A 43,517-nucleotide genomic window follows, 5' to 3' on the forward strand; every position below is an offset into this window, starting at 1 on the left:
CTCTCCGGGCTCGAAGAGGTCCGCGCGCAAGACCGCGTGGCCAAGCTGCGGTTCCCGACCCCGGCGCCCTGTGGTCGGACGCCGCTCATGGCGAGCAACCTGTCGAAGAGCTACGGCTCGCTCGAGATCTTCACGGCCGTCGACCTCGCGATCGACCGTGGCTCGAAGGTCGTCATCCTCGGATTCAACGGTGCGGGCAAGACGACCCTGCTGCGGATCCTCGCCGGAGTGGACCAGCCCGACACCGGGCAGCTCGAGCCCGGGCACGGCCTGCGGATCGGCTACTACGCGCAGGAGCACGAGACGATCGACGTGAAGCGCAGCGTGCTGGAGAACATGGTCTCCTCGTCGCCGAACATCACCGAGATGGAAGCGCGCAAGGTCCTCGGCTCGTTCCTGTTCACCGGCGACGACTCCAACAAGCTCGCGGGCGTGCTGTCCGGCGGCGAGAAGACGAGACTCGCTCTCGCGATGATCGTCGTCTCTGGCGCGAACATGCTCCTTCTGGACGAACCGACCAACAACCTCGACCCGGCCAGCCGGCTGGAGATCCTCGACGCGCTCGCCCACTACGAGGGTGCCGTCGTGCTCGTGAGTCACGATGAGGGCGCCGTCGAGGCGCTCAACCCCGAGCGGGTGCTCATCCTGCCCGACGGCGTCGAGGACCACTGGAACAAGGACTACCAGGACCTCGTCAGCCTGGCCTAGCGCCAGCGGGCCAGCGTACCCGGCCCGTGAGCATCACGGGCCGGGTACGCCCCGTCCGTCGACGGCTCGGGGCAGTCGGGTCAGCGACTCGCTTCGAGGATCTCATCCTCGATGTCGGCGTCAGACCGTGCCTTCGCGGCGAGCCGTTCGGCGCGCGCAGCCGCACGCCGTTGCTCCTTCGGGTCGTCGGAGTTCAGGATGCGGTACTCCTGACGGACGGCATAGGCGAGGAAGATGAAGCCCATCAGCGCGAAGACCACCCATTGCAGCGCATACGAGAGGTGCATCCCCTCGTTCGGCTCGGGCTTGATCGGACCGAGCGGTGCCGCCTCGGCAGGCGCCGGGCTCTCCGAGAGGAGCATGCCGTACGCACCGGAGTAGAGCGTCTCGCCGCGGAGTTCGGCGATCTGCGGGAGGTTGATCGTGGCCACCTGGCCGTCGGCGGCCCCGCGGCCCGGGAGCGTCGGTTCGCCGGGTCGGATGCGGACGACGACCGAGACCTCTCCGCTCGGAGGCGCCGGGACCGACTCGGGTGCTTCGAGTGAATCGTTCGCAGCGACCCAGCCGCGGTCGACGATGAACACGTCTCCGTTGGCAAGTCGGAGCGGCGTGAGGACGTTGAAGCCCGCCTGGTTGTTCCGGGGACGGTTCCGCACCAGCAGCTGTTCGTCAGGCAGGTAGGTACCGCTCATCGACACCGGATGCCATTCGTCGGCCACGCTGAAGGAGTCGAGTGACGGCAGCGCTTCGTCGAGCGGGATCGGGGTCGCGTCCCAGTTGGTCTCGATGCGCTGGACCTCCTCCTCCTTCTCGCTCGCCCGGGCGAGCTGCCAGTTGGAGAGGAGGACGCACACGATCGCGAACACGATCGCGACGCCGAGGTAGCCGAGCCAACGGCGGCTGAAAGCGAACCGCCAACCCGCGCTCATGAGCCGACCGCCGACGCCAGCGGACGCCGCTCGAGCGGGAAGGAGCGGGCTTCGAGGAAGGCCTCCAAGAAGTCGACGTGTTCGTCGCAGGCGGTCCAGACCTTCACACGGTCCTCCGCGTGGATCTTCGGGTTGCGCCACTCGATCCGCCAGCTCGCCGCCGCGCGGCAGCCGGCCCGCGAGCAGATCACGCCGTCGGGCTCGGCACCGAACCCGATCATGCCTGGTCGGCCGGACGAGGCGGAACCGAGTCGTCGACGATGATCGGCCGCTGGGATACGACGACACCGGTGGGGCGCTCGATGGCCCCCTGTGACGGCAGCGACCCGGCGTTCGCGATGATCACGGCGACGTACGGCAGGAAGATGGCACCGGCTGCGACCGCGAACATCCAACCGCCCTGGACGAACGGGAGCGCAGCGAGGCAAAGCAACCGGACACCCATGGTGATCGAGTACTTGATGAGCCGCTGCCGGCGCTCCTGTTCGGGAGCCGGTGGGAGGGAGGTGATGCTCTGCTGCTTCATGCCATGACCAGCCTACGCGCTCGGCGGGTGGGCGAAGCCCCCAAATCACCGGGAGAAAGGGAGTACCCCCATATGCTGGTACGGGTCCGCGGCCGGAACGCCGCGCGCCCCGACGGCCGCCGCACGAGTCGGCCGGTATCGCCGCAGGAGAGGAATCGACCATGACCGCACCACGCACCGTACTCGTCACCGGAGGCAACCGGGGGATCGGCTTCGCCATCGCCGAGGAGTTCGTCGCGCAGGGTCACCGCGTCGCCGTCACCGCACGATCCGGCGAGGGCCCCGCGGGCACGTTGACGGTCCGCGCGGACGTCACCGACGCCGCCTCCGTCGACGCGGCGTTCACCGAGATCGAGTCGGAGCTCGGGCCGGTCGAGGTGCTCGTCGCGAACGCGGGCATCACGAAGGACACCCTGCTCATGCGGATGAGCGAGGACGACTTCGACCAGGTGGTCGACACGAACCTCGGCGGCTCCTTCCGCGTCGTCAAGCGCGCGTCCAAGGGCATGCTCAAGGCACGCTTCGGGCGCATCGTGCTCATCTCCAGCGTCGTGGGTCTCTACGGGTCCGCCGGACAGGTCAACTACGCGGCCTCGAAGAGCGGCCTCATCGGCATGGCGCGATCCATCACCCGCGAGCTCGGTGCACGTGGGATCACGGCGAACGTGATCGCCCCGGGGTTCATCGAGACCGACATGACCGCCGAACTGCCCGCCGAGACCCAGGCCGAGTACAAGAAGAGCATCCCGGCAGCGCGTTTCGCGAGTGCGAACGAGGTCGCGAAGGTCGTCACGTGGATCGCCGGTGACGACGCGGGCTACATCTCCGGCGCCGTGATCCCGGTCGACGGCGGCCTCGGCATGGGTCACTGACCCGGGCAGCACCGCACCGAGCAGAACCCGACCTCGGGCGCTGACCCCGACGCGCGGATCAGAGCCCGAGGAGCGGGAGGACGCCGGCGAGGTCGACCCGCCCGGCGACGAGGTCGGCCTGGCGGCGGACGATCGGCTTCGCGTTGAACGCGACCGAGAGCCCGGCGACGGCCATCATCTCGAGGTCGTTGGCTCCGTCGCCGATCGCGATCGTCCGTGCCAACGGCACGCCGTCCTCGTCGGCCCACTCCTGCAGTGCGGCCGCCTTCGCCGCCGCGTCGATGATGGGACCGCTGAGGCCTCCCGTCAACCGACCGTCGGCGGTCTCGAGGCGGTTCGCCCGCACATGGTCGAGGCCGAGTGCCTCGGCGAGCGGGTCGAGCAGTTCATGGAACCCGCCCGACACGACACCGATCCGCGACCCGTGCGCATGCAGCCGGCCGATCAGCGTCTCCAGGCCGGCCGTCGTCCGGATCCGTTCGGCGATCACCGGGATCCGGTCGACGGGCAGGCCCGCGAGCGTCGCGACCCGGGCCCGGAGGCTGTCGGCGAAGTCGAGGTCACCGCGCATGGCGCGCTCGGTGATGGCGGCGACCTCGGGGAGGCTGCCGACCTCCTCGGCGAGCAGCTCGATCACCTCGTTCTCGATGAGCGTCGAGTCGGCGTCGAGGACCGCGAGGAACCGGACACCTCGTCCGGCGTGTGGGGGGAGTGCTGCTTCGGGATCCGCCACTGCCGAACGCTCGGTACTCATGGAACGACGCGTACTCCCTTGCCAACCACGGTGAGACCGGATTCGGTGACGGTGAAGCCGCGAGCGCGGTCACGGTCGTGGTCGACACCGACGCTCGCGCCGGAGGTGACCACCACATCCTTGTCCAGGATAGCCCGCTTGACGACGGCGTCCGGTTCGATGTGGACCTTGTCGAACACGACCGAGTCGGAGACATGGGCGCCGGATTCCACGAGCGCCCACGGCCCGAGGACACTGCGCTCGATGTGGGCACCGGACAGCAGCGAACCGAGGGAGACGATCGAGTCGATGGTCTGGCCGAGGTTGCCCTTCGCGTCCCGCACGAACTTCGCCGGCGGCGAGTTCAGCTGCGAACTGAAGATCGGCCAGTCGCGGTTGTACAGGTTGAAGATCGGGAGCGTCGAGATGAGGTCCTGGTGGGCCTCGTAGAACGACTCGATCGTCCCCACGTCGCGCCAGTAGTAGCGATCGCGATCCGTCGATCCGGGTACATCGTTCCGCTGGAGGTCGTAGACGCCGGCCTCGCCGCGATCGACGAAGTACGGGACGATGTCGCCACCCATGTCGTGGTTCGAGCTCGTCACCTCGCCGTCGTCGATGACCGCCTGCATGAGTGCGTCGGCGTCGAAGACGTAGTTGCCCATCGAGGCGAGCACTTCACCGGGGGAGTCGGGCAGGCCCGGCGCGTCGAGCGGCTTCTCGAGGAAGCGGGCGATGGTCGTCGGGTCGTCCGCGTCGACGTCGATGACGCCGAACTGGTCGGCGAGGGAGATGGGCTGACGGATCGCGGCGACCGTCGCCTTCTTGCCCGAGGCGATGTGCGCCTCGATCATCTGCGCGAAGTCCATGCGGTAGACGTGGTCGGCGCCGACGACCACGACGATGTCGGGCTTCTCGTCGCGGATCAGGTTGAGGCTCTGCAGGATCGCGTCGGCGGATCCGCTGAACCAGCGCTTCCCGAGACGCTGCTGCGCCGGCACGGACGCGACATAGGAGTCGAGCAGGCCGGACAACCGCCAGGTCTGCGAGACGTGGCGGTCGAGGCTGTGGGACTTGTACTGGGTGAGGACGACGATCTGGGTGAGTCCGGAGTTGATGAGGTTCGACAGCGCGAAATCGATCAGGCGGTACTGCCCGCCGAACGGTACGGCCGGTTTCGCGCGGTCTGCGGTCAGCGGCATCAACCGCTTCCCTTCCCCACCAGCGAGGACGATTCCGAAGATCTTCTTTGAGGCGGCCATGGCTTCACAATAGATGCCGGACGAGACCTGTACTAGCGTCTAGACATGCGAGTTGATCTTGTGACAAAGGAGTACCCGCCGGAGATCTACGGCGGCGCAGGCGTCCACGTGTCGGAGCTGGTGAAATCCCTCCGCAGCGACATCGACGTGACCGTGCGCTGCTTCGGCGCGCCACGCGACGAAGCCGACACCGTCGCGTACGGCGTCCCGGCCGAGCTCGAGGGGGCGAACGGCGCGCTCACGACACTCGGGACGGACCTCCTGATCGCCCAGGACGTCGCCGGGGCCGACCTCGTGCACTCGCACACCTGGTACGCGAACGGCGCCGGTCACCTCGCGTCGCTGCTGCACGGCATCCCGCACGTCGTGACCGCGCACAGTCTGGAGCCGCTCCGCCCGTGGAAGGCCGAGCAGCTCGGCGGTGGGTACCGCGTGTCCAGCTGGATCGAGCAGTCCGCCTACGAAGGCGCCGCGGCCGTCGTGGCGGTCAGCGACGGCATGCGTCGCGACATCCTGCGGTCGTACCCGAGCCTCGACCCGGCCAAGGTGCAGGTCATCTACAACGGCATCGACCTGACCGACTGGCAGCCACGCGTGGACGACGAGCTGCTGCGGTCCCTCGGCATCGACCCGTCCCGTCCCTCCGTCGTCTTCGTCGGTCGGATCACCCGTCAGAAGGGGTTGCCGTACCTGCTCCGCGCGGCCCGATTGCTGCCGCCCGACGTGCAGCTCATCCTGTGTGCCGGCGCTCCCGACACCCCGGAGATCCTCGCCGAGGTCAAGGCGCTCGTCGAGGAGCTGCAGCGCGAGCGCACCGGGGTCGTGTGGATCGAACGACTGCTCCCGCGTCACGAGCTGTGCACCGTCCTCACCGCCGCCACGACCTTCGTGTGCCCGTCGATCTACGAGCCGCTCGGCATCGTCAACCTCGAGGCGATGGCCTGCGGTGCCGCCGTGGTCGGGACGGGGACCGGCGGCATCCCGGAGGTCGTGCAGGACGGCGTGACCGGCAGGATCGTCCCGCTCGCGCAGGCGTCCGACGGCACCGGCACCCCGCTCGACCCGGAGCGTTTCGTCGCCGACCTCGCCGCCACCCTCACCGAGGTCGTCCAGGATCCCGCCCAGGCGAGGGCCTACGGGGCCGCTGGTCGCCGACGCGCGGAGTCCGACTTCAGCTGGTCGCGCATCGCCACCCAGACGGCGGAGCTGTACCGCAGCCTGGTCTGAACCACCTGCGGGCACCTCGGAGGACGGCGACGCGCGACGAGTCTTGGCGGATAGGCTAGGACCATGCCGAGCGTGTTGCAGTTCTCCGATGTGTCCGTCGTCCGCAATCTCAACCCCATCCTCGATGGCGTCGACTGGACGGTGACGGGCGACCAGCGATGGATCGTCCTCGGCCCGAACGGCGCCGGCAAGACGACGCTCCTGCAGCTCGCGGCCACGCTCATCCACCCCTCGAAGGGCACGGTCTCCGTGCTCGACGAGACGCTCGGCCGGGTCGACGTCTTCGAACTGCGCCCACGCATCGGCTTCGCGTCCTCCGCCCTCGCGAAGCGGGTGCCGCCGGAGGAGACCGTCCTGGACGTCGTGCTCACGGCGGCCTACTCGGTCACCGGGCGCTGGGTCGAGCAGTACGAGGACATCGACGTGAAGCGCGCGTCGCGGGTCCTCGCCGAATGGAAGCTCGACCACCTCGCCGACCGCCGCTTCGGCACACTGAGCGACGGCGAGCAAAAGCGCGTGCAGATCGCGCGGGCCATCATGACCGACCCCGAACTCCTCCTGCTCGACGAGCCGGCCGCGAGCCTCGACCTCGGCACACGCGAGGAGCTCGTCGAGCTGCTCGGCGGCTACGCGAGCGCCGACGACTCACCGGCGATCATCATGGTGACCCACCACGTCGAGGAGATCCCCGTCGGCTTCACCCACGTCCTGCTCGTTCGCGACGGCGGCATCGTCGCCGCCGGCCCGATCGCCGAGACACTCACGGCCGAGCACCTCAGCGAGACCTTCGACCTCCCGATCGAACTGACCGAGGAGGACGGCCGGTTCCACGCCCGCTCGGCCCGCGCCGGACGCTCGGCCGTCGCTCCCTCCTGACCGCCATGCTCGGCGAGTCGTCCTCGGCTGGCGAGCAGACGCGCGCCGAGTCTGGTAAAGTCGACCTTTGGCTCGCGGAGCCAAGAGCTTTCTGCCTCGTGCCTGGAGTTCCGAGCGCGGGTACTACCCACACCATCCACTCAACAAGGACTGCTGATGAAATCTGACATCCACCCCACGTACGAAGCCGTCGTCTTCCGCGACCTCGCCTCCGGCGCGACGTTCCTCACGCGCTCGACGGTCTCGTCGGGCAAGACGATCGACCTCGACGGCGTCACCTACCCGGTGATCGACGTGGAGATCTCGTCCGAGTCGCACCCGTTCTACACGGGCAAGCAGCGCATCATGGACTCCGCCGGTCGCGTCGAGAAGTTCAACCAGCGCTTCAAGGGCTTCGGCAAGTAGTCCTTCAGCTGGAATACACGAACGCCCCGATCCTCGGATCGGGGCGTTCGTCGTCGTGCCGAGCCGTACAGCTCAGATGCCGATGGGCAGCTGGTCCGCTGGGACGATGATCGGCGCCTCGGGTCGGGCGGCAGGGCGTCCGGTGCGGATGGGCCAAGCACCGTCGGCGACGAACTCGGGATCGCGCACGCGGCGCATGTAGGACTGGAAGCTCTCCGCCTGCTCAAGCGACCAGGTCCGCTGGGCCTCGTGCAACTCGTCGACGCTCGTCGGCAGGGCGTCGGCATGAAGCCGACCGATGGCTTGAGCGACGCGTCCGGCGGCGACGGCGTCCACCCCCGCGTCATGCGCACCCTCGAGCGGAACGCCGTGTAGGGCGGCGACGACCTCGAGCGTCCGCTTGCCGCGCCGGAAGGTGTCGAGCCGCCGGTCGAGGATCAGCGGGTCGACGACGGGGGACGGGTCGGTGATCGACGTCACCCCGTGTCGCTCCGCCTCGAAGTGCAGGAGGGAGAAATCGTACGGAGCGTTGTAGGCGACCACCGGGGTCCGCGCGGCGAACAGCTCGGTGAGGACGGCGACGATCTCTCCGACGACGGCCGGCGCCGGACGCCCCTCCGCCCGGGCCCGCTCCGTCGTGACGCCGTGGATCTCGGCGGCGCGAGCGGGGATCTCGACCCCGGGATCGGCCATCCACGACCACGAACGTTCGACCGAACCGTCCGCGGTGATGACACCGACGAAGGCGGTCACGATGCGACTCGTCTCCACCTCGATGCCCGTCGTCTCGAGATCGAAGACCGCCAGGCGGTCCGTCCAGTGGGGATTCGCATCGACCGTGTTCACGCCTTCACCCTATGACGCACCTCCGACAGGGTCCTGTGCCACGCCGGGGCGGCACGGTCCGCGTCGTCGGGTGAACGCGGAGCCGGACTGCCTAGACTGAGTGGATGCCCGTCGAATCACCGTACGCCGACCAGCTCGACCGCATCCCCGTCCGGGAGCGCTCGCTCATCGTGGACGGAGCCGAGACCCGGTTCTGGGACTACGGCGACCACGAGGCGTCGACGACGATCGTCATGGTGCACGGGTTCCGGGGCGACCACCACGGCCTCGAACCGGTCGTCGCGCAGCTCTCCGGGTTCCGGATCATCGCTCCGGACCTCCCCGGCTTCGGCAGCTCGGCACCCTTCCCCGAGGCCACCCACTCCGTCGAGGGGTACGCCGCCTGGCTGGGACGGTTCATCGAGGAGCTGCACCTGACCGGCCGTGTCGTCCTGCTCGGGCACTCGTTCGGCTCGATCGTGTCGAGCGCCGCCGTCGCCGGGGGACTCCGACCGGACGACCTCATCCTCGTGAACCCGATCGCCGCCCCGGCGCTCCAGGGCCCCCGCGGCGTCCTGACGAGGCTCGCGGTCTTCTACTACTGGTCGTCCGCGAAGCTCCCGAAACGCCTGGGATTCGCGTTCCTCCGCAACAAGGGCGTCGTGCGCATCATGAGCGTCGCGATGTCGAAGACGAAGGACCCGACGCTCCGTCGGTGGATCCACGCCCAGCACGACCAGTATTTCAGCGCCTTCGCCGACCGGGAGGTCGTCCTCGAGTCGTTCACCGCCTCGGTCAGCCACGATGTCAGCGAGTACGCCGACCGGATCCCGAGCCGGACGCTGCTCATCGCCGCCGAGCGTGACGACATCACGCCCGTCGCCGCGCAGTACGCGCTCGCGAAGCGGTTCGCCGACGCGCAGCTGCACGTCATCCCGGGCGTCGGACACCTCATCCACTACGAGGAGCCGCACGACGCGGCGCAGCGCCTCACTGCGTTCCTCGCGGACGACCGCACCGACGCCTGAGGCGTCAGGCGTCGGTCGCCTCCTGCGAGACGACGCTCGTGAAGGCGGACGGGACCAGGCGAGCGGCGATCCCGGTGAGCGTCTCACTGGCACCAGCGTCGAGCTTCACGTCCGCGCGGCCGTCCGCCTTCGTGACGCCGCGGTTGATGACGACGATCGGCAACCGCTTCCGGCGGGCGAGTTCGAGGAGCCGGATCCCCGAGTTGACCACGAGCGACGACCCGGCGATCACGAGTGCGTCGGCGCCGCGCACGAGTGCTGCCGCCTCGGCGTACTTCTCCGTCGGGATGAATTCGCCGAAGAAGACCACGTCCGGCTTCAACATGCCGCCGCAGACCGTGCACACGGGGACGACGATCTCGTCGACCCGCCCGACCTCGGCATCGCCGTCCGGGTTGATCGTCACGTCCGTCTCGGTGTCGAGCCACGGGTTCAGGGCTGTCATGCGCTCCGCGATGCTCGACCTGGCGTAGCTCTGCCCACAGGAGAGACAGCTGACGCGGTCCATCGACCCGTGCAGGTCGACGACGCGGCGCGAGCCGGCCCTGACGTGGAGGCCGTCGACGTTCTGCGTGATGACGCCGTCGGCGATGCCGGCCTCCTCGAGGAGCGCGATCGCCCGGTGGCCGGCATTCGGGCGAGCACCGTCGAACCGCTTCCAGCCGAGGTGGCTGCCGGCCCAGTAGCGTTTGCGCGCGGCGTCGTCGTTGGACAGGAACTGGTCGACCGTCATGGGGGTCCGGACCGGAGCGCCCTGGCCCCGGTAGTCGGGGATGCCGGAGTCCGTGCTCACGCCGGCCCCGGTGAGGAAGGCGACACGTCGGTCCGCGAGCAGCTCGATCGCCCGTTCGAGCCCGGCCTCGGCCGTCTCGTCAGCGGGATCCCCTGCTGCGATCAGCGTGCTCATGCCTGCTCCGTCCATCCGTCCGCGATGACCGGAGTGCTCCGGGCCATCACTTCCCCTGAGTCTAAACGGCCTCGTTTTCGATCGTGTTCCCACTCTGGCAAGGTGGAGGTCGAACATCGCGTCGAGAGGACGTCTCACATGCAGGTCATCCGGATCACCGATCTCGACGACGGACGACTCGACGACTACGCGCGACTGACGGACGTCGCCCTCCGCCGGGTGTCCGAACCCGCCGGTGGCCTGTACATCGCCGAGTCGACGAAGGTCATGGAACGTGCGCTGCGCGCCGGGCACCGACCGCGATCGGTCCTGCTGCAGGAGAAGTGGCTCGAGGACGTCTCGCCACTCCTCGAGGACCACGACGTCCCGGTCTTCGTCGGCGAGCCCGCACTCCTCGAGCAGCTGACGGGCTTCCACCTGCACCGGGGAGCCCTCGCGGCGATGCACCGCCCACCGCTCGCCGATCCCGCCGAACTCCTCGCCGACGCCCGCCGGGTGGTCATCCTCGAGGACATCGTCGACCACACCAACGTCGGCGCCATCTTCCGCTCGGTCGCCGGCCTCGGTGCCGACGCCGTCCTGATCACCCCGCGCTGCGCCGACCCGCTGTACCGCCGAAGCGTCCGCGTCAGCATGGGCACGGTCCTGCAGGTGCCGTGGACCCGCCTGCCGGAATGGGACGTCGCTTCCGGCGTCCTGCGGGATGCCGGCTTCGAGACGGCCGCCTTGGCCTTGGCCGACGATGCCGTGGACCTCGACACCTATGCTCGGACCGCGCCGGAACGACTCGCCATCGTGCTCGGCGCCGAGGGTGACGGTCTGAGCGCCTCGGCCCTCGCCGCCGCCGACACGATCGTGACCATCCCGATGCTCCACGGCGTCGACTCGCTGAACGTCGCGTCGGCCAGTGCCGTCGCCCTCTGGGAGCTCCGGGTCCGCTGACCACGGTCCCACGCTGCCCGAGGACCACCCGGTCGGCGGCACGTCGCGACAGGGTACGCGCAGGAGCGCCGGGTAGCATGACCGGGTGCCACTCACGAGACGACAGATCTACCGCCGCCGCCGTCTCGCCGTCTTCGGTGTCCTCGCCCTCCTCATCGGGGTGTTCGGGTACAGCGCAGGCGCGCTGCTCCGCCCGGTGCCGGCCGCGGCTGCGACGCTCGATTCCAGCGACGCCCTCACCACCTCGCTCGTCCAGCAGACCACACCGGTCGCCTGGCCCGGATTCGGGCGGGGCGCCATCGGTGCCGTCGGGTTCGACGGCGTCCTGAGTTCGAGTGGCGAGCAGACGCCGTTCCCCATCGCGAGCATCACGAAGACGATCACCTCCCTCGTCGTGCTGGAGGCCAAGCCGCTCGCCGCGGGAGATCAGGGCCCATCCATCACGCTGACCGACGCCGACGTCGGGTTCTACTACGACACCATCGCGGAGAACGGTTCAGCGGCACCCGTCGTCGCCGGGTCGGTGTTCACCCAGCGGCAGATGCTCGAAGCACTGCTCCTCCCGTCGGCGAACAACTACAGCATCTCCCTCGCCGTCTGGGCCTTCGGTTCGGTCGACGCGTACCTCGACGCGGCGCGCGCCTGGCTCGATGCACGTGGGCTGACGGGCACGACCGTCACGAACACGAGCGGCCTGGGCGAGACGAACGTCAGCACCCCGAGCGACCTCGTGACCATCGGCAAGCTCGTGCTCGCCGACCCGGTGCTCTCGTCGATCGTCAAGGAGCCCACGGCGGTGCTGCCCGCCATCGGCGAGGTCGAGAACACGAACGCCCTCCTCGGCCAGTACGGGGTGACCGGCATGAAGACGGGGACCGACGACGCCTCGGGCGCCTGCCTGCTGTTCTCCGCCGACCTCCAGGTGGCGGGGCGGACGGTGACCGTCGTCGGCGTCATCCTCGGTGCCGACGACCACACCGTGCTCAACGAGGCCGTGGTCTCCCTGTTGCAGAGCGTGCCGGCCGGATTCCACCAGGTCCAGCTCGCCACCGCCGGGCAATCGGTCGGCTCCTACTCGACCGCGTGGGACCAGGCCGCGAAGGTCGTCGTGGCCTCCGACGCCTCCGTGCTCGTCTGGCAGGACACCCCGATCACGGTCGAGAGCCGCGCCAGAGCCATCGACGCGGGTGCCGCCGGTTCGACGGTCGGGAAGCTCAGCTACACCGTGGGGGCGGGCGCGGAGGGCGGCGCGGCGACGATCGACGTCCCGCTGGCCCTCGACGCGGACGTCACGCCGGTCACGCCCTGGTGGCGCCTGACCAACCCGTGACCGCAGCAGACGCCGGAGCCCGGGTGATCGGCCGGACGGTCAGACGTCGAGTTCCTGGTCCTGCGCTGCGACCGTGAGGAACGGGCCGGCGAGCGGTCGCTTGGCGGTGATGTGGTCGCCGGACGACTGGTGCCGCACCCGACGGAGCACCCACGGCACGAGGTACTCACGCGCCCAGGCGAAGTCCTCGGTCCGGGCCTGACGCCAACGCCTGACGGGGAGCGGCTCCGGCTGCAGCGGCTTGAGGTCGTTCTCGACGTTCAGCGCGTGCAGGACGAGGCGGGCGACCTCGTGGTGGCCGAGCGCGTTCAGGTGCAGGCGGTCCGGTGCCCACATCCGCGGATCCTGGATCGCCTGGAGGGCCCACTGGTCGGCGATGATGCAGTCGTGTCGGGCGGCGATGGCCCGCAGGTTCTCGTTGTAGATCGCGACCTTGCCGCGGATGCTCCGGAAGACGGGGGAGAAGCCGACGTCCACGCCGGTGAACAGCACGACCGTCGCTCCGTCGCTCCGGAGTCGGATGATCGCCTGCTCGAGTCGTCTGGCGATGTCGTCGGGGTCTGTGCCGGGCCGGATCACGTCGTTGCCGCCCGCCGAGATCGTGATGAGGTCCGGGTGCAGCTCCAGGGCCGGCTCCACCTGGTCGTCGAGGATCTGCTGAGCGAGCTTGCCGCGCACCGCGAGGTTGGCGTAGGCGAAGTCCGAGTTCTGCGCGGCCAGCACCTCGGCGACGCGATCGGCCCATCCGCGGTGCCCGCCCGGCGCCCCCGGCTCGGGATCGCCGATCCCCTCCGTGAACGAGTCGCCGATGGCGACGTACCGCGACCAGGGATGGTGCTGTTCGGTCATGGGTGGTTCCTCCTGCTGTGCATCCGGAACCTCCAGCGTACGCCCGCCCCTCGGCTGGCGGATCAGTCGCGAGTCGGACATCCGGATGGGTGTCGGGGACGCACACGATGGTCGGCGGTGTCGGTGCGGCCGGGTACAGTGGTCTCCAGTGAACGCGGAAATCTCTTCGACCCAGCACCTGGGCGGGTCCGCAGCCGAACACCTCTCACCGGCCTTCCCGGAACGCGCAGCGTGGGGCACGGCGAGCAAACTTCGAGCCTGGCAGGCCGAGGCGCTCGAGCAGTACTTCACGACCGAACCCCGTGACTTCCTCGCGGCGGCGACACCGGGCGCAGGCAAGACGACGTTCGCGCTGCGGCTCGCCTCCGAACTCCTCCATCGCGGAACGATCGACCGCATCACGGTCGTCGCCCCGACCGATCATCTGAAGCGCCAGTGGGCCGAGGCCGCGAGCCGGGTCGGCATCCGCCTCGACCCGAACTTCGCGAACCGCGATCAGGTCTTCGGCCGCCACTACCACGGTGTCGCGGTCACCTACGCCCAGGTCGCGGCGAACCCGCCCGTGCATCAGCGCACGACCGATTCGGGTCGCACCCTCGTCATCCTCGACGAGGTCCACCACGGCGGCGACGCCCTGAGCTGGGGCGACGGCATCCACGAGGCCTTCTCGCGGGCGACTCGTCGCCTGTCCCTGACCGGGACCCCGTTCCGGTCAGACACGGCACCGATCCCGTTCGTGGTCTACCAGCCGGATCACCAGGGCATCCGGACCTCCGTCACCGACTACAACTACGGGTACGGTCGAGCACTCCAGGACGGGGTCGTCCGTCCGGTGCTCTTCATGGTCTACGCCGGCCACATGCGCTGGCGGACCAAGGCCGGCGACGAGATGGAGGCCCGCCTCGGCGAGGGCAACACGAAGGACATCACCTCCGCGGCCTGGCGCACCGCCCTCGACCCCCAGGGTGACTGGATCCCGGCGGTCCTGAAGTCCGCTGACCTCCGACTGTCCGAGGTCCGTCAAGCGGTCCCCGACGCCGGCGGACTCGTGATCGCCACCGACCAGACGACCGCGCGAGCCTACGCCGCCATCCTGCACGAGCTGACGGGGGAGCAGCCCACGATCGTCCTCTCCGACGAGAAGGAGGCCAGCGACCGGATCGCCGACTTCTCGGGGAACACCAAGCGCTGGATGGTCGCGGTCCGCATGGTGTCGGAAGGCGTGGACGTCCCACGACTCGCCGTCGGCGTCTACGCGACGTCGTCCGCCACGCCGCTGTTCTTCGCGCAGGCGATCGGGCGATTCGTCCGGGCACGTCGACGCGGCGAGATCGCCAGCATCTTCCTCCCGAACGTGCCGAACCTGATGGCCCTCGCTGAGAAACTCGAGCTCGAACGCGACCACGCACTCGACCGCCCGAGCGACCCGGACGCGGAGGGCGACCTCTTCAACCCGGAGGACGCGATGATGGCGGCCGCGGAGCGCGAGGACAAGGCTTCCGACTCACTCCTCGAGGAGTTCACCTGGCAGGCCGTCTCCTCGGACGCGCACTTCGACCGGGTGGTGTTCGACGGCGACGAGTTCGGCGAGCTCGCCCAGCCGGGCACCGAGGAGGAGTTCGACTTCATCGGGTTCCCCGGGCTCCTCGAGCCTGAACAGGTGCACGAGCTGCTCGTGCAGCGCCAGAGCCGCCAGGCCAAGCGCGGGGCGTTCGTCGACAAGAACGCCGCCTCGCCGAGTCCGCAGGCGGACATCCCCGCTCCGCTCTACCGCACCCTCAAGGAGCAGCGCCAGGTGCTCAACACCCTGGTCGGCCTCTACGCCAAGCACACGAAGGAGCCGCACGGACTCGTGCACGCCGAACTGCGACGCGTCTGCGGCGGCCCCGCCGTGGCACAGGCGAGCGTGACGCAGCTGCAGTCGCGCATCGACCTGCTCCGTCGGCGCCTGGGCCACGGGCACTGAGGACAGCGCTTCTTCTCGCGCGCGCGTTCTCCTGCATCGCGGTCAGCCCGCCGGAGCTGCCCTTCGACAGGCTCAGGGACCGGCGGTGCAGGCTCAGGGACCGGCGGAGGTGCGCCGGATTTCGCTCTGGCCGAAGACGATCTCGGGTGTCGGCGTGTCGTGGAGTCCGGCGGAAAAACAAGAACGGCCGGAGCTTTCGCTCCGGCCGTTCGCCGTCTCAACACGGTGTGCGCGAAGGGGGACTTGAACCCCCACGCCCGTAAGGGCACTAGCACCTCAAGCTAGCGCGTCTGCCATTTCCGCCACCCGCGCGTGTTGTGATCGTGTCCGGCTTTCGCTGGGCACGAGAAGAAACTCTAGCACGGATTTCGACAGCCGTTCACCACCTCGTACCGCCAGAGGATCTTCTCGACGGCTTCCGGCCGTGCGCCGACCGCGCAGAACGGGGGAGAGGTGCAGCGGTCAGGGCCGACGGGTAGCGTGGAACCATGACCTCCGGCTCAGACGCATCCGACCTCACGCTCGACGAGACCACGCGGATCGCGCGGGACCTCATCCGCATGGACACGACGAACTACGGTGAGGGCCGCTCCAACGGCGAGACGGAGGCCGCCGAATATGTCGAGGCGTACCTCCGCGACCTCGGTCTGGAGCCGGAGCTGATCGACGCCGCTCCGGGCCGGACCAGCGTGGTCGCGCGGGTCGCCGGTGCGAACCCCGAGAAGCCGGCGCTCGTCGTACACGGACACCTCGACGTGGTGCCTGCCGACCCTGCGAACTGGTCGGTGGACCCCTTCGGCGGCGAGATCAAGGACGGCCTGCTGTGGGGACGCGGGGCCGTCGACATGAAGAACATGGACGCGATGATCCTCGCGTCGCTCCGCGAGATCCTCGACAGCGGCCGCCGCCCGGAACGCGACCTCGTGATCGCGATGTTCTCGGACGAGGAGAACGGCGGTGTGTTCGGCTCGCACCACCTCGTGACGGAACGACCCGAGCTCTTCGCCGGCGCGACCGAGGCGATCAGCGAGGTCGGCGGGTACTCGATCACGTTCGGCGGACGCCGCTCCTACCTCCTCCAGACCTCGGAGAAGGCCCTCGTCTGGATCAAACTGGTCGCGACCGGACGAGCGGCCCACGGATCCCGCTACGTGCAGGACAACGCCGTCACCCGCCTCGCGGAAGCGGTGGCGGCCATCGGACGCACCGAGTGGCCCGTCCGACTCACCGACACCACCGAGCAGCTGCTCCGTGAGATCGCCACCATCCTCGGCACCACACCCGAACGGCTCGGCCCGGACGAGCTCGCCCTCGCGACGGGTACGGCCTCCGGCTTCATCCAGGCCTCGCTGCGCACGACGAGCAACCCGACCCTGCTGCAGGCCGGCTACAAGCACAACGTGATCCCCGATCGCGCCGAGGCGCTCGTCGACATCCGCACCCTGCCCGGCGAGGAGGACGCCGTGCTCGCGCGCGTCGCGGAGATCGTCGGTGAGGACATCGAGATCATCGTCATGCACCGCGACATCGGCCTCGAGACACCGTTCTCGGGTCCGCTCGTCGACGCGGTCGTCGAGACGCTCGGGCGCCACGACCCCGGCGCCCCGGTGCTCCCGTACATGCTCTCCGGCGGTACCGACAACAAGGCGCTGTCGCTCCTCGGCATCACCGGGTACGGCTTCGCTCCGCTGCGCCTGCCGGAACACCTGGACTTCCCCGCGATGTTCCACGGAGTCGACGAGCGCGTGCCGCTCGACGCGCTAGGGTTTGGCAAGCAGGTCCTCACGGACCTCCTCCTCGACTACTGACTTCCCACGGTCCGTCTTCGCGCCCTCCGAGCCGCGAGACGCTCCAGGAGCCGCCCCGCCGACGACTGCCGGATCCGGCCGAACACCAGCCATCCGGCTGCAGAAAGGTGCCCTGTGGACCTCATCAACGCCATCATCCTCGGACTCGTCCAGGGACTCACCGAGTTCCTCCCGATCTCGTCGAGTGCGCACCTGCGCATCCTCGGCGAGTTCCTCCCGGGGGCGAAGGACCCTGGCGCGGCGTTCACGGCGATCACCCAGATCGGTACCGAGGCCGCCGTCGTGGTGTTCTTCTGGCGCGACATCGTCCGCATCATCTCCTCCTGGTGCAAGGCCCTCGTCGGCAAGATCCCGAGGGATGACGCCGACGCCCGCATGGGGTGGCTGATCATCATCGGCAGCGTCCCCATCGTCGTGCTCGGCCTGTTGTTCCAGGACGAGATCGAGACGACCTTCCGCTCACTGTGGATCGTCGCGATCATGCTCATCGTGTTCGGCATCCTGCTCGGTGTCGCCGACGCCGTCGGAGCGAAGAAGCGACGACTGAAGAGCCTGACCTACGGCGACGGCGCGATCTTCGGAGGCGCCCAGGCCCTCGCCCTCATCCCCGGTGTCTCCCGCTCCGGCGGCACGATCACGGCGGGGCTGTTCATGGGCTACGAGCGCCGTGCTGCGGCGCGGTACGCTTTCCTGCTCGCGATCCCCGCGGTGTTCGGCAGCGGCTTCTACCAGGTCTTCAAGAGCATCGGCGAGCCGAGCCCGTACGGACCGGTCGAGACGCTCGTGGCCACCGTCATCGCCTTCGTCGTCGGCCTCGCGGTCATCGCCTTCTTCATGAGCTACATCTCGAAGCGCAGCTTCCTGCCCTTCGTCGTCTACCGCATCGTGCTCGGCGTCGTCCTGCTGGTGCTGCTCGGCACGGGCGTGATCAACGCGTGAGGGCCTGGTCCGCCCCGGTCGTGCCGAAGCTGCCCGGCTCCGGCACGGCCCCGTGCCTCTGGGACACCCCGAGCGCCGGGCTCATCGAGGCCTCCGCCGAACGCACGGCGCGGTTGTACGTCTGCGGCATCACGCCGTACGACGCGACCCACCTCGGCCACGCGTCGAGCTACCTCGCCTACGACACCCTGCAGCGCGTCTGGCTGGACGCCGGCTACGAGGTGCACTACGCCCAGAACGTCACCGACGTGGACGACCCGCTGCTCGAGCGGGCCACCGCGACCGGCGTCGACTGGGTCGAACTCGCAGCGAGCCAGGTCGAACTCTTCCGAAGCGACATGGAACGCCTCAGCATCCTTCCCCCCGAGGACTACGTCGCGGTCACCGAGGTCATCGGACCGATCGCCGACGCCGTCGCGCTGCTCATCGAGCGCGGTGTCGCCTACACGGTCGACACCCCGGACAGTGCAGCCGGAGACGACGTCTACTTCGACGTGCGCGCCGCGGCCGACGACGTCTGGCACCTCGGCGCGGAGAGCGGGCTCGACGAAGCGACGATGGCCGCGTTCTTCGCCGAGCGCGGGGGAGACCCCGACCGCGCCGGGAAACGCGACGCCTTCGATCCACTGCTCTGGCGGGCGGCGCGCGACGGCGAGCCGAGCTGGGAGTCACCCGTCGGTCAAGGGCGCCCCGGCTGGCACATCGAGTGCTCGGTGATCGCCCTCCAGCACCTCGGATCCGACTTCACGGTCCAGGGTGGCGGCTCCGACCTCGTCTTCCCGCACCACGATCTGAGTGCCGGGCACGCCGCAGCGCTGTCCGGTCGCCCGCTCGCCAAGGTGTTCAGCCACGCCGGCATGGTCGCCTACGAGGGCACCAAGATGTCGAAGTCCCTCGGCAACCTCGTCCTCGTCTCACGCTTGGCCGCCGACGGAGCAGACCCCTCGGCCATCCGGCTCGCGATCCTCGCGAACCACTACCGCAGCGATTGGGAATGGCACGACGAGCACCTCGTCCTGGCCGATCGTCGGCTCGGGACCTGGCGTTCGGCCTTCGCGACGGACAGCGCGGGTGGCACTTCCGCCGTCGAGCTGCTGCAGGCGATGCGGGTCCGCCTGGCGGACGACCTCGACACGCCGGGCGCCATCGCGCTCGTCGACGCCGCAGCGACGACCGGCGTCGACGACGCCGACCTCGCGCGGTCGGCCGTCGACGCGCTCCTCGGCGTGCGCTGAGTAGGACGGCGACTCACCGGAGTCGCGCCGCGGCGATGGGACCGGGTTACTCGCGGTCCTTCCGCCAGGGCTCGTCGCCCTTGCCCTCGTCCCGACGGAGGTACCGCTCGAACTCCTTGGCGATCGCCTCGCCGCTCGCCTCGGGCGACTCGACGGTGTCGCGCGCCTGCTCCAGCTGCTGGATGTAGGCGGCCATGTCCTCGTCTTCGGCGGCGAGCGTGTCGATCCCGCTCTGCCACTCGCCGGACTCCTCGACGAGGGCTCCGCGGGGGATGACGACGTCGATGAGCTCCTCGAGCTTGTCGATCAGCGCCAGGACGGCTTTCGGGGAGGGCGCGCTGTGCACGTAGTGGGGGACCGAGGCCCAGACCGACAGACTCTGGACACCCTGCCGCTCGGCGGCGTCCGCCAGCACACTGAGGATGCCGACCGGCCCCTCGTACGTGCTGCGCTCGAGCTGCAGAGCCTGCCGCAGCTCCGCGTTCTCGCTCGAGGCGAAGACCGAGATGGGCCGCGTGTGCGGGACGTCGGCGAGCATCGCACCGAGCATCACCATGCCGGTGATGCGCTGCTCGGTGATCACGGCGAGGATCTCGTCGACGAACGCCTTCCAGCCGCGCGAGGGCTCGGCACCGAGCAACACGTAGACGTTGTCGCCACCGCCCTCGCTGACCCGGAGCGCAGCGTCCTCCGCCAGCGGGGTCGCGGGCTTCGCCGCTTCGGGGTCGGGCCCAGAGATCGTGGTACCGGGCCAGGTCAGCGAACGCTTGCCGTCCTCGTCGACGCCGACAGTCGGCCGGTTGAACTGGTAGTCGTAGTAGGGCTCCGGGTCGATCTCGAGCAGCGGGCGGAGGGCGAGCGACTCGCGAAGCACGCGCACCGCGCCGCTCGCCGCCTCGCCGGCATCGTTCCAACCCTCGAACGCCACGACGAGCAGGCGACCGCCCAGCGGCTCCTTGGTGTCTTCCGTCACGTCTCACTCCTCGGTGCACGGGGACCTTCCGCGACCATCCATCCAGGATAGGCGCTTCGCCACCCGGTAGCATGGCACCCCGTGACCACTCTCCTCCCTGCCGCAGTCCTCTGGGACATGGACGGCACCGTCGTCGACACCGAGCCCTACTGGATGGAGGCCGAGACCGAGCTGGTCGCGGCCCACGGTGGCACCTGGACCCATGAGGACGGCCTCCTGCTCGTCGGGAACGGACTCTGGGACTCCGCCGCCGTGCTCCAGGGCCGCGGCGTCGCGCTGGACGCGGACACGATCGTCGCCCACCTCACGGACCACGTCCGGCGCCTCATCCAGGAACGCGGCGTCCCGTTCCGTCCCGGCGCCCAGGAGCTGCTCCACGAGCTCCGGGAGGCCGGCGTGCCGACCGCACTCGTCACCATGTCGATCCGGTCCATGGCCGAGGACATCGCGAGCGGCATCCCGTTCGACGCATTCGACCTCATCGTCGCCGGCGACGAGGTCGAGCAGCCCAAGCCCCATCCGGACCCCTACCTCAGGGCCGCCGAAGCACTCGGCGTCGACCCGCGCGAGTGCATCGCGATCGAGGACTCCGCCACCGGTCTCGCGTCCGCGCTCGCGGCGGGGACCATCGCCGTGTCCGTCCCGCACATCGTGCCGATCCCCGAGGGCCCGCACCACACCACCTGGGACACCCTCGCCGGGCGCTCCGTCGCCGACCTCGCCGAGCTGCGCTCGACCGCGAGCGGCACCACCCACCACCCCGAGACAGAGGCAGCACAGCGATGAGCGCGAACCACCAGCCGGCGAACAGCGGCCCCTTCCGCGAGGGTGACCGCGTGCAGCTGACCGGACCGAAGGGGCGGAAGAACACCATCACGCTGGAGGCCGGCAAGGTCTTCCACACGCACCGCGGGATGATCGAGCACACCACGATCATCGGCCTGCCGGACGGCAGCGTCGTCGCCAACACCGAGGGCATCGAGCACCTCGCGCTCCGGCCGCTGCTGGTCGACTTCGTGATGTCGATGCCTCGCGGTGCCGCCATCATCTACCCGAAGGACGCGGCCGAGATCATCGGCCAGGCGGACATCTTCCCTGGCGCGACGGTCGTCGAGGCCGGTGTCGGTTCCGGTGCGCTCTCCCTCTGGCTCCTCCGGGCCATCGGACCGTCGGGCAGGTTGGCCTCCTTCGAGCGTCGGGACGAGTTCGCCGACGTCGCCCGCGGCAACGTCGCGACCTTCTTCGGCTATGACCCGCAGAACTGGTCGGTCACGGTCGGCGACCTCCAGGAGACCCTGCCCGACACGATGCCCGCCGAATCCGTCGACCGCGTGGTGCTCGACATGCTCGCACCGTGGGAGTGCCTCGACGTCGCGTGGGAGGCGCTGAAGCCCGGCGGCGTGATCCTCTGTTACGTCGCCACCGTCACCCAGCTGTCCCGGGTCGCCGAGGCGATCCGAGGGACGGGCGGCTTCACGAACCCCCAGTCGAACGAGACCATGATGCGCGGGTGGCACGTCGAGGGACTCGCCGTGCGACCGGACCACCGGATGATCGGACACACGGGCTTCCTCATCACCGCACGGAAGCTCGCGCCCGGTACGGTCCTGCCCGAGCTCAAGCGACGCGCCTCGAAGAGCGACTTCAGCGCCGAGGACGTCGAGCTGTGGACGCCGGGCGCCCTCGGGGAACGCTCCGCGAGCGCGAAGATCCTGCGGAAGCGCGCCAGGAGCGCCGGGGCGAGCGCCGAGCTCTCCCGTGCGCGGGGCCTCGACGGCGAGAGCGCGGGGCCCGACGGGTCGGTCGAACCGTCCGCCGCTGAGCCGCCGCTCGGCGACGATCGTTGACCCCGGTTCACGTCGACTAAACTGTGCGACGGCGACCTGCCGTCCCACCCGTACCACCGAAACGAGGATCCGTGCGCACTGCACCAGCTCTCATCGCCGCAGCAGGCCTCCTGCTCGTCTCCCTCACCGGGTGCACCGCGCCGGGTTCGGCCTCGTGCGACACCGCGGCGTCCGCCGGCGACGCGACGAAGCTCATCAGCGTGTCGGGCGACTTCGGCGCCACCCCGAAGGTGGAGCTCCCGAAGCCGCTGTACACGAAGACGACGGAGCGCCAGGTCGTGATCCAGGGCGACGGTCAGCAGGTCTCGGCCGACGGCACCGTCAACCTCAACCTGATGCTCCTCAACGGACGCACGGGCGATGTCCTGCAGCAGACGGACTTCAACGGGCCCGCGAGCACCCTCATCGCCCTGTCCGGAAGCCTCCCCGGCTTCGCGAAGGCGTTCGCCTGCACGACGGTCGGATCCCGCGTCGTCGCGGCGATCTCACCCGAGGACGCGTTCGGCCCGAGCGGTGGCAGCGAGGCGAACGGCATCAAGAAGGACGACGCGATCATCCTCGTCGCCGACATCCAGGGTGCGGCGCTGCCCAAGGCCGACGGTGCCGAGCGCCCGATCCCGTCGGGGTTCCCCTCCGTCGTGACCGCTCCGAACGGTCAGCCCGGTATCACCATCCCGGCGGCCCCCGCCCCGACCGAGACGAAGCACACCCTGTCCCGTGTCGGCGACGGTGCCACGGTCAAGGCCGGCGACCAGGTCATCGTCAACTACACCGGCGTGCTGTGGGATCAGAAGAGCGTCTTCGACAGCAGCTGGGAGAAGGGCCAGCCCCTCGTCTTCCAGGCCGACGGCGGTCAGATGATCAAGGCCTTCAACGACGCGGTCGTCGGCCAGCAGGTCGGCTCGCAGATCATCCTCGTGGTGGCGCCGAAGGACGGCTACGGCGAGCAGGGTTCGGGCAGCGTCCCGGCCGGCGCGACACTCGTGTTCGTCATCGATGTGCTCGGCACCCAGCGCGCGGCGAAGTAACCGACACGCCTCGGAGACGGCCCGTCCCACGCCCGCGTCGCGGGTGGGGGACGGGCCGTCCGTCGGTAGACTGGACCGGTGTCCTCAGCCCGCGAGTCCCCGAAGCCGGTCCCGGTGGAGGAGCGACTCTTCAGCCTCGTGCTCGCGCTCCTCGCCACGCAGACCGGCCTGACGAAGAACGAGATCCTGTCGACCGTCCAGGGGTACCGCCAGCAGTATTCGAGTGGCGGCGGCAACGCCAGCCTCGAGCGACAGTTCGAGCGCGACAAGGACAACATCCGCGAACTCGGCGTCCCGCTCGAGACGATCGAGCAGCCGGGCGAACCCGGCAACAACCAGTCGATGCGCTACCGGATCCCGAAGGGCGCCTACGAGCTTCCCACCGACGTCCGGTTCACCCCGGCGGAGCTGTCGCTGCTGTCGCTCGCAGCCACCGTGTGGCGCGAGGGGTCGCTCTCCGGCCAGTCGCAGCGAGCGATGACGAAGTTGCGGTCGCTCGGCATCGAGCCCGATGAACCGATCATCGGATACGCGCCGAGACTCCGCACCCGGGAGGCCTCGTTCGAACCGCTCGACGCAGCGCTCGAACGACGGTCAGTGGCCACCTTCCCCTACCTGAAGCCCGGCGAGGCCCGGCCACGCGTCCGCACCGTCGCACCGCTGGCACTCGTCCAGCACGAGGGTCGCTGGCACCTCTACGCGACCGACCGGACGGTGGACGAGCCCCGGACGTTCCTCCTGTCGCGGATCGTCGGTCCGGTCAAGCCGACGGGGGAGTCGTTCCCCGCCGACGCCCGCGACCACGCCGCCGACGCGATCGACGGCCTGCGCCGTGTGTCCTCGTCGCAGCGCGCCCTCGTCCGTGTCCGGCCCGGAACCGACGCCGCGGCCCGCCTCGGCAACCGCTACGGCGTCAGCGACACGGAGCGCACGGAACTCACCATCCCGTACCTCGACCACCACATCCTCGCCGACGAGCTCGCCGGGTTCGGCCCGGAGGTCGTCGTCCTCGACCCTCCGGCGCTCGTCGAGGCCGTGGCGTCCAGACTCGAGCTGGTCGTCGCCCGCCACCGCTCGACGGACGACGCACCACACCCCGAGGAGACCGCCCGTGGCTAAGCGACCGGCGGCGCCCCGCGCCCAGGACAAGCTGATCTTCCTCCTCTCGCTCGTGCCGTACCTCATCGACCGCGAGCGGGTCACGGTCGACGAGGCCGCGCGGCACTTCGGGCTGTCCCCGCGCCAGATCCGAGAAGCGGTCGAGCTCTTGACGGTGTCCGGCGTGCCGGGCGACACCCGGCAGTACCTCGCCGGCGACCTCTTCGACATCGACTGGGGCAGCTTCGAGGAGGACGACGAGATCGTCCTCACCCACCGGGTCGCCCTCGACGACAGTCCCCGCTTCTCAGCCCGCGAGGCCTCCGCCCTCATCGCCGGCCTGCAGTCGCTCCAGCGCCTTCCCGAGTTCGTCGACAGCGACGTCATCGGCGGCGTGATGGCCAAGCTCGCCCGCGGGGCGTCGTCGGCACCGGGCCAGCTCGCGGTCACCGAGTCCTACTCCGCACACGCGGTCGGCATCATCCGGTCGGCTCTGGCCGCCGGCCACAGCGTCGCGTTCGACTACGTCGACGCGAGTGGGGCGACCGAGGCGAGGCTGGTGGACCCGCTGCGCCTCGAGTCCCAGGACCAGGACTGGTACCTCTACGGGTGGTGCCACCTGCGCGAGGCGACGCGTCGCTTCCGTCTCGATCGGATGACCGAGCTCCGGGAGACCGACGCCGAGGTCGTGTTCCGCGAAGCGGACGTCGTCGTCCCGACCGCGTTGTTCGAGCCGAGCGACTCTGACCGCAACGTCACCGTGCTCGTCCGACGCTCGGTCCTGCCGCTCATCGACGACTACGTGGTCGCCGTCGACAGCGCGCCAGGCGGCCCCGCAGCCCGCGAGGACAGCGACGCCGAGGTGACCGCGACCCTGCGCCTCGCGCACCATCACGGCCTCAAACGACTGGTCGCCGCACACCCCGGGCTCATCACCGTGCTCGGCCCGGCGGACGCGCGCGACGCGGTCGCCGATTGGGCGGCCGCCGGTCTCGCGCAGTACCGCACGACATCCGGGAGCTGACTCCCGAGACTCCCGGCAGGAGAGCGGGAGATGCAGGGTAGAGTGAGTGGACCTCGACCTCGAAGATCAGGAACGAAGACTATGTTCGGCAACGCATTCACCGGGTGGCACCTCGTCATCATCCTCCTCATCGTCCTGCTGCTGTTCGGAGCACCGAAGCTCCCGGGTCTCGCCCGCAGCGTCGGCCAGTCGATGCGGATCTTCAAGAGCGAGGTCAAGAGCATGCGCGACGACGAGCCCGCCTCGCCCGACGCGACTGGCACGGTTCCGCCCGCGAGTGCGGCACCCGCCGACCCGACTCCGGCCGCGACGGCCCCGCAGAAGCCGACCGACCCGCCGGTCAAGCCGTAACCCTGAGGACCACCCGAGCCCGATGACGCCAGCACCTGGCCCCCGACGAGTGCGCCTCGAACACACTGCTCAGGAACGGACGATGTCGCCGTGGCCCTGACCGAGAAGCGTCCCAAGAAACAGAACCGCGAAGGGCGGATGTCCCTCGGCGAGCACCTCGTCGAGTTGCGGAAGCGGCTGTTCTACTCCGCCATCGGCATCATCGTCGGCATGGTCGCGGGTTTCATCGCCTCCGAGTGGATCATCGAGGCGATGAGCGCCCCCATCCTCGTCATCGCCGACGATCGCGGGCAGGCGTTCCTGAACTTCACCAACGTCACGAGCGCGTTCGACCTCCGGATGAAGATCGCCCTCACCGCCGGCGTCGTCCTGTCCAGCCCGGTGTGGCTCTACCAGATCTGGGCGTTCCTCGTGCCCGGCCTGACGCGCAAGGAGCTGAAGTACGCGATCGGGTTCTTCGCGACCGCCGTGCCGTTGTTCCTCGCGGGCTGCTACGCGGGCTGGTTCGTGTTGCCGCACATCGTCGAGCTCATGCTCGGCTTCACCCCGACGGCAGCGGCCAACTTCCTCGACGCCACCACCTATTACGACTTCGTCCTGAAGCTGGTGCTCGCGGTCGGTGTCGCCTTCGTCCTGCCCGTGTTCCTCGTCCTGTTGAACTTCGTCGGCGTGCTCTCCGCAGCGGCGATCATCAAGGCGTGGCGGGTCGCGATCCTCGTCATCGTGCTCTTCACGGCCATCGCCACGCCCGCCGCCGACATCGTGTCGATGTTCGTCCTGGCGATCCCGATGGTCCTGTTGTACTTCGCGGCCTACGGCGTCGCCGTCCTCCACGACCGCAGTGCGGCCAAGCGACAGCGACGCATCGACGCCGAACTCGGCAGCGCGGGGCTCGCATGAGCGACACCGCTTCGCCTGCCGAGCGGTATCGGGCAGCAGCGGTCCGGAACGCGACACCGAGGCTCCAGGAGTTCCGCGCGAGGCAGCGTTTCGACCTGGACGCGTTCCAACTCGAGGCGTGCGAGCGGATCGAGAACGGCAGCAGTGTCCTCGTCGCCGCACCGACGGGGGCCGGCAAGACCATCGTCGCCGAGTTCGCGATCGCCCTCGCCATGCACGGCGACCGCGGCAAGGTCTTCTACACCACGCCGATGAAGGCGCTCAGCAACCAGAAGTTCCAGGAGCTCACCGCCGAGTACGGGTCCGAGCACGTCGGCCTGCTCACGGGCGATACGAACGTGAACGGCAACGCCCGCATCGTCGTCATGACGACCGAGGTCCTCCGCAACATGCTGTACGCGGACTCCGACGCGCTGACCGATCTCGCCTTCGTCATCATGGACGAGGTGCACTACCTGGCGGACCGGTTCCGCGGAGCGGTGTGGGAAGAGGTCATCATCCACCTCCCGCAGGCCGTCCGGATGGTGTCGCTGAGCGCGACCGTGTCGAACGCCGAGGAGTTCGGCGACTGGCTGCAGGCCGTCCGCGGCGACACCGCCGTCATCGTGTCCGAGGAGCGCCCGGTGCCCCTCACCCAGCACGTGCTGATGCGGAACAAACTCATCGACCTGTTCGCCGCACCGAGCCTCGCCGACACCCATCAGGTCAACCCGGAGCTCGTCCGCATGGCGCAGTTCGGTGGCCGTGCACCGAACAGCCGTCAGTACAAGGACGTCAGCCGCTACAACCAGCGCCGAGCCCCGCATCGGGCCGAGAAGCTCGACCGTGGGCATTTCGTCCAGATGCTCGACGACCACCACCTGCTCCCGGCGATCTTCTTCGTCTTCAGCCGTGTCGGGTGCGACCAGGCGGTCAAGCAGGTCCTCCGTTCGGGCATCAGGCTGACCGAGGCGCACGAACGCGACGAGATCCGCCAGATCGTCGACGAGCACTGCCGGACCCTTCTCGACGAGGACCTCGCCGTCCTCGGCTACTGGGAGTGGCTCGACGGTCTGGAGCGGGGCGTCGCCGCCCACCACGCCGGTCTCCTGCCGGCGTTCAAGGAGGTCGTCGAGGAGCTCTTCCGGCGGAAGCTCGTGAAGGTCGTCTTCGCGACCGAGACCCTCGCGCTCGGCATCAACATGCCGGCCAGGACGGTCGTCCTCGAGAAGCTCGAGAAGTTCAACGGCGAGGCACGCGTCCCGATCACCCCGGGGGAGTACACCCAGATCACGGGGCGTGCCGGACGCCGTGGCATCGACGTCGAGGGCCACGCCGTGATCCAGTGGACCGAGGGGCTGCACCCGCAGTCCGTCGCCTCGCTGGCCTCCCGACGCACCTACCCGCTCAACTCCAGCTTCCGCCCGACCTACAACATGGCGGTCAACCTGATCGACCAGTTCGGCCGTCAACGCACCCGTCAGATCCTCGAGTCGTCCTTCGCGCAGTTCCAGGCAGACCGAGCCGTCGTCGGGATCGCCCGGAAGGTGCGCGAGCAGGAGTCCTCGCTCGCCGGCTACGAGAAGTCCATGTCGTGCCACCTCGGGAACTTCGTCGAGTACGCGGGCATCCGGCGCGAGCTCACGGACCTCGAACGCAAGGGCGAGCCGAACGGCTCGCGCGCGTCGAAGGACCGTCGCCAACGCAAGCTCGCCGAACTCCGCAAGCGCATGCGGGCTCACGCCTGCCACGTCTGCCCGCACCGCGAGGACCACGCTCGCTGGGCGGAACGATGGTTCAAGCTCAAGAAGCAGACCGACCAGCTGCGACAGCAGATCCAGACGCGGACGGGCGCGGTCGCTCGTGTGTTCGACCGTGTCGTCGACGTGCTGCTCGAGTACGAGTACCTGGCACGCGACGAGCACGGCGCAGTCGTCGTCGCGGCTCCCGGACGCACCTTGAAGCGCATCTACGGAGAACGGGACCTCCTCGTGGCGGAGTGTCTGCGCACCGGTGCGTGGAACGAACTCGATGCCGCGTCCCTCGCCGCGATGGCCGCCGCGATCGTGTACGAACCACGGCGTGAGGAGCAGAACACCCCGGAGCGCTTCCTGCCCCGCGGCCCGTTCCGCTCCGCGCTCGAACGGACGCAGGACCTCTGGAGCCGGCTCGACGACAGCGAACGGGAGCACCGCCTCCCGGGGAGCAACCCGATCTCGACCGGTCTCTCCCTCGCGATGCACCAGTGGGCCAAGGGTGCGAACCTCGACACGGTGCTCATCGAGGCGGAACTCGCCGCCGGCGACTTCGTGCGGTGGTGCAAGCAGACCATCGACCTGCTCGATCAGCTCCGCGTCGTCGACGGACCGGTGGGTCGTCATTCGCGTGAGGCGCTGGACTCGATCCGACGCGGCATCGTCGCGTACAGCTCGCTGTGAGGCCCCTGCACCGTCGGAACCACCGGCTCCGACCGATCGACGCGCTGGTCGACCGTCGTCCGCCGCTCCCGCTCTGGCTCGCGGCCGTCGTGGCCATCGCCGCCGGCCCGGTCCTCGACGCCGGCTTCCCGGACCGCGGGGTCTGGCCCCTGACGTTCGTCGGCATCGCCCTCGTCCTCCTCACCCTCATGGGGCGCAGCGTCGGCGGTGCGCTCCTCGTCGGCTTCCTGGCAGGGGAGTCTTTCTACCTCATCCACATCGAGTGGGCGACCGCCTACCTGGGTCCCGTCCCGTGGGCGGCACTGTCGACGCTGGAGGCCATCTTCTTCGCGCTCGGAGCCGTGCTCATCACCCTGGCGTACCGCTGGGTGCCGCGCGCCTTCCCCGGGATCGGGGGGCGGGTCTGGTTGACCGCCGCGGTCGTCGCCGCCCTGTGGACCGCGCGCGAGACGCTCGTGAGCACCTGGCCCTACGGCGGATTCCCGTGGGCGAGGATGGCGCTCAGCCAGTCCGAGAGCCCGTTCGCACCACTCGTGGCCTGGGTCGGGTTCTCGGGGCTGTCGTTCCTCATGGTGCTGCTCGTGGCACTCGCCCTCCAGCTCGCGGCGACCGCCGAGCTCCCGACGGTCAGCCGGGTCGGGACCGCGGTCCTCGCGGTCATCGCGGTGCTCGTCGTGCCGGCATGGCCGACGGCGACGACCGGGAGCATGCGGGTGGCTGCCATCCAGGGCAACGGCCCCGCCGGCTACTTCGACGCCGCAGCACCCGGCACCGTCATGCAGACCCAGATCGACGAGACGCTGCAGGTGCTCGACGCGGACGTCGACGTCGTGGTCTGGCCCGAGGGCAGCGCAGACCTCGACCCGCAGCGGGTTCCTCAATCGGCTGCAGCCCTCGACGCGTTGAGCCGTCGCATGGACGCACCGTTCGTCGTCGGTGCGATCTCCCAACGCGGCGACCGCTACTACAACTCGTCACTCCTCTGGGACGCCTCGGACGGCGTCCGCGACGTCTACGACAAGAAGCACCCGGTCCCGTTCGGTGAATACGTCCCGGACCGGAAGTTCTGGGAGCCGTTCGCACCCGACCTCATCGGCCTCATCCAGCGCGAGTACACCCCGGGCACGAAGGACAACGTCTTCGACATCGACGGCGTGCTCGCAGGGATCAGCATCTGCTTCGACATCGCCGACGACCAGCTCACCCGCGACGCGGTGGCGGGCGGCGCGCGGATCGTGTTCGCCCAGACCAACAACGCGGACTTCGGGCAGACGGACGAGAACCAGCAACAGCTGGCGATCGCACGGCTCCGGGCGATCGAATCGGCTCGGTCCGTGGTGAACATCTCCACGGTGGGGACCAGCCAGATCATCGGGCCCGACGGCTCGACGATCGACAGCATCCCGGCCTTCCGCCCCGGCTCAATGGTCTCCGAGGTGCCGCTGACGGACACGGTCACGCCGTCGATGGCCTTCGGTCACCAGCTCGAGATGTTCATCGGTGGCATGGGACTCGCGTCGCTGGTCCTCGCCGGTTTCGCCGGCAGGCCCCGGCGCGTCCCGAACCGGCCCCGGACATGACGATCGGCTGATCCGGTACCGGATCAGCCGATCGAGGGGAGGCCTGTCAGGGGCTCGGTGTCACGCGCTCTTCTGCTGGCCGCGACGGGCCCGGAGATACGAGAGGCGCTCTTCGAGCAGCTCCTCGAGCTCATCGCGCGAGCGGCGCTCGAGCAGCATGTCCCAGTGGCTGCGGGGCGTCTTCACATCACCGCGGTCGACGACGACGGGCTTCGAGTCGACGAGGAGGACGGCCTCCGCACCGCAGTGCCGGCACTCCCACAGTTCGGGGACTTCCGCATCGGCGGCGAAGGTCATGGTGGTCTCGCGCTCGCAACTCTGACACCGGTAGATGTGGTTGCTCCGCGCCGAGAATATGACGCCCTCTTCCGTTTGTAGACTCTGGGCGCCCAGGCGCATTCCGCGCAAACTGCGATCTGCCATTGTGTGGTCTCCTCTCGCTCGGCATCCACAGTTATAAACCCACAAGCTGGGTAAACTGTTCCGTTCACCCATCTGGCTATCAGCTCATGCCCAGCTGCAGCCACGCCGGATGCGGAGAGCTGAGCCGTCAGCGCGAGCGGACCACGTCGAGCGCGAGATCACAGCGGTCGGTGACGAGGCCGTCGACACCGAGATCCAGCAGTCGTCGCATGTCGTCGGGGTCGTTGACCGTCCACACGTGCACCTCGATGCCGAGGGCATGCATCTGTGCGAGGAGGCGCTTCGTCACGACGGGTACGCCGCGGAACCGTTCGGGCACCTGGAGCGCCTGGACACCGGCGAGCGACCGACGAAGTGCTCCACGGAGCCCGAGGGCGGCTGCGGGGAGGACGCGGAGCAGGATCCGGGCCGACGCCGAGGAAGCCACGGAGCCGGCGCCCGCCTCCCGTCCCACGGCCCGTACGATCGCGGAACGTCTGCCCTCATCGAAGGAGGTGACGAGCACCCGATCGGCGGCGTCGGCACCGATGATCGCGGCAGCCGCCGGTGCAGCCGCGGCCGCGGCCTTGATGTCGAGGTTGAAGCGTGCTCCGGGGAACTCGGCCAGCGCCTCCGACAATGTCGGGATGCGATCGCCGCCGAGGTCGATCCGCTGGAGTTCCGCGAGTTCGAGGTCGGCGATCGGTCTCGGATCGCCGGTGATGCGGCGCAGGGACGGGTCATGGAAGAGGACGGCATGTCCGTCGCGCGTGCAGTGCGCGTCGGTCTCGACGTACTCGGCGCCGGCCGCCAGGGCACGGCGGAAGGACGACAGCGTGTTCTCGGGGACCCCCGGCCCGGCCAGCCCTCGATGGGCGAGGACCCGAGGGCCGGCCGGACGGAAGTAGGGGAGGACCACTGTCACCGCGTGCTCAGCCCTCGGGCTGGACGGGAGTCGTCGGCGCCGGTGGCGTCCGGGGTGACGCGGCCGGCGCTGTGGTGAAGGAGGGCGTCTGCGCAGCTGCGGCCGCCGCCCGTGCCGTGGCCGCAGGGTCGCGGGTGTTGCCCGGCCCGAAGGCGGAGCCGATGCCCTTGAGCGCCTCGGTCAGTTCGCTCGGGATGACCCAGAGCTTGTTCGCCTGGCCTTCCGCGAGCTTCGGGAGCATCTGCAGGTACTGGTAGCCCAGGAGCTTCTCGTCGGGGTCGCCGTCGTGGATGGCCTTGAACACCGTCTGGATGGCGGACGCCTCACCCTGAGCACGGAGCACGGCTGCCTGGGCATCACCCTCGGCGCGGAGGATCTCGGCCTGCCGCGCACCCTCGGCCGTCAGGATCGCCGACTGCTTGGTGCCCTCGGCGGTGAGGATGAGGGCTCGACGGTCGCGCTCGGCCCGCATCTGCTTCTCCATGGAGTCCTGGATGGAGAGCGGCGGGTCGATCGCCTTGAGCTCGACGCGTCCGACGCGGATACCCCATTTGCCGGTCGCCTCGTCGAGCACGATGCGGAGCTTGCTGTTGATCTCGTCGCGGCTCGTCAGCGCCTCCTCGAGGTTCAACCCACCGACGACGTTTCGGAGCGTCGTCGTGGTCAGCTGCTCGACGGCACCCAGGTAGTTCGCGATCTCGTACGTGGCGGCTCGGGCGTCGGTCACCTGGAAGTAGACGACCGTGTCGATCGAGACGACGAGGTTGTCCTCGGTGATGACCGGCTGCGGCGGGAAGGAGACGACGGTCTCGCGCAGATCGATGAGCGGCCGCAACCGGTCGATGAAGGGGATGAGCAGGTTCAGACCCGGCAAGAGGGTCTTGTGGTACTTGCCGAGCCGCTCGACCACGCCGGCGCTCGCCTGCGGGATGATGCGGATGGATCGGAACAGCACCACCAGCACGAAGATGACGACGATGGCCGCGATCACCCAGCCGATGATCGCTCCTGATGAGACGTCGTTCACGACTACTCCTTCTGCTCGCCCAGCGGTGCCGGGTGGGTTGGGACGGGGACGACGACGGCGGTGGCACCGTCGACGACGGACAGGACGATGCGCGTGCCGGGCTCGAGGGACGACGAGGGGGAGTCGTGCGGGGTCCTGGCGGTCCAGACCTCGCCGTTGCCGAGCTTCACCTGGCCACCGTGCGGGGTGACCGTCGAGAGCACGAGCCCCGGCATGCCGAGGAGCGCGTCGACGTTGCTCTTCGCCGGGTCCGCGCCGCGTTGCAACGCTCGGAGCAGCGGCGGCCTGACGGCCAACAGGAGCAGGAGGGCGGCAGCGGCTGCGATGAGCAGCTGGAGCCACCACGGAGCGCCGAGGAGGCCGGAGAGCAGCCCGACGGTGCCGCCGAGCGCGAGCATGAGGAAGGTGAACTCGAGCGACAGGATCTCGATGATGACGAACACGAGGATCAGGACCAACCAGGCGATCCAGGCGTACTCGGTGATGACGTCCATGGTGCGGATTCCTCCCGGATCGGCTCTCGCGTCTGCCGCCTCGCAGTCCGGGGGAGCGCGAGACGGTGCGCCGGTCGGGTTCAACGCTATCAGCTGGGCGGACCACCGAACCGGATCCGTCTGCCGGTTGTTGGTAAGGTCGTTGGCTGGAACCAGCCGCCGATGAGCGGCCCCAGATCTGAAGGAGCCCTCACGTGACGAACCCCCTGGCCGCCGGATCACTCTCCGGGAAGAACGTCCTCGTGACGGGCTCGTCCCGCGGCATCGGTGCCGACACCATCCGGTACTTCGCCGGTGCCGGCGCCAACGTCGTGATCAACTACCGGAACAAGGAGGCTCGCGCCGTCAAGCTCGCCGACGAGGTGCGAGCCCTCGGCGTGCAGGCCCTGGTGGTCGGAGCCGACCTCACCGACCCCGCGTCGGTCGCCGCCATGTTCGCGACGACGAAGACCGAACTCGGCGACCTCGACGTCCTGGTGCTGAACGCCTCCGGAGGGATGGAGAGCGGCATGGCCGAGGACTACGCCATGCAGCTCAACCGGGACGCACAGGTGAGCGTCGTCGAACACGCTCTCCCCTTGCTCCGCCCCGGCTCGCGGATCGTGTTCGTCACGAGCCACCAGGCGCACTTCATCCGGACCACGCCGACGATGCCCGAGTACGTGCCGGTCGCGACCTCCAAGCGCGCGGGCGAGGATGCGCTCCGCGCCAAGCAGGACCAGTTCGACGCCGCCGGTGTCGAGTTCGTGGTCGTCTCGGGCGACATGATCGAGGGGACCATCACCGCGACCCTCCTCGAACGCGCCAACCCCGGTGCGATCAGCTCCCGCAAGGAGTCGGCCGGTCGTCTCTACAACGTGGGCGAGTTCGCGGCCGAGGTCGCCTCGGCCGCCGTGGACCCGATCCCCGAGGACCACACCCGCTACGTGGGGGACACGAGCGACTTCATCGCCGAGTAGGCGACGATCCTGACACGACGAACGCCCGGTCCCTCGAGGGGCCGGGCGTTCGTCGTCCTGCCACCCGGGTCAGCCGGCGAGACCGGCCCGCTTCACCTGCTTGCCGAAGGTGATCGCCTGGATGATCTCGACGACGCCGGCCGCGATGAGGAAGAACGCGGTGACGAGCAGCAGGGTCACGGCGGCGAGCAGCGGGTTCGCGAGCACGAACACGCCGGCGACGACGCTGATGACGCCGTAGAGGATGGTGATCCACCGCGACACGTCCGGTGCCGAGTCGAACAACGAGGCCACGCCCTCGACGATCCAGGAGACACCGATCACGAAGACGAGTGCGCCGATGCCGAGCAGCGGATCGATGAAGATGTAGACGCCGGCGGCGAGCAGCAGCACACCGAACACGATCGTGAGGACCCGCCAGAGTCCGCCGTGCTCCCGAGCGACGACGCCACGCGTGATGCGGGCGATCCCGGCGACCAGGAAGTAGACGGCGAAGATCCACGCGACGGCGACCAGCGAGGCCTTCGGCGCGACCAGCAGGAAGACACCCAAGAGGATCGTGAGGATCCCACCGACGGCGAAGGCCCATCGGACACCGGAGATCTGGCTCGTGGTCAGCTTGGCGGAGTTCAGCGTGTAGGTGGTGGTGGATGATTCGGACATGGTCGGCTCCTGACGGTGGACAGTGCGGCGCTCCCGAGCAGACCGGGTGCGTTCCACCAGTGTGACGCATTCACACAGGTGTTTCACAGCATGACCTTCCATGTCGCGCGGGCCCGGTGCCGATCCAGGCGAGACGCCAGCAGATGACGACGGATACGCTGATCGCCATGACCGAGACGCCGATGCACACCAGGGCCGCCGACAGCCACGACGTCATCCGGGTCAGGGGTGCCCGCGAGCACAATCTGCGCGACGTCGACGTCGACCTCCCGAAGCGCCGCCTCACCGTGTTCACGGGTGTGTCCGGCTCGGGGAAGAGCTCACTCGTCTTCGGGACGATCGCCGCCGAGTCGCAGCGGATGATCAACGAGACCTACAGTGCGTTCGTCCAGGGCTTCATGCCGTCGCAGGCGCGGCCCGACGTCGACGTGCTCGAGGGACTCACCACGGCGATCATCGTCGACCAGGAGCGGATGGGCGCGAACTCGCGTTCGACGGTGGGTACGGCGACGGACGCGAACACCATGTTACGCATCCTCTTCAGTCGGATCGGAGACCCATCCATCGGGTCTCCGCAGGCCTTCTCCTTCAACGTCGCCTCGATCAGCGGCGCCGGAGCGGTGACCATCGAGCGCGGGGGACAGAGCACGAAGGAACGGCGGAGCTTCTCGATCACCGGCGGCATGTGCCCGCGGTGCGAGGGGATGGGGACCGTGAACGACATCGACCGTTCCCAGCTCTACGACGCCACGAAGTCGCTCAACCAGGGCGCGCTCACGATCCCCGGCTACACACCCGACGGCTGGGGCGTGCGGATCTTCACCGGATCCGGATTCCTCGACGCGGACAAGCCCATCCAGGACTACACGGAGCGGGAGCTCCACGACTTCCTCCACAAGGAGCCGGTGAAGGTCAAGGTCGGCGACATCAACATGACCTACGAGGGCCTGATCCCGAAGGTGCAGAAGTCGTTCCTCTCGAAGGACCGTGAGGCGATGCAGCCGCACATCCGCGCATTCGTCGACCGCGCCGTCACCTTCACCACGTGTCCGGCGTGTGAGGGGACCCGCCTGAGCGAGGGCGCACGGAGTTCGCGCATCGCCGGTCGGAACATCGCCGAACTGTGCGCGATGCAGATCAGCGACCTCGCGGCGTGGATCCGGGCGCTCGACGAACCGTCGGTGCGCCCACTCCTGACGGTCCTCCAGGAGACGCTGGACTCCTTCGTCGCCATCGGGCTGGGGTACCTGTCGCTCGACCGCACGACGGGCACTCTCTCTGGTGGGGAGGCGCAGCGGACGAAGATGATCCGCCATCTGGGGTCGTCGCTCACCGACGTGACCTACGTGTTCGACGAGCCGACCGTCGGACTGCACCCGCATGACATCCAGCGGATGAACGAACTGCTCCTCCGACTCCGCGACAAGGGGAACACCGTCCTCGTCGTGGAACACAAGCCGGAGACGATCACGATCGCCGACCACGTCGTCGACCTCGGCCCCGGTGCCGGGACCGGCGGGGGACAGGTGACGTTCCAGGGGAGCGTGGACGGCCTCCGGGCGAGCGACACGCTCACCGGACGTCACTTCGACGACCGCGCAGCGCTCAAGCCGGCGCTGCGTCGACCGACCGGTGTCATCGAGATCCGCGGCGCCGACCGGCACAACCTGCAGGGCGTCGACGTCGACGTGCCGCTCGGCATCCTCGTGGTCGTCACGGGAGTCGCCGGCTCGGGCAAGAGCTCCCTCATCCACGGCTCGGTCGCCGGGCGTCCCGGTGTGGTGACGGTCGACCAGAGCCCGATCCGCGGCTCGCGTCGCAGTAACCCGGCGACGTATACGGGTCTGCTCGAGCCCATCCGCAAGGCGTTCGCGAAGGCCAACGGGGTCAAGCCGGCGCTGTTCAGCTCGAACTCGGCGGGAGCCTGCCCGAACTGCAACGGTGCAGGTGTCGTCTTCACCGATCTCGGCGTCATGGCGAGCGTCTCGACCGTCTGCGAGGTGTGCGAGGGTCGCCGATTCGATGCTTCCGTTCTGGAATATCAGTTGGGGGAGCGGGACATCAGCGAGGTGCTCGCGATGTCGGTGACGGAGGCCGAGGCCTTCTTCGCCGACGGGCCGGCCCGGACGCCAGCCGCGCACGTCATCCTGGCGCGACTCGCCGACGTCGGGCTCGGCTACGTCAGCCTCGGACAGCCGTTGACGACCCTGTCAGGAGGCGAACGACAGCGACTCAAACTGGCGACGCAGATGGCCGATTCAGGCGAGGTCTACATCCTGGACGAGCCGACGACGGGGCTGCACCTCGCCGACGTGGAGAACCTGCTCGGGCTCCTGGACCGACTGGTGGACTCCGGCAAGTCGGTCATCGTCATCGAGCATCATCAGGCGGTCATGGCGCATGCGGACTGGATCGTCGACCTCGGACCCGGCGCAGGTCATGACGGCGGACGCCTGGTGTTCAGCGGGACGCCCGCAGCGCTCGTCGCCGATCGCTCGACACTGACCGGAGAACATCTCGCTCGGTACATCGGCTCCTGACGCGCCCCGGTCGTCGTCGCGATCCTCAGGTCGGAGATGCAGGCCGACGTGACCCGATCCGACCCCGCTCGCGGCGGGCTGGAAAGAGCTGATAATGCACATTATGTCAACTCACCCGAATCAGCCCCGCCCCGCGGCTCGGGTTCGGATGTCCTGTCCCAGGATCACCGCGTGGACCCGGTCGCGGAGGTGCAACTTGGCGAAGATCCGGTTGACGTGCGTTTTGACCGTGGACGGCGACAGGTGGAGTGCGTCGGAGATCTCACGATTCGACAGCCCGACGACGATGCATCCGAACACGTCGAGCTCGCGCGGGCTGAGCGGGTCCAGCGGGTGGGCTGTCCCACCTGCTCCCCCGTGCTCGCGCGACCGTCCACCGGAGGCATAGTGCTCGATGAGTCGCTTCGTGATCCTGGGTTCGACGACGGCATCGCCGGCATGGATCGTCCGAACAGCCTCCTGCAATTGGTCTGGTGGGGTGCTCTTCAGCAGGAAGGCGCTGGCGCCGGCGTGGAGGCCTCCGAACGCGTACTCGTCGATGTCGAAGGTGGTGAGGATGAGGACGCGTGTGGCCGGGTGGACCGTGGTGATGATCCTGGTCGCTTCGACGCCGCCCATGCCGGGCATCCGCACATCCATGAGGACGACGTCCGGTCGCAGTTCCCGTGCACGCCGAATCGCCTCCTCACCTGTCGCCGCCTCCCCCACGACCTCGATGTCGGGCGCGGAATCCAGGGTCAGCGCGCTGCCCACCCGGACGAGTTCCTGGTCGTCCACCACCAGCACGCTGATGATCGAGGGACTGGTCGTGCTCACGTCGCTGCTCCTCGGTCGATGTGCAGCGTCACGCTCGTCGACCAGCCCCCGCCCGCGCACGGACCTGCTTCGCTCGTGCCGCCGTACGCCGCGGCTCGAGCGGCGATACCCGGGAGCCCCTGCCCACTCCCCTGGCTCGGAGCGCGAGTTCGGTGGGTGTCGATGCGGCCGTCGTCGGTGACCCGCACCGCGACGGTGCCGGGCGCCACGTCGATGCCGACCTCGACTCGCGTGGGGCCGACGGCGTACCGCAACACGTTGGTGAGCGACTCCTGGACGATCCGGTAGACCGTCGTCACCAGAGCGGGCTGCTCCGGCATGGCCCCGCCGGAGCGTGTGAGCGTGACGGGCATGCCGGTGCTGCGGAAGATTTCGACGACCTCCTCCACGTCGGAGACGTTGTGTCCCGACCGATGCAGGCGCTGATCCAGCACCGCATCGCCCTCTCGGAGTACCTGCAGGACGCGGTTCATCTCGCCCAGCGCGCTGCGCCCGACACCACCCAGCTGCTCAAGCGCTCGGGCCGACCGCCCGGGGTGCCGTTCCCAGCCGCTGGACGCCCCGTCCGCGAGGGAGATCATCGTCGACAGCGAGTGGGCGACGACATCGTGCATCTCCGCGGCGATCCGCTGCCGCTCCACCACCCGCGCCGTGGTGAGTCGTTGGTTCACGAGTTGCGTGAGGGCCGCTCGGCGCTGCGTCACACCGCGGGCGGCGACACCTGCGGCAAGAGCGAGCAGCGCCAGCGGTTCCAGCAACGACGGGGCCTGGGTCGACCCCGTCATGAGCAGACGGACGAGCAGTCCCGAAGCGGGGAGCCCCACGAGGACCACGTAGCCCGACAGCGCGGCTCTGGTGGGCAGCATGGCGGCTACCGTATACAGCGCGACGGCGGCGGGCAGCGTCACCGGTGCGACGGGGGCGGGCAAGAGCACACCCGCCGTGTTCGCGAGCGCGACGGCGACGAGGATCGCCCGCGGATACCGACGCCGCCACAACAGGAGCACGCTCGAGAGGATCACCAACGGCAACCCCGGCCAGAGCGATTGCGCACCCGGCAGGACCAGCCCGAGCGCCTGGACCAGGAGACAGGTCCCAGCGACCAGTGCGTCGACCACACGCCGGTGGGCGCTGAACCAGCGCAGCATGCGTGTGCCGAGGACACGGTCGACCTCCGCGGCGTCCACGATCGGCTGGATCGCACTCATACCCTTGCCACCTCCACGCTGAGCTCGGCTCTCATTCTCCCTCGCGCACCTCGTGGGCACCGTTCAGGCGTCCCGGCGAAGGAACGTGATCGCTGCGACGACGAACGACGCCAGCGTCCAGATCAGCAGAACGGCATACCCGGTCCACGGTCCCATCGGGTCCGTACCGGTCGGGGCGAGGAGCAGGGAGCCGACCTGGATCGGGAAGAAGCGGGTGATCTCGGTGCCGTATTCGGAGAACATCTGCGGGATCACCGGCACGATGAGGAGGAACACGATCGTCGCGAGCACCGCGGCGACGACGTTGCGGATGATGGTGCCGAGTGCGATTCCGAGGATGCTGATGGTGGCCAGATAGAGCCCGGATCCGAGCACCAACCGCGCCAGGTCGGGTGTCTCCAGCACATAGCCGTACCCGCCCCCTGCCAGGATGATGGGCGCGAGCGCGAACCCGACGGCTGCGCTGACGACACCGATGAGGAACGAGACACCCGCGATGATCGAGGCCTTCGCGACGAGCACCGCCGTCCGGCGCGGAACCGCGAGCAGCGTCGTGCCGATCTGAGCGGACCGGTACTCGTTCGTGATCATCAGGACGGCGAGCACCGCGAGGACGATGCCGACGTAGCCGGTCTTGTCGACGATCATCTCGGGGTAGGCGTCGTAGTCCGCCTTCGGTGACCCGCGGTCGCGGAAGACGTACGCCCAGGGCATCGCGATCCCGTTCGCGGTCAGCAGCAGGAACGCGAATCCTGCGAGGACGTGGTTCGAGGCGAGTCCACGGAACTTGATCCATTCGGAGACGATGGTGCCGCCGAGGCTGACATCGCTTGCGGAGAAGCGCCGCACGACGGGTGCTGCGGCCATGCCGGTGGTGGTGCTCATGAGGATGGTGTCCTTTCGAGGGGGACGCGACGTCAGGCGGAGACGAATTCCTGCGCGTCGCGGGTGAGTCGGTTGTAGGCCTCTTCGAGGGTCTGGCGCAGGGGCGTCAGCTCAGTGATCAGCACTCCCGCCTCGTGCGCGGCACGGGCGATCTGCTCCGCGGAGAGGCCCTCCACGTCCAGCACGCCCGGCTCGCTCGACGCGACGGTCGCCCCCGCTGAGGTGATCCGGCGAGTGAGTGCAGGCGCATCGAGAGTGCGAACACGGACACGACCGTCTCCCTGCTCGGTGAGCGAACCGATGGGAGCGTCCGCGATGATCTCGCCGCGACCGATGATGATCACGTGGTCCGCGATGAGCGCGAGCTCGTTCAGGAGGTGCGAGGACAGGAACACCGTCCGCCCCTCGGCCGCCAGCCGGGCCAGGAGCTCCCGGACCCGGGTCACGCCCTCGGGGTCCAGGCCGTTGACCGGCTCGTCGAGGATGAGCGTGCCCGGATCGCCCAGCAGTGCCGCGGCGATCCCCAAGCGCTGACCCATCCCCAGGGAGAACCCGCCGACCTTCTTCCTGGCGACCGCGCTGAGACCCGTCGCCTCGAGCACCTCGTCGACGCGCGAGCGCGGAATGCGGTGCGTCGCCGCGATCGAGGCGAGGTGGTTCAGCGCCGAGCGCGACCGGTGCGCCGCCCTCGCGTCCAGCAGAGCACCGACCTCGCGCAGCGGCGCGGCGAACGCTCGGTACTCAGAGCCGTCGATACGTGCACGACCAGCGGTGGGACGGTCGAGCCCGACGATCGAACGCATCGTCGTGGACTTGCCGGCGCCGTTCGGCCCCAGGAACCCGGTGACCTTGCCCGATTGGACACTGAAACTCACATCGCGCACCGCGTACGTGCCTCGGTATGCCTTGGTCAGCCCCTCCACGTCGATCGTCATGGCGTCTTCCTCCTGCTCGTAGCGGTTGCCTCGTGCCATCGACGCTACGGACGCGTGTGCGTCGGCGACTGCCAACCAGGGGTTGATCGTCATCGTCGGACTCAGCGGCGAACTGACCGCCGAGCGTCCGACCGTGAGGGAGCACCGCCTTGCGCTCCGAGCTGCGCGACATGATCGATCAGCCGGGAAGTCGGCTCTGACCTGGAACGAATTGATAGAGTGTGTGCTCTAGAGTGAGAGCTCTAGGAATACGGGAGCAGTCATGCCGAGAATCGTCGACCCACAGCGGTTCACCGCGCGCCAGACCGCGATCCTCGGTGCGGCCTACCGCTGCTTCGCCACCGAGGGGTATGAGACCACCTCGACGGCGGACATCTGCCGGGCGGCGGACATCTCCTCGGGGACCCTGTTCCACTACTTCCCCACCAAGCTCGACATCCTGGTCACGCTGCTGCGGGTGAGCGCCGCCTGGACCGAGGAGCAACTGCACCTCGCCACGCGAGCCGGGCCTGGGCGCCCTGCGTTGGCCACCTATCTCGGCGCACTCGACCGCCAACGGGCCGCCGACCAGACGGTCGGTTTCGCTCGCGCGGTCCAAGGGATGGCGCATCTCCACGCCGTGGCGGCCGTCCTCGAGGTCGAGCGGGACATGGTGGACCGCTTCCTCCTCGACCACATCACCGAGGCGGTTCGCACCAGCGCTGCCCGCTCCGACGCCACGCCGGAGCAGCTCGTCCGATGGGTGCGCTGGCTCGTCGACGGCAGCGCACTGCACGAGACGCCGGCTTCGAGCACAACGGGTGTCAGCGTCGCCGTCCGGTCGTTGCTCCTCCTCGGATGACGGCGTAGGCCACCGGGTCGTCAGGCCGACGGAGCAGGTCGATCGGGGTCCTGGTCCCAGAGCGGCATCCCGAACTCGTTGACCGGGACGGCGGACTGCGCCGGGTCCGGAAGCCGCTCCCCCGTCGGGCAGGTCATGAAGTGATCGTGCCCGGAGGAACGGTCGAAGGTGTGCTCGGCGAGCGGATGGCCACAGACCGTGCACTGGCGGTCTTCGGTGTCCGACGTCTTCGTCTGCTCGTTCATGCGGGTCATGCTACGCCGACCGTCGGCGTCGACCACCCCGTTGCGCACGGGGCGTCGACCTGCTTCCGCCTCGAGCGCGACCCGTCAGACCTCTCCGAAGCCGGATTCGATGAGCGACGCCAGTGCCCCGATGGCATCCTTCGCGTCCGGACCGTCCGCCTGCAGCTCCACGACCGCCCCTTTGACGAGGCCCAGTGACATGATCCCGAGCAGGCTCTTGGCGTCCTTCCCGTTCACGACCACCTTGGCCGCGAACGTGCTCGCCAGCTTCACGAACTCCGCAGCGGGTCGAGCGTGGAGCCCGTCCTTGTTCCGCAGGGTCACGGAGGCTGCGGCGTGGGGCGCTGTCGGGTCGTCGGACCCACCCGCCCGAGTCGCCTCGTCGGCGCCGTGCTGGGCAGGGTCACCGCCGGCTGCAGACCGCGCGGCGTCCACGACCTCGTCGAGCGACGCGCCGGTCTGCGCGGCCACGGCTGCGGCGACCCCGCCTTCGACGAGCGGGGCGTCGACGATGCGTACCCGGCCTCGGACGTCGTCGTCGAGGAAGTCGAGTGCCGTCTCAGCGGTCAGGATCGCCGATCCCAGATCGCACAGCACCACCACCCCGGCCCCGGAGTCCACGGCGGCGATCCCGGCGGACACCAGCTCGAAGCTCGTGCCGATCCCTCCCTCATCGGTACCGCCGGCTGCGGCGAGGGCCGCGTCGGGCGCCATCTGCCGCGCCAGGGCGATGAGCCCCTCCGCGATCAGCGCGCTGTGCGAGACGAAGACGAGGCCGACGGCTCCCCCGCTCATGCAGCACCCTCCCCAGCGGCGGCAGCCGCCGCTTGCAGGAGATAGGAGGTGGACTGCGCCCCAGGGTCGCGGTGCCCGATGGCCCGTTCTCCGAGGTAGCTGGCGCGCCCCTTGCGGGCGACGAGCGGTTCGGTCGCGGCGGCGCCACCCCACGCGGCGTCCGCGGCTGCGGCCAGCACCCGTGCCGGCGACTCCCC

The 43,517-nt window shown here is 69.1% G+C and carries 45 protein-coding genes and 1 tRNA gene (1 of these 46 only partly in view); 24 read left to right on the plus strand and 22 right to left on the minus strand.

Features of this window, described 5'->3' with window-relative positions; translation table 11 throughout:
- A protein-coding gene (gene abc-f / locus IFT89_RS05215; protein ID WP_056005615.1) for a ribosomal protection-like ABC-F family protein crosses the window boundary here: on the plus strand, positions 1–708 show its final stretch. The gene continues 891 nt to the left of window position 1, outside the view; only the last 708 of its 1,599 coding nucleotides appear in the window; its start codon lies beyond the left edge, outside the window; its stop codon occupies positions 706–708.
- An 80-nt stretch (positions 709–788) separates the two neighbouring features.
- Here abc-f and IFT89_RS05220 read toward each other — a convergent pair whose 3' ends face one another.
- The 3 genes from IFT89_RS05220 to IFT89_RS05230 are packed head-to-tail and all read right to left on the minus strand — an operon-like array spanning position 789 to position 2,163.
- Positions 789–1,637 (minus strand): SURF1 family cytochrome oxidase biogenesis protein, encoded by an 849-nt coding sequence (locus tag IFT89_RS05220; RefSeq protein WP_192017929.1) that lies wholly within the window; start codon positions 1,635–1,637, stop codon positions 789–791.
- A complete protein-coding gene (locus IFT89_RS05225; RefSeq protein WP_079705968.1) occupies positions 1,634–1,858 on the minus strand; it encodes a hypothetical protein in 225 nt (74 codons plus the stop codon). Before IFT89_RS05225 ends, IFT89_RS05220 begins: the two co-directional genes overlap by 4 nt.
- Positions 1,855–2,163 (minus strand): DUF3099 domain-containing protein, encoded by a 309-nt coding sequence (locus tag IFT89_RS05230; RefSeq protein ID WP_086473255.1) that lies wholly within the window; start codon positions 2,161–2,163, stop codon positions 1,855–1,857. The genes IFT89_RS05225 and IFT89_RS05230 overlap by 4 nt, the downstream gene beginning before the upstream one ends.
- Before the next feature lie 161 nt (positions 2,164–2,324).
- On the opposite strand from IFT89_RS05230, the gene fabG reads away from it, so the two are divergent.
- Entirely contained in the window at positions 2,325–3,035 is a 711-nt protein-coding gene (gene fabG / locus IFT89_RS05235; protein ID WP_079705970.1) for a 3-oxoacyl-ACP reductase FabG, read from the plus strand.
- 58 nt (positions 3,036–3,093) lie between these two features.
- On the opposite strand, the gene serB is transcribed toward fabG, so the two are convergent.
- Together serB and IFT89_RS05245 are read right to left on the minus strand one after the other, a co-directional pair.
- Positions 3,094–3,789: a phosphoserine phosphatase SerB gene (gene serB, locus IFT89_RS05240; protein ID WP_202938431.1), complete on the minus strand. Its 696-nt coding sequence runs from the start codon at positions 3,787–3,789 to the stop codon at positions 3,094–3,096.
- The gene (locus IFT89_RS05245) at positions 3,786–5,030 is read right to left on the minus strand and encodes a glucose-1-phosphate adenylyltransferase (protein ID WP_064296946.1); all 1,245 of its coding nucleotides are present in this window, start codon (positions 5,028–5,030) and stop codon (positions 3,786–3,788) included. The genes serB and IFT89_RS05245 overlap by 4 nt, the downstream gene beginning before the upstream one ends.
- Before the next feature lie 45 nt (positions 5,031–5,075).
- On the opposite strand from IFT89_RS05245, the gene glgA reads away from it, so the two are divergent.
- From glgA to IFT89_RS05260, 3 genes are all read left to right on the plus strand, one after another.
- Positions 5,076–6,257 (plus strand): glycogen synthase, encoded by a 1,182-nt coding sequence (gene glgA, locus IFT89_RS05250; protein WP_202938432.1) that lies wholly within the window; start codon positions 5,076–5,078, stop codon positions 6,255–6,257.
- A gap of 63 nt (positions 6,258–6,320) precedes the next feature.
- The gene (locus tag IFT89_RS05255; protein ID WP_159878845.1) at positions 6,321–7,133 is read left to right on the plus strand and encodes an ABC transporter ATP-binding protein; all 813 of its coding nucleotides are present in this window, start codon (positions 6,321–6,323) and stop codon (positions 7,131–7,133) included.
- A gap of 156 nt (positions 7,134–7,289) precedes the next feature.
- A complete protein-coding gene (locus IFT89_RS05260) occupies positions 7,290–7,538 on the plus strand; it encodes a type B 50S ribosomal protein L31 (protein ID WP_056005588.1) in 249 nt (82 codons plus the stop codon).
- A gap of 72 nt (positions 7,539–7,610) precedes the next feature.
- On the opposite strand, the gene IFT89_RS05265 is transcribed toward IFT89_RS05260, so the two are convergent.
- Positions 7,611–8,384, minus strand: a complete 774-nt coding sequence (locus IFT89_RS05265; RefSeq protein ID WP_137241651.1) for a 3'-5' exonuclease — start codon at positions 8,382–8,384, stop codon at positions 7,611–7,613.
- Between the two features lie 104 nt (positions 8,385–8,488).
- Between IFT89_RS05265 and IFT89_RS05270 the strand changes: the two genes are divergently transcribed.
- Positions 8,489–9,391, plus strand: a complete 903-nt coding sequence (locus tag IFT89_RS05270) for an alpha/beta fold hydrolase (protein WP_137241650.1) — start codon at positions 8,489–8,491, stop codon at positions 9,389–9,391.
- 4 nt (positions 9,392–9,395) lie between these two features.
- Here the strand turns inward: IFT89_RS05270 and IFT89_RS05275 are convergent, their stop codons facing one another.
- The gene (locus IFT89_RS05275) at positions 9,396–10,298 is read right to left on the minus strand and encodes a Sir2 family NAD-dependent protein deacetylase (RefSeq protein WP_085510927.1); all 903 of its coding nucleotides are present in this window, start codon (positions 10,296–10,298) and stop codon (positions 9,396–9,398) included.
- 138 nt (positions 10,299–10,436) lie between these two features.
- On the opposite strand from IFT89_RS05275, the gene IFT89_RS05280 reads away from it, so the two are divergent.
- Entirely contained in the window at positions 10,437–11,240 is an 804-nt protein-coding gene (locus IFT89_RS05280) for a TrmH family RNA methyltransferase (protein ID WP_138947103.1), read from the plus strand.
- Positions 11,241–11,325: 85 nt separating this feature from the next.
- Positions 11,326–12,570 carry a D-alanyl-D-alanine carboxypeptidase family protein gene (locus IFT89_RS05285; RefSeq protein WP_137241648.1) on the plus strand — a complete coding sequence of 415 codons (1,245 nt, stop codon included), beginning with the start codon at positions 11,326–11,328 and terminating at the stop codon, positions 12,568–12,570.
- Positions 12,571–12,609: 39 nt separating this feature from the next.
- Here the strand turns inward: IFT89_RS05285 and IFT89_RS05290 are convergent, their stop codons facing one another.
- Positions 12,610–13,419 (minus strand): SGNH/GDSL hydrolase family protein, encoded by an 810-nt coding sequence (locus tag IFT89_RS05290; RefSeq protein WP_079705978.1) that lies wholly within the window; start codon positions 13,417–13,419, stop codon positions 12,610–12,612.
- A 148-nt stretch (positions 13,420–13,567) separates the two neighbouring features.
- Between IFT89_RS05290 and IFT89_RS05295 the strand changes: the two genes are divergently transcribed.
- Entirely contained in the window at positions 13,568–15,385 is a 1,818-nt protein-coding gene (locus IFT89_RS05295; RefSeq protein ID WP_240043850.1) for a DEAD/DEAH box helicase, read from the plus strand.
- A 228-nt stretch (positions 15,386–15,613) separates the two neighbouring features.
- Here the strand turns inward: IFT89_RS05295 and IFT89_RS05300 are convergent.
- A tRNA-Leu gene (locus tag IFT89_RS05300) sits at positions 15,614–15,697 on the minus strand.
- Between the two features lie 176 nt (positions 15,698–15,873).
- Here IFT89_RS05300 and IFT89_RS05305 point away from each other — a divergent pair.
- From IFT89_RS05305 to mshC, 3 genes are all read left to right on the plus strand, one after another.
- Entirely contained in the window at positions 15,874–17,193 is a 1,320-nt protein-coding gene (locus IFT89_RS05305) for a M20/M25/M40 family metallo-hydrolase (protein WP_086473246.1), read from the plus strand.
- A gap of 114 nt (positions 17,194–17,307) precedes the next feature.
- Positions 17,308–18,132, plus strand: a complete 825-nt coding sequence (locus IFT89_RS05310; protein WP_086473245.1) for an undecaprenyl-diphosphate phosphatase — start codon at positions 17,308–17,310, stop codon at positions 18,130–18,132.
- Complete coding sequence (gene mshC, locus IFT89_RS05315; RefSeq protein WP_086473244.1) at positions 18,129–19,367, plus strand: cysteine--1-D-myo-inosityl 2-amino-2-deoxy-alpha-D-glucopyranoside ligase; 1,239 nt, start codon at positions 18,129–18,131, stop codon at positions 19,365–19,367. Before IFT89_RS05310 ends, mshC begins: the two co-directional genes overlap by 4 nt.
- 46 nt (positions 19,368–19,413) lie before the next feature.
- Here mshC and IFT89_RS05320 read toward each other — a convergent pair whose 3' ends face one another.
- Positions 19,414–20,340 (minus strand): proteasome assembly chaperone family protein, encoded by a 927-nt coding sequence (locus IFT89_RS05320; protein WP_191941123.1) that lies wholly within the window; start codon positions 20,338–20,340, stop codon positions 19,414–19,416.
- 81 nt (positions 20,341–20,421) lie between these two features.
- On the opposite strand from IFT89_RS05320, the gene IFT89_RS05325 reads away from it, so the two are divergent.
- The 9 genes from IFT89_RS05325 to lnt all read left to right on the plus strand — a co-directional run bounded on the left by IFT89_RS05325 (position 20,422) and on the right by lnt (position 30,585).
- Positions 20,422–21,126 (plus strand): HAD family hydrolase, encoded by a 705-nt coding sequence (locus IFT89_RS05325; protein WP_240043848.1) that lies wholly within the window; start codon positions 20,422–20,424, stop codon positions 21,124–21,126.
- A complete protein-coding gene (locus IFT89_RS05330; RefSeq protein WP_086473243.1) occupies positions 21,123–22,187 on the plus strand; it encodes a tRNA (adenine-N1)-methyltransferase in 1,065 nt (354 codons plus the stop codon). Before IFT89_RS05325 ends, IFT89_RS05330 begins: the two co-directional genes overlap by 4 nt.
- A gap of 71 nt (positions 22,188–22,258) precedes the next feature.
- Complete coding sequence (locus tag IFT89_RS05335; RefSeq protein WP_202938433.1) at positions 22,259–23,215, plus strand: FKBP-type peptidyl-prolyl cis-trans isomerase; 957 nt, start codon at positions 22,259–22,261, stop codon at positions 23,213–23,215.
- A gap of 78 nt (positions 23,216–23,293) precedes the next feature.
- Complete coding sequence (locus IFT89_RS05340; RefSeq protein WP_202938434.1) at positions 23,294–24,334, plus strand: helix-turn-helix transcriptional regulator; 1,041 nt, start codon at positions 23,294–23,296, stop codon at positions 24,332–24,334.
- Positions 24,327–25,337: a helix-turn-helix transcriptional regulator gene (locus IFT89_RS05345; protein ID WP_137241644.1), complete on the plus strand. Its 1,011-nt coding sequence runs from the start codon at positions 24,327–24,329 to the stop codon at positions 25,335–25,337. The genes IFT89_RS05340 and IFT89_RS05345 overlap by 8 nt, the downstream gene beginning before the upstream one ends.
- An 81-nt stretch (positions 25,338–25,418) precedes the next feature.
- Positions 25,419–25,688 carry a Sec-independent protein translocase subunit TatA gene (gene tatA / locus IFT89_RS05350; protein ID WP_085510936.1) on the plus strand — a complete coding sequence of 90 codons (270 nt, stop codon included), beginning with the start codon at positions 25,419–25,421 and terminating at the stop codon, positions 25,686–25,688.
- A gap of 138 nt (positions 25,689–25,826) precedes the next feature.
- The gene (gene tatC, locus IFT89_RS05355) at positions 25,827–26,588 is read left to right on the plus strand and encodes a twin-arginine translocase subunit TatC (RefSeq protein ID WP_071260381.1); all 762 of its coding nucleotides are present in this window, start codon (positions 25,827–25,829) and stop codon (positions 26,586–26,588) included.
- Positions 26,585–29,005, plus strand: a complete 2,421-nt coding sequence (locus IFT89_RS05360; protein WP_202938435.1) for a DEAD/DEAH box helicase — start codon at positions 26,585–26,587, stop codon at positions 29,003–29,005. The genes tatC and IFT89_RS05360 overlap by 4 nt, the downstream gene beginning before the upstream one ends.
- Positions 29,002–30,585, plus strand: coding sequence for an apolipoprotein N-acyltransferase (gene lnt, locus IFT89_RS05365; protein WP_307783441.1), 1,584 nt, complete (start codon positions 29,002–29,004; stop codon positions 30,583–30,585). Before IFT89_RS05360 ends, lnt begins: the two co-directional genes overlap by 4 nt.
- A 60-nt stretch (positions 30,586–30,645) precedes the next feature.
- On the opposite strand, the gene IFT89_RS05370 is transcribed toward lnt, so the two are convergent.
- The 4 genes from IFT89_RS05370 to IFT89_RS05385 all read right to left on the minus strand — a co-directional run bounded on the left by IFT89_RS05370 (position 30,646) and on the right by IFT89_RS05385 (position 33,433).
- Entirely contained in the window at positions 30,646–31,008 is a 363-nt protein-coding gene (locus tag IFT89_RS05370; RefSeq protein WP_064296965.1) for an RNA polymerase-binding protein RbpA, read from the minus strand.
- 127 nt (positions 31,009–31,135) lie between these two features.
- A complete protein-coding gene (locus tag IFT89_RS05375) occupies positions 31,136–31,912 on the minus strand; it encodes a glycerophosphodiester phosphodiesterase family protein (protein WP_307783442.1) in 777 nt (258 codons plus the stop codon).
- A gap of 7 nt (positions 31,913–31,919) precedes the next feature.
- Positions 31,920–32,939, minus strand: a complete 1,020-nt coding sequence (locus IFT89_RS05380) for an SPFH domain-containing protein (RefSeq protein ID WP_202938436.1) — start codon at positions 32,937–32,939, stop codon at positions 31,920–31,922.
- A 2-nt stretch (positions 32,940–32,941) separates the two neighbouring features.
- The gene (locus IFT89_RS05385) at positions 32,942–33,433 is read right to left on the minus strand and encodes an NfeD family protein (protein WP_192017919.1); all 492 of its coding nucleotides are present in this window, start codon (positions 33,431–33,433) and stop codon (positions 32,942–32,944) included.
- Between the two features lie 194 nt (positions 33,434–33,627).
- Here IFT89_RS05385 and IFT89_RS05390 point away from each other — a divergent pair, with 194 nt between their 5' ends.
- On the plus strand, positions 33,628–34,392 hold the full coding sequence (locus IFT89_RS05390; RefSeq protein ID WP_202938437.1) for an SDR family oxidoreductase: 765 nt from the start codon (positions 33,628–33,630) through the stop codon (positions 34,390–34,392).
- Positions 34,393–34,461: 69 nt separating this feature from the next.
- Here the strand turns inward: IFT89_RS05390 and IFT89_RS05395 are convergent, their stop codons facing one another.
- Positions 34,462–35,055 (minus strand): HdeD family acid-resistance protein, encoded by a 594-nt coding sequence (locus tag IFT89_RS05395; RefSeq protein WP_194644641.1) that lies wholly within the window; start codon positions 35,053–35,055, stop codon positions 34,462–34,464.
- A 167-nt stretch (positions 35,056–35,222) separates the two neighbouring features.
- On the opposite strand from IFT89_RS05395, the gene IFT89_RS05400 reads away from it, so the two are divergent.
- Positions 35,223–37,595, plus strand: a complete 2,373-nt coding sequence (locus IFT89_RS05400) for an ATP-binding cassette domain-containing protein (protein ID WP_202938438.1) — start codon at positions 35,223–35,225, stop codon at positions 37,593–37,595.
- A 120-nt stretch (positions 37,596–37,715) separates the two neighbouring features.
- On the opposite strand, the gene IFT89_RS05405 is transcribed toward IFT89_RS05400, so the two are convergent.
- The 4 genes from IFT89_RS05405 to IFT89_RS05420 all read right to left on the minus strand — a co-directional run bounded on the left by IFT89_RS05405 (position 37,716) and on the right by IFT89_RS05420 (position 41,439).
- Positions 37,716–38,411, minus strand: coding sequence for a response regulator transcription factor (locus IFT89_RS05405; protein WP_229938910.1), 696 nt, complete (start codon positions 38,409–38,411; stop codon positions 37,716–37,718).
- Entirely contained in the window at positions 38,408–39,619 is a 1,212-nt protein-coding gene (locus tag IFT89_RS05410) for a sensor histidine kinase (protein WP_192017916.1), read from the minus strand. Before IFT89_RS05410 ends, IFT89_RS05405 begins: the two co-directional genes overlap by 4 nt.
- A 63-nt stretch (positions 39,620–39,682) precedes the next feature.
- The gene (locus IFT89_RS05415; protein WP_202938439.1) at positions 39,683–40,504 is read right to left on the minus strand and encodes an ABC transporter permease; all 822 of its coding nucleotides are present in this window, start codon (positions 40,502–40,504) and stop codon (positions 39,683–39,685) included.
- Positions 40,505–40,536: 32 nt separating this feature from the next.
- A complete protein-coding gene (locus IFT89_RS05420; RefSeq protein ID WP_202938443.1) occupies positions 40,537–41,439 on the minus strand; it encodes an ABC transporter ATP-binding protein in 903 nt (300 codons plus the stop codon).
- Positions 41,440–41,701: 262 nt separating this feature from the next.
- Between IFT89_RS05420 and IFT89_RS05425 the strand changes: the two genes are divergently transcribed.
- Positions 41,702–42,280 (plus strand): TetR/AcrR family transcriptional regulator, encoded by a 579-nt coding sequence (locus IFT89_RS05425; RefSeq protein ID WP_202938440.1) that lies wholly within the window; start codon positions 41,702–41,704, stop codon positions 42,278–42,280.
- A 20-nt stretch (positions 42,281–42,300) separates the two neighbouring features.
- Here the strand turns inward: IFT89_RS05425 and IFT89_RS05430 are convergent, their stop codons facing one another.
- The 3 genes from IFT89_RS05430 to IFT89_RS05440 all read right to left on the minus strand — a co-directional run.
- A complete protein-coding gene (locus IFT89_RS05430) occupies positions 42,301–42,525 on the minus strand; it encodes a hypothetical protein (protein WP_133059937.1) in 225 nt (74 codons plus the stop codon).
- 84 nt (positions 42,526–42,609) lie between these two features.
- Positions 42,610–43,320, minus strand: a complete 711-nt coding sequence (gene dhaM, locus IFT89_RS05435) for a dihydroxyacetone kinase phosphoryl donor subunit DhaM (RefSeq protein WP_192004873.1) — start codon at positions 43,318–43,320, stop codon at positions 42,610–42,612.
- On the minus strand, positions 43,317–43,517 hold a 201-nt coding region (locus IFT89_RS05440), incomplete at its 5' end, for a DAK2 domain-containing protein (protein WP_202938441.1). The genes IFT89_RS05440 and dhaM, both read right to left, overlap by 4 nt.

It is taken from the genome of Plantibacter sp. CFBP 13570, from assembly GCF_014841395.1.
Taxonomy (GTDB): Bacteria; Actinomycetota; Actinomycetes; order Actinomycetales; family Microbacteriaceae; genus Plantibacter; species Plantibacter auratus.

What these genes read in the sequence shown, in the direction of transcription:
- IFT89_RS05270 (WP_137241650.1), top strand. Translation starts at nt 8,489, where the DNA reads ATGCCCGTCGAATCACCGTACGCCGACCAGCTCGACCGCATCCCCGTC.
- IFT89_RS05255 (WP_159878845.1), top strand. Translation starts at nt 6,321, where the DNA reads ATGCCGAGCGTGTTGCAGTTCTCCGATGTGTCCGTCGTCCGCAATCTC.
- IFT89_RS05395 (WP_194644641.1), bottom strand. Translation starts at nt 35,055, where the DNA reads ATGTCCGAATCATCCACCACCACCTACACGCTGAACTCCGCCAAGCTG.
- tatC (WP_071260381.1), top strand. Translation starts at nt 25,827, where the DNA reads ATGTCCCTCGGCGAGCACCTCGTCGAGTTGCGGAAGCGGCTGTTCTAC.
- tatA (WP_085510936.1), top strand. Translation starts at nt 25,419, where the DNA reads ATGTTCGGCAACGCATTCACCGGGTGGCACCTCGTCATCATCCTCCTC.
- IFT89_RS05410 (WP_192017916.1), bottom strand. Translation starts at nt 39,619, where the DNA reads ATGAGTGCGATCCAGCCGATCGTGGACGCCGCGGAGGTCGACCGTGTC.
- IFT89_RS05385 (WP_192017919.1), bottom strand. Translation starts at nt 33,433, where the DNA reads ATGGACGTCATCACCGAGTACGCCTGGATCGCCTGGTTGGTCCTGATC.
- IFT89_RS05260 (WP_056005588.1), top strand. Translation starts at nt 7,290, where the DNA reads ATGAAATCTGACATCCACCCCACGTACGAAGCCGTCGTCTTCCGCGAC.
- dhaM (WP_192004873.1), bottom strand. Translation starts at nt 43,320, where the DNA reads ATGAGCGGGGGAGCCGTCGGCCTCGTCTTCGTCTCGCACAGCGCGCTG.
- IFT89_RS05430 (WP_133059937.1), bottom strand. Translation starts at nt 42,525, where the DNA reads ATGAACGAGCAGACGAAGACGTCGGACACCGAAGACCGCCAGTGCACG.
- IFT89_RS05305 (WP_086473246.1), top strand. Translation starts at nt 15,874, where the DNA reads ATGACCTCCGGCTCAGACGCATCCGACCTCACGCTCGACGAGACCACG.
- serB (WP_202938431.1), bottom strand. Translation starts at nt 3,789, where the DNA reads ATGAGTACCGAGCGTTCGGCAGTGGCGGATCCCGAAGCAGCACTCCCC.
- IFT89_RS05290 (WP_079705978.1), bottom strand. Translation starts at nt 13,419, where the DNA reads ATGACCGAACAGCACCATCCCTGGTCGCGGTACGTCGCCATCGGCGAC.
- IFT89_RS05425 (WP_202938440.1), top strand. Translation starts at nt 41,702, where the DNA reads ATGCCGAGAATCGTCGACCCACAGCGGTTCACCGCGCGCCAGACCGCG.
- glgA (WP_202938432.1), top strand. Translation starts at nt 5,076, where the DNA reads ATGCGAGTTGATCTTGTGACAAAGGAGTACCCGCCGGAGATCTACGGC.
- IFT89_RS05275 (WP_085510927.1), bottom strand. Translation starts at nt 10,298, where the DNA reads ATGAGCACGCTGATCGCAGCAGGGGATCCCGCTGACGAGACGGCCGAG.
- IFT89_RS05330 (WP_086473243.1), top strand. Translation starts at nt 21,123, where the DNA reads ATGAGCGCGAACCACCAGCCGGCGAACAGCGGCCCCTTCCGCGAGGGT.
- IFT89_RS05225 (WP_079705968.1), bottom strand. Translation starts at nt 1,858, where the DNA reads ATGATCGGGTTCGGTGCCGAGCCCGACGGCGTGATCTGCTCGCGGGCC.
- IFT89_RS05245 (WP_064296946.1), bottom strand. Translation starts at nt 5,030, where the DNA reads ATGGCCGCCTCAAAGAAGATCTTCGGAATCGTCCTCGCTGGTGGGGAA.
- IFT89_RS05220 (WP_192017929.1), bottom strand. Translation starts at nt 1,637, where the DNA reads ATGAGCGCGGGTTGGCGGTTCGCTTTCAGCCGCCGTTGGCTCGGCTAC.
- IFT89_RS05370 (WP_064296965.1), bottom strand. Translation starts at nt 31,008, where the DNA reads ATGGCAGATCGCAGTTTGCGCGGAATGCGCCTGGGCGCCCAGAGTCTA.
- IFT89_RS05280 (WP_138947103.1), top strand. Translation starts at nt 10,437, where the DNA reads ATGCAGGTCATCCGGATCACCGATCTCGACGACGGACGACTCGACGAC.
- IFT89_RS05360 (WP_202938435.1), top strand. Translation starts at nt 26,585, where the DNA reads ATGAGCGACACCGCTTCGCCTGCCGAGCGGTATCGGGCAGCAGCGGTC.
- IFT89_RS05415 (WP_202938439.1), bottom strand. Translation starts at nt 40,504, where the DNA reads ATGAGCACCACCACCGGCATGGCCGCAGCACCCGTCGTGCGGCGCTTC.
- IFT89_RS05230 (WP_086473255.1), bottom strand. Translation starts at nt 2,163, where the DNA reads ATGAAGCAGCAGAGCATCACCTCCCTCCCACCGGCTCCCGAACAGGAG.
- IFT89_RS05420 (WP_202938443.1), bottom strand. Translation starts at nt 41,439, where the DNA reads ATGACGATCGACGTGGAGGGGCTGACCAAGGCATACCGAGGCACGTAC.
- IFT89_RS05400 (WP_202938438.1), top strand. Translation starts at nt 35,223, where the DNA reads ATGACCGAGACGCCGATGCACACCAGGGCCGCCGACAGCCACGACGTC.
- fabG (WP_079705970.1), top strand. Translation starts at nt 2,325, where the DNA reads ATGACCGCACCACGCACCGTACTCGTCACCGGAGGCAACCGGGGGATC.